This window comes from Pseudomonas sp. P42, assembly GCF_017973755.1.
In the GTDB taxonomy this organism is placed as follows: domain Bacteria; phylum Pseudomonadota; class Gammaproteobacteria; order Pseudomonadales; family Pseudomonadaceae; genus Aquipseudomonas; species Aquipseudomonas iridis.
The window spans coordinates 114,556-167,125 of sequence record NZ_JACOPU010000004.1 but is presented as its reverse complement, the minus strand read 5'-3'; the positions used below and the strand labels follow the sequence as shown (position 1 = coordinate 167,125).

Annotated in this window: 67 protein-coding genes and 2 pseudogenes (1 of these 69 cut by a window edge); 51 read left to right on the top strand and 18 right to left on the bottom strand. The window is 56.0% G+C overall.

Going from position 1 to position 52,570, the window contains the following annotated elements:
* The first annotated feature begins 86 nt into the window (after nucleotides 1-86).
* Nucleotides 87-539 carry a type II secretion system protein N gene (locus H8B20_RS13900; RefSeq protein WP_210623498.1) on the top strand — a complete coding sequence of 151 codons (453 nt, stop codon included), beginning with the start codon at nucleotides 87-89 and terminating at the stop codon, nucleotides 537-539.
* Nucleotides 540-640: 101 nt separating this feature from the next.
* Here H8B20_RS13900 and H8B20_RS13895 read toward each other — a convergent pair whose 3' ends face one another.
* From H8B20_RS13895 to H8B20_RS13845, 11 genes are all read right to left on the bottom strand, one after another.
* Nucleotides 641-1,003 (bottom strand): Mor transcription activator family protein, encoded by a 363-nt coding sequence (locus H8B20_RS13895; RefSeq protein ID WP_210623496.1) that lies wholly within the window; start codon nucleotides 1,001-1,003, stop codon nucleotides 641-643.
* Nucleotides 1,000-1,467 carry a gp16 family protein gene (locus H8B20_RS13890; RefSeq protein ID WP_210623494.1) on the bottom strand — a complete coding sequence of 156 codons (468 nt, stop codon included), beginning with the start codon at nucleotides 1,465-1,467 and terminating at the stop codon, nucleotides 1,000-1,002. The genes H8B20_RS13895 and H8B20_RS13890 overlap by 4 nt, the downstream gene beginning before the upstream one ends.
* 183 nt (nucleotides 1,468-1,650) lie before the next feature.
* Complete coding sequence (locus H8B20_RS13885; RefSeq protein ID WP_210623492.1) at nucleotides 1,651-2,340, bottom strand: DUF2786 domain-containing protein; 690 nt, start codon at nucleotides 2,338-2,340, stop codon at nucleotides 1,651-1,653.
* Between the two features lies 1 nt (nucleotide 2,341).
* The gene (locus H8B20_RS13880; RefSeq protein WP_210623490.1) at nucleotides 2,342-2,968 is read right to left on the bottom strand and encodes a DUF3164 family protein; all 627 of its coding nucleotides are present in this window, start codon (nucleotides 2,966-2,968) and stop codon (nucleotides 2,342-2,344) included.
* Nucleotides 2,958-3,440: a hypothetical protein gene (locus tag H8B20_RS13875; RefSeq protein WP_210623488.1), complete on the bottom strand. Its 483-nt coding sequence runs from the start codon at nucleotides 3,438-3,440 to the stop codon at nucleotides 2,958-2,960. Before H8B20_RS13875 ends, H8B20_RS13880 begins: the two co-directional genes overlap by 11 nt.
* Nucleotides 3,437-3,754 (bottom strand): hypothetical protein, encoded by a 318-nt coding sequence (locus H8B20_RS13870; RefSeq protein WP_210623486.1) that lies wholly within the window; start codon nucleotides 3,752-3,754, stop codon nucleotides 3,437-3,439. The genes H8B20_RS13875 and H8B20_RS13870 overlap by 4 nt, the downstream gene beginning before the upstream one ends.
* A gap of 1 nt (nucleotide 3,755) precedes the next feature.
* Nucleotides 3,756-4,937: an ExeA family protein gene (locus H8B20_RS13865; protein ID WP_210623485.1), complete on the bottom strand. Its 1,182-nt coding sequence runs from the start codon at nucleotides 4,935-4,937 to the stop codon at nucleotides 3,756-3,758.
* Complete coding sequence (locus H8B20_RS13860) at nucleotides 4,937-6,712, bottom strand: DDE-type integrase/transposase/recombinase (RefSeq protein WP_210623484.1); 1,776 nt, start codon at nucleotides 6,710-6,712, stop codon at nucleotides 4,937-4,939. The genes H8B20_RS13865 and H8B20_RS13860 overlap by 1 nt, the downstream gene beginning before the upstream one ends.
* Nucleotides 6,713-6,715: 3 nt before the next feature.
* Nucleotides 6,716-7,654: a hypothetical protein gene (locus H8B20_RS13855; RefSeq protein ID WP_210623483.1), complete on the bottom strand. Its 939-nt coding sequence runs from the start codon at nucleotides 7,652-7,654 to the stop codon at nucleotides 6,716-6,718.
* Nucleotides 7,655-7,664: 10 nt separating this feature from the next.
* Nucleotides 7,665-7,967, bottom strand: coding sequence for a helix-turn-helix domain-containing protein (locus H8B20_RS13850; protein ID WP_210623481.1), 303 nt, complete (start codon nucleotides 7,965-7,967; stop codon nucleotides 7,665-7,667).
* Entirely contained in the window at nucleotides 7,964-8,443 is a 480-nt protein-coding gene (locus H8B20_RS13845) for a hypothetical protein (protein WP_210623479.1), read from the bottom strand. The genes H8B20_RS13850 and H8B20_RS13845 overlap by 4 nt, the downstream gene beginning before the upstream one ends.
* 112 nt (nucleotides 8,444-8,555) lie before the next feature.
* Between H8B20_RS13845 and H8B20_RS13840 the strand changes: the two genes are divergently transcribed.
* On the top strand, nucleotides 8,556-8,792 hold the full coding sequence (locus tag H8B20_RS13840) for a hypothetical protein (protein ID WP_210623477.1): 237 nt from the start codon (nucleotides 8,556-8,558) through the stop codon (nucleotides 8,790-8,792).
* Nucleotides 8,793-8,831: 39 nt separating this feature from the next.
* On the opposite strand, the gene H8B20_RS13835 is transcribed toward H8B20_RS13840, so the two are convergent.
* Nucleotides 8,832-9,044 carry a DNA-binding protein gene (locus H8B20_RS13835; RefSeq protein WP_210623475.1) on the bottom strand — a complete coding sequence of 71 codons (213 nt, stop codon included), beginning with the start codon at nucleotides 9,042-9,044 and terminating at the stop codon, nucleotides 8,832-8,834.
* Nucleotides 9,045-9,083: 39 nt separating this feature from the next.
* Between H8B20_RS13835 and H8B20_RS13830 the strand changes: the two genes are divergently transcribed.
* From H8B20_RS13830 to H8B20_RS13715, 24 genes are all read left to right on the top strand, one after another.
* Entirely contained in the window at nucleotides 9,084-9,548 is a 465-nt protein-coding gene (locus H8B20_RS13830) for a helix-turn-helix domain-containing protein (RefSeq protein WP_210623473.1), read from the top strand.
* Between the two features lie 2 nt (nucleotides 9,549-9,550).
* Nucleotides 9,551-10,141 carry a hypothetical protein gene (locus H8B20_RS13825; protein WP_210623471.1) on the top strand — a complete coding sequence of 197 codons (591 nt, stop codon included), beginning with the start codon at nucleotides 9,551-9,553 and terminating at the stop codon, nucleotides 10,139-10,141.
* A 56-nt stretch (nucleotides 10,142-10,197) separates the two neighbouring features.
* Nucleotides 10,198-10,755, top strand: coding sequence for a hypothetical protein (locus tag H8B20_RS13820; protein WP_210623469.1), 558 nt, complete (start codon nucleotides 10,198-10,200; stop codon nucleotides 10,753-10,755).
* A complete protein-coding gene (locus H8B20_RS13815; RefSeq protein ID WP_210623467.1) occupies nucleotides 10,743-11,222 on the top strand; it encodes a hypothetical protein in 480 nt (159 codons plus the stop codon). The genes H8B20_RS13820 and H8B20_RS13815 overlap by 13 nt, the downstream gene beginning before the upstream one ends.
* 138 nt (nucleotides 11,223-11,360) lie before the next feature.
* Nucleotides 11,361-11,828 (top strand): structural protein, encoded by a 468-nt coding sequence (locus tag H8B20_RS13810; protein WP_210623466.1) that lies wholly within the window; start codon nucleotides 11,361-11,363, stop codon nucleotides 11,826-11,828.
* Nucleotides 11,825-12,064, top strand: a complete 240-nt coding sequence (locus tag H8B20_RS13805; RefSeq protein ID WP_210623464.1) for a DUF7940 domain-containing protein — start codon at nucleotides 11,825-11,827, stop codon at nucleotides 12,062-12,064. Before H8B20_RS13810 ends, H8B20_RS13805 begins: the two co-directional genes overlap by 4 nt.
* 246 nt (nucleotides 12,065-12,310) lie before the next feature.
* A complete protein-coding gene (locus H8B20_RS13800; protein ID WP_342345709.1) occupies nucleotides 12,311-12,859 on the top strand; it encodes a lysis protein in 549 nt (182 codons plus the stop codon).
* A 6-nt stretch (nucleotides 12,860-12,865) separates the two neighbouring features.
* The gene (locus H8B20_RS13795; protein WP_210623461.1) at nucleotides 12,866-13,084 is read left to right on the top strand and encodes a TraR/DksA C4-type zinc finger protein; all 219 of its coding nucleotides are present in this window, start codon (nucleotides 12,866-12,868) and stop codon (nucleotides 13,082-13,084) included.
* Nucleotides 13,081-13,386 carry a DUF2730 family protein gene (locus H8B20_RS13790; RefSeq protein ID WP_025132158.1) on the top strand — a complete coding sequence of 102 codons (306 nt, stop codon included), beginning with the start codon at nucleotides 13,081-13,083 and terminating at the stop codon, nucleotides 13,384-13,386. Before H8B20_RS13795 ends, H8B20_RS13790 begins: the two co-directional genes overlap by 4 nt.
* Nucleotides 13,383-13,676 carry a VpaChn25_0724 family phage protein gene (locus H8B20_RS13785; protein ID WP_210623459.1) on the top strand — a complete coding sequence of 98 codons (294 nt, stop codon included), beginning with the start codon at nucleotides 13,383-13,385 and terminating at the stop codon, nucleotides 13,674-13,676. Before H8B20_RS13790 ends, H8B20_RS13785 begins: the two co-directional genes overlap by 4 nt.
* A gap of 2 nt (nucleotides 13,677-13,678) precedes the next feature.
* On the top strand, nucleotides 13,679-14,227 hold the full coding sequence (locus H8B20_RS13780; RefSeq protein ID WP_210623457.1) for a phage protein Gp27 family protein: 549 nt from the start codon (nucleotides 13,679-13,681) through the stop codon (nucleotides 14,225-14,227).
* Nucleotides 14,224-15,843: a hypothetical protein gene (locus H8B20_RS13775; RefSeq protein ID WP_210623455.1), complete on the top strand. Its 1,620-nt coding sequence runs from the start codon at nucleotides 14,224-14,226 to the stop codon at nucleotides 15,841-15,843. The genes H8B20_RS13780 and H8B20_RS13775 overlap by 4 nt, the downstream gene beginning before the upstream one ends.
* Nucleotides 15,840-17,333: a phage portal protein family protein gene (locus H8B20_RS13770; RefSeq protein ID WP_210623454.1), complete on the top strand. Its 1,494-nt coding sequence runs from the start codon at nucleotides 15,840-15,842 to the stop codon at nucleotides 17,331-17,333. Before H8B20_RS13775 ends, H8B20_RS13770 begins: the two co-directional genes overlap by 4 nt.
* Nucleotides 17,333-18,163, top strand: coding sequence for a phage head morphogenesis protein (locus tag H8B20_RS13765; protein ID WP_210623452.1), 831 nt, complete (start codon nucleotides 17,333-17,335; stop codon nucleotides 18,161-18,163). Before H8B20_RS13770 ends, H8B20_RS13765 begins: the two co-directional genes overlap by 1 nt.
* A 10-nt stretch (nucleotides 18,164-18,173) precedes the next feature.
* Nucleotides 18,174-18,650, top strand: a complete 477-nt coding sequence (locus H8B20_RS13760; protein WP_210623450.1) for a phage virion morphogenesis protein — start codon at nucleotides 18,174-18,176, stop codon at nucleotides 18,648-18,650.
* 235 nt (nucleotides 18,651-18,885) lie between these two features.
* Complete coding sequence (locus H8B20_RS13755) at nucleotides 18,886-19,992, top strand: peptidase (protein WP_210623449.1); 1,107 nt, start codon at nucleotides 18,886-18,888, stop codon at nucleotides 19,990-19,992.
* Nucleotides 19,993-20,004: 12 nt separating this feature from the next.
* The gene (locus tag H8B20_RS13750; protein ID WP_210623447.1) at nucleotides 20,005-20,928 is read left to right on the top strand and encodes a major capsid protein; all 924 of its coding nucleotides are present in this window, start codon (nucleotides 20,005-20,007) and stop codon (nucleotides 20,926-20,928) included.
* Nucleotides 20,929-20,935: 7 nt separating this feature from the next.
* Nucleotides 20,936-21,379 carry a hypothetical protein gene (locus H8B20_RS13745; RefSeq protein WP_210623445.1) on the top strand — a complete coding sequence of 148 codons (444 nt, stop codon included), beginning with the start codon at nucleotides 20,936-20,938 and terminating at the stop codon, nucleotides 21,377-21,379.
* Nucleotides 21,376-21,708, top strand: a complete 333-nt coding sequence (locus H8B20_RS13740) for a capsid cement protein (RefSeq protein ID WP_210623444.1) — start codon at nucleotides 21,376-21,378, stop codon at nucleotides 21,706-21,708. Before H8B20_RS13745 ends, H8B20_RS13740 begins: the two co-directional genes overlap by 4 nt.
* Before the next feature lie 8 nt (nucleotides 21,709-21,716).
* The gene (locus H8B20_RS13735; protein ID WP_210623442.1) at nucleotides 21,717-22,151 is read left to right on the top strand and encodes a gp436 family protein; all 435 of its coding nucleotides are present in this window, start codon (nucleotides 21,717-21,719) and stop codon (nucleotides 22,149-22,151) included.
* Entirely contained in the window at nucleotides 22,148-22,630 is a 483-nt protein-coding gene (locus H8B20_RS13730; protein WP_210623440.1) for a Gp37 family protein, read from the top strand. Before H8B20_RS13735 ends, H8B20_RS13730 begins: the two co-directional genes overlap by 4 nt.
* Nucleotides 22,627-22,860: a hypothetical protein gene (locus tag H8B20_RS13725; RefSeq protein ID WP_210623439.1), complete on the top strand. Its 234-nt coding sequence runs from the start codon at nucleotides 22,627-22,629 to the stop codon at nucleotides 22,858-22,860. Before H8B20_RS13730 ends, H8B20_RS13725 begins: the two co-directional genes overlap by 4 nt.
* A gap of 6 nt (nucleotides 22,861-22,866) precedes the next feature.
* Complete coding sequence (locus H8B20_RS13720; RefSeq protein WP_210623437.1) at nucleotides 22,867-24,291, top strand: phage tail sheath subtilisin-like domain-containing protein; 1,425 nt, start codon at nucleotides 22,867-22,869, stop codon at nucleotides 24,289-24,291.
* Nucleotides 24,291-24,815 (top strand): phage major tail tube protein, encoded by a 525-nt coding sequence (locus H8B20_RS13715; RefSeq protein ID WP_210623436.1) that lies wholly within the window; start codon nucleotides 24,291-24,293, stop codon nucleotides 24,813-24,815. The genes H8B20_RS13720 and H8B20_RS13715 overlap by 1 nt, the downstream gene beginning before the upstream one ends.
* Before the next feature lies 1 nt (nucleotide 24,816).
* On the opposite strand, the gene H8B20_RS13710 is transcribed toward H8B20_RS13715, so the two are convergent.
* Nucleotides 24,817-25,260: a hypothetical protein gene (locus H8B20_RS13710; protein ID WP_210623434.1), complete on the bottom strand. Its 444-nt coding sequence runs from the start codon at nucleotides 25,258-25,260 to the stop codon at nucleotides 24,817-24,819.
* Here H8B20_RS13710 and H8B20_RS13705 point away from each other — a divergent pair.
* The 15 genes from H8B20_RS13705 to H8B20_RS13635 all read left to right on the top strand — a co-directional run bounded on the left by H8B20_RS13705 (nucleotide 25,259) and on the right by H8B20_RS13635 (nucleotide 38,327).
* Nucleotides 25,259-25,483 (top strand): hypothetical protein, encoded by a 225-nt coding sequence (locus tag H8B20_RS13705; protein ID WP_210623432.1) that lies wholly within the window; start codon nucleotides 25,259-25,261, stop codon nucleotides 25,481-25,483. The two genes, H8B20_RS13710 and H8B20_RS13705, sit on opposite strands and share 2 nt — an antisense overlap.
* A gap of 173 nt (nucleotides 25,484-25,656) precedes the next feature.
* Nucleotides 25,657-25,971 (top strand): phage tail assembly protein, encoded by a 315-nt coding sequence (locus H8B20_RS13700; protein ID WP_210623431.1) that lies wholly within the window; start codon nucleotides 25,657-25,659, stop codon nucleotides 25,969-25,971.
* Nucleotides 25,972-26,165: 194 nt separating this feature from the next.
* Nucleotides 26,166-29,015 carry a phage tail tape measure protein gene (locus H8B20_RS13695; protein WP_210623430.1) on the top strand — a complete coding sequence of 950 codons (2,850 nt, stop codon included), beginning with the start codon at nucleotides 26,166-26,168 and terminating at the stop codon, nucleotides 29,013-29,015.
* The gene (locus tag H8B20_RS13690) at nucleotides 29,015-29,896 is read left to right on the top strand and encodes a phage tail protein (protein WP_210623429.1); all 882 of its coding nucleotides are present in this window, start codon (nucleotides 29,015-29,017) and stop codon (nucleotides 29,894-29,896) included. The genes H8B20_RS13695 and H8B20_RS13690 overlap by 1 nt, the downstream gene beginning before the upstream one ends.
* A complete protein-coding gene (locus tag H8B20_RS13685; protein WP_210623428.1) occupies nucleotides 29,896-30,102 on the top strand; it encodes a tail protein X in 207 nt (68 codons plus the stop codon). Before H8B20_RS13690 ends, H8B20_RS13685 begins: the two co-directional genes overlap by 1 nt.
* Nucleotides 30,090-31,205, top strand: coding sequence for a phage late control D family protein (locus tag H8B20_RS13680; protein WP_210623427.1), 1,116 nt, complete (start codon nucleotides 30,090-30,092; stop codon nucleotides 31,203-31,205). Before H8B20_RS13685 ends, H8B20_RS13680 begins: the two co-directional genes overlap by 13 nt.
* A complete protein-coding gene (locus H8B20_RS13675; RefSeq protein ID WP_210623426.1) occupies nucleotides 31,205-31,738 on the top strand; it encodes a phage baseplate assembly protein V in 534 nt (177 codons plus the stop codon). Before H8B20_RS13680 ends, H8B20_RS13675 begins: the two co-directional genes overlap by 1 nt.
* 27 nt (nucleotides 31,739-31,765) lie before the next feature.
* Nucleotides 31,766-32,188 (top strand): hypothetical protein, encoded by a 423-nt coding sequence (locus H8B20_RS13670; protein ID WP_210623425.1) that lies wholly within the window; start codon nucleotides 31,766-31,768, stop codon nucleotides 32,186-32,188.
* Between the two features lie 74 nt (nucleotides 32,189-32,262).
* Nucleotides 32,263-32,640, top strand: coding sequence for a GPW/gp25 family protein (locus tag H8B20_RS13665; RefSeq protein WP_210623424.1), 378 nt, complete (start codon nucleotides 32,263-32,265; stop codon nucleotides 32,638-32,640).
* Nucleotides 32,624-33,745: a baseplate assembly protein gene (locus H8B20_RS13660; protein ID WP_210623423.1), complete on the top strand. Its 1,122-nt coding sequence runs from the start codon at nucleotides 32,624-32,626 to the stop codon at nucleotides 33,743-33,745. The genes H8B20_RS13665 and H8B20_RS13660 overlap by 17 nt, the downstream gene beginning before the upstream one ends.
* Entirely contained in the window at nucleotides 33,738-34,319 is a 582-nt protein-coding gene (locus H8B20_RS13655; protein ID WP_210623422.1) for a phage tail protein, read from the top strand. The genes H8B20_RS13660 and H8B20_RS13655 overlap by 8 nt, the downstream gene beginning before the upstream one ends.
* Nucleotides 34,319-35,383, top strand: a complete 1,065-nt coding sequence (locus H8B20_RS13650) for a gp53-like domain-containing protein (protein ID WP_210623421.1) — start codon at nucleotides 34,319-34,321, stop codon at nucleotides 35,381-35,383. The genes H8B20_RS13655 and H8B20_RS13650 overlap by 1 nt, the downstream gene beginning before the upstream one ends.
* Nucleotides 35,384-35,385: 2 nt before the next feature.
* Nucleotides 35,386-35,826, top strand: a complete 441-nt coding sequence (locus tag H8B20_RS13645) for a tail fiber assembly protein (protein WP_210623420.1) — start codon at nucleotides 35,386-35,388, stop codon at nucleotides 35,824-35,826.
* A 444-nt stretch (nucleotides 35,827-36,270) separates the two neighbouring features.
* Nucleotides 36,271-37,449 carry an ATP-binding protein gene (locus H8B20_RS13640; protein ID WP_228732694.1) on the top strand — a complete coding sequence of 393 codons (1,179 nt, stop codon included), beginning with the start codon at nucleotides 36,271-36,273 and terminating at the stop codon, nucleotides 37,447-37,449.
* A gap of 95 nt (nucleotides 37,450-37,544) precedes the next feature.
* A complete protein-coding gene (locus tag H8B20_RS13635) occupies nucleotides 37,545-38,327 on the top strand; it encodes a hypothetical protein (protein WP_210623418.1) in 783 nt (260 codons plus the stop codon).
* A gap of 756 nt (nucleotides 38,328-39,083) precedes the next feature.
* Here the strand turns inward: H8B20_RS13635 and H8B20_RS13630 are convergent.
* Nucleotides 39,084-41,240: an AAA family ATPase gene (locus H8B20_RS13630; RefSeq protein WP_210623417.1), complete on the bottom strand. Its 2,157-nt coding sequence runs from the start codon at nucleotides 41,238-41,240 to the stop codon at nucleotides 39,084-39,086.
* Nucleotides 41,241-41,866: 626 nt separating this feature from the next.
* Here H8B20_RS13630 and H8B20_RS13625 point away from each other — a divergent pair.
* Nucleotides 41,867-42,226 carry a DUF6124 family protein gene (locus H8B20_RS13625; protein ID WP_210623416.1) on the top strand — a complete coding sequence of 120 codons (360 nt, stop codon included), beginning with the start codon at nucleotides 41,867-41,869 and terminating at the stop codon, nucleotides 42,224-42,226.
* A gap of 180 nt (nucleotides 42,227-42,406) precedes the next feature.
* Here the strand turns inward: H8B20_RS13625 and H8B20_RS13620 are convergent, their stop codons facing one another.
* Nucleotides 42,407-43,348 (bottom strand): aromatic alcohol reductase, encoded by a 942-nt coding sequence (locus H8B20_RS13620; RefSeq protein ID WP_210623415.1) that lies wholly within the window; start codon nucleotides 43,346-43,348, stop codon nucleotides 42,407-42,409.
* A 95-nt stretch (nucleotides 43,349-43,443) separates the two neighbouring features.
* Here H8B20_RS13620 and H8B20_RS13615 point away from each other — a divergent pair, with 95 nt between their 5' ends.
* Nucleotides 43,444-43,917: a winged helix-turn-helix transcriptional regulator gene (locus H8B20_RS13615; protein WP_210623414.1), complete on the top strand. Its 474-nt coding sequence runs from the start codon at nucleotides 43,444-43,446 to the stop codon at nucleotides 43,915-43,917.
* A 137-nt stretch (nucleotides 43,918-44,054) separates the two neighbouring features.
* Here H8B20_RS13615 and H8B20_RS13610 read toward each other — a convergent pair whose 3' ends face one another.
* A complete protein-coding gene (locus tag H8B20_RS13610) occupies nucleotides 44,055-44,537 on the bottom strand; it encodes a GNAT family N-acetyltransferase (protein WP_210623413.1) in 483 nt (160 codons plus the stop codon).
* A 544-nt stretch (nucleotides 44,538-45,081) separates the two neighbouring features.
* On the opposite strand from H8B20_RS13610, the gene H8B20_RS13605 reads away from it, so the two are divergent.
* Nucleotides 45,082-45,441, top strand: coding sequence for a DUF6124 family protein (locus H8B20_RS13605; protein WP_210623412.1), 360 nt, complete (start codon nucleotides 45,082-45,084; stop codon nucleotides 45,439-45,441).
* A gap of 229 nt (nucleotides 45,442-45,670) precedes the next feature.
* On the opposite strand, the pseudogene H8B20_RS13600 reads toward H8B20_RS13605, so the two are convergent.
* A pseudogene (locus tag H8B20_RS13600) lies at nucleotides 45,671-45,978 on the bottom strand (type II secretion system protein GspI); the annotation flags it as partial.
* Nucleotides 45,979-46,300: 322 nt separating this feature from the next.
* On the opposite strand from H8B20_RS13600, the gene H8B20_RS13595 reads away from it, so the two are divergent.
* From H8B20_RS13595 to H8B20_RS13585, 3 genes and pseudogenes are all read left to right on the top strand, one after another.
* On the top strand, nucleotides 46,301-47,677 hold the full coding sequence (locus tag H8B20_RS13595) for a hemolysin family protein (protein WP_200615456.1): 1,377 nt from the start codon (nucleotides 46,301-46,303) through the stop codon (nucleotides 47,675-47,677).
* Complete coding sequence (locus H8B20_RS13590; protein ID WP_200615453.1) at nucleotides 47,674-48,690, top strand: CNNM domain-containing protein; 1,017 nt, start codon at nucleotides 47,674-47,676, stop codon at nucleotides 48,688-48,690. Before H8B20_RS13595 ends, H8B20_RS13590 begins: the two co-directional genes overlap by 4 nt.
* Before the next feature lie 191 nt (nucleotides 48,691-48,881).
* Nucleotides 48,882-49,124, top strand: a pseudogene (locus H8B20_RS13585) (DUF6124 family protein); the annotation flags it as partial.
* Between the two features lie 272 nt (nucleotides 49,125-49,396).
* On the opposite strand, the gene gspI reads toward H8B20_RS13585, so the two are convergent.
* The gene (gene gspI, locus H8B20_RS13580; protein WP_210623411.1) at nucleotides 49,397-49,783 is read right to left on the bottom strand and encodes a type II secretion system minor pseudopilin GspI; all 387 of its coding nucleotides are present in this window, start codon (nucleotides 49,781-49,783) and stop codon (nucleotides 49,397-49,399) included.
* Nucleotides 49,784-49,930: 147 nt separating this feature from the next.
* Between gspI and gspG the strand changes: the two genes are divergently transcribed.
* The 4 genes in view from gspG to gspM are tightly spaced (at most 8 nt apart) and all read left to right on the top strand, a layout consistent with a single transcriptional unit that may run on beyond the window.
* Entirely contained in the window at nucleotides 49,931-50,389 is a 459-nt protein-coding gene (gspG, locus tag H8B20_RS13575) for a type II secretion system major pseudopilin GspG (RefSeq protein WP_274611388.1), read from the top strand.
* A gap of 8 nt (nucleotides 50,390-50,397) precedes the next feature.
* Nucleotides 50,398-51,354 (top strand): type II secretion system minor pseudopilin GspK, encoded by a 957-nt coding sequence (gene gspK / locus H8B20_RS13570; RefSeq protein WP_210623410.1) that lies wholly within the window; start codon nucleotides 50,398-50,400, stop codon nucleotides 51,352-51,354.
* Complete coding sequence (gspL, locus tag H8B20_RS13565; protein WP_210623409.1) at nucleotides 51,351-52,529, top strand: type II secretion system protein GspL; 1,179 nt, start codon at nucleotides 51,351-51,353, stop codon at nucleotides 52,527-52,529. Before gspK ends, gspL begins: the two co-directional genes overlap by 4 nt.
* Nucleotides 52,522-52,570: the 5' end (the start) of a type II secretion system protein GspM gene (gspM, locus tag H8B20_RS13560; protein ID WP_210623408.1), read on the top strand. 500 nt of this gene lie beyond the right edge of the window; 49 of the gene's 549 nt are visible here — the first part of the coding sequence; it begins with the start codon at nucleotides 52,522-52,524; its stop codon lies beyond the right edge, outside the window. The genes gspL and gspM overlap by 8 nt, the downstream gene beginning before the upstream one ends.

The following is a 52,570-nucleotide window of genomic DNA, read 5'->3' as shown; positions in this document are numbered from 1 at the left end:
GCACGTCCAACATGTAAGGCGTATGAAATAAAACGGAGAGAATTGCCGCGTAGGCTGGCAGCAGGGATAAAAAGGAGATTCAACCCATGACCTTCACCGCACGCTTTTCCCCACCCCAAATGGTCCAGGCACTCGCGCTGCTCGCGGCACTGGTCGGCGTGGCGACATGGTCTTCGCTGCTGCTGACCACCGCCGAATCACACACCCCGGCAGCGGCCCCGCAGTTGCTGGCGGCGCGCAGTGATAGCCCGGCGTTGCAGTGGTTTTCCAATCAAACGGCGCCGGTGGACATCAAGGTGAGCGGGGTGATGGCAGGGAGTCGGGGGGCGGTGGCGATACTGAGTTTGAACGACGGGCCGCCGCGTAGTTTTTTGCAGGGGGAGAAGGTTGGGCCTGGGGTGAAGTTGGTGGCGGTGGTGGGGGATGGTGTGGTGATTGAGCAGGGTGGGGAGAGGGTGCGGTTGGGGGTGGAGAGGTTGGGGGAGGGGGTGGAGATGCCGAGGCTCGCGAGGCTGTTTAGGACTGAGATAAATACCTAGGGGGACGTGAGATATACCTGGGCCATTCCGGGATAGGCTGGCACAGGTTGGGATGGTTTGTGAAATTCAGTTGCAGCCAATGCAATAAGAAGACGCCCCGCTCAGCCGTCAGTGAGCGGGGCAAACATATCAACCTGACGGCGCGCTATCTCGTCCTTTCGCACTGCCTTGACGATCTTGTAAATCCACTGGAGCGACACGGCGTACTTGCGTGCCAGCTCGCTATGGTTGGTGCCATTGAATTCATCGTAGATCTGGCGATCACGGCGGCTCAACTTGACCGACAGTCCCATCGGGAAATACAGGTTCTGGCCGCCCCAGTGCGCGGCCATTCGATCAGAGACTTCCTGAGCAACATGGCGAGCGGCGGCTTCCTCCATCGACACCAACTCAACGAGCGCGACCGCGATGTGTTCGGTGAGATCGGTCAGCAGTTCCGGGCCTTTGCTTCTGAACTCTGTCATACACCCTCCTGTACGGCGGCCGGGGCCTGTTCGATGCGCTGTTGCCATTGCTTCAGGTTTTCGATGACGCGACTAGCCTGGGAACCCTTGAGCCACTGCAACGCGTTAACGCCAGTCATGTTCAGAACGAACTTCGCCAGCGCTTCCTCGGACGGATCGCGCACCGCACCGAGGCCGTGCAAGGTCAGCCACAGCGACCGGATTTTCCGCGACTGGGCGTCGTCCGCCTTCGGGCGCTGTTGCGCCTTTTTTGGACGAACCGTAAACCCGCGTTGCTTGAGCTGTTCCAACACCCGGTGAAGGTTTGGAACGCTCAAGTCAGCGGAGGACGTCGCGCCTTCCAATCCCGTCATGCTGGCCAACATCAGGCGGAAGGTGTCGTCATCCATCCGCAGTTCGCGCCGGGCAACGTGGATCAGCTTGATCAAGGACAGTCGGGCTGGGTTGGCAGGCGCTTTTTTCACTTGTCACCTCCTGGCCGCGACCGCGTTCCGTCTTGCCGCTCATTCCGGGCCGCGTGGAGCTGTTGCCGGATCTTGCTGCATTTAATGTGGTTTCCTACAACGCGAGGTCGTTGGCACTGATCACAAACCGCTTGGAACTCCAACACCCCTGACGTGAGTTTCCCTGTGCTTGTAGAGACCATGTCAGACCCCCATCGTCAAACGAGCGCGGGGGGTATGGTTCACCGCCTGATGCAATTGCGCTGACTTGCCCGCCGCATAGCCGGCGTCGGCCGCAACTTCATCACGCGCCTTCAGCTTGCGGCGCTTCAACTCAACGCTTTCGAGTTCTGGATAGTTCTTCTTCATGTAAGCTTCAACCGCGTCGGCGATGTTGTCTTCGACACCCGCGAAGGCTTCAATTTTGGAATGCACCGCATCGATCCAGGCATTCGCAAAGGCATCACCGCGAGCGACTTTCGTGGCGCGTTTGCAGCGCTTTTGAGATTTCAGATATTCGCGCCGTGCCTTCTGTAGTTGACGCTCCAATACCTGGTAGGCGTAACCAGTCAGTTCAGGCGCTGCGGCGCAGCCGATGAAAACAAAGCGAGCCGCGCCGAGAACACTGGTGGTTATGATCAACCGTGTGCCGAACGCGAGGCCGCAGACCTGCGCAAGTCTGACCCGCCAAGCCGGCGGCGAGCCTTCAGACACCGCCAGAACAGAGGCCTTCCCCGCCATGCTGGCAAGCACATCGCCCATTTCGAGGTTGTACAGCTCCATCAATTTATGGGCTTGGCGCAGCGCGATCTCTGCTTCGTGCGGGTTGCTGGTTTTGGACTTCGCCATCTCCAGACACTTTTTGATCTTCTCCAGCGTGCGGTTGTTATCCATGTCACACCCCCGCCAAATCAAGTGGGATGGCTTCGTAACGGTCGGTATCGCCAACGCGCTTGTAAAAGCGGATATAGCTGCGGCTGCCCGCGACCTGGATCGCATCGCCGATTGCCTCCATCGCCTTTTTCCAGCGCGGGTCATCAATGTCATGGCGGCGCAGCGACAGGATTCGAGCGGTACGCAGCTCCCCGTTGCGATCAGCCCGGAATGCGTCATTGATCAACACTTTGACGCCTGGGTGGGAGTTGGCCGTCCATTCATACGCGCACTCATCGAGCAGCGCCTTGGCTGACTGAAGGTGTTCGTTGAACTCGATCTGATCCTGATTGGCGCGCATCAGCTTGTAGCGCCCATCGAAGCTGATCAGGGTAAGATTGCCCTTCGTGCCACGCGACACAACGCCGTACTGCTCTTTGCTGATCTGCAGCAACGCGTCAATTTCACCGAAAACATGCGCTTTGAACTTCAGCAACATCGCGCTGATGGCCATGGCCTGGTCAACGGCTTCGATCACCACCTTGTCGCGCAGCAGATCCGTAGGCTTGATCGAAGCCTCGGGCACCATACGGCCGAGGGCGTCGACGCGGTAGCCCGGCGGTATTTGCAGAGCATCATTATTGGTCATTGGTTTTACCCTCAAGAAGTTGGCGCAGCTGTTGTGCAGCCACCCGGCAAGTTTCATCAGCGCCCAAGCCGCCGACCTGTACGACCACGCGCTCAACGCCGCCTGATTTGTCGCTCACGGTCACCAGCCAGTCACTGATCCGGTTGTAGCCAATCTCCAGCCACAGAAATGGCATCACGGCGTGCGCCTGGTCGAAGGCGTCCAGCAGCTCGGCCTGACGTACAACGCGTTCGCCGGTACGAATGTCCAGAGCGATCAATGCCCGGCGAAGATGCCGGCCGGCATCGTAAAATCGGCTTTCAGCTATGGCGGCGCTGGCCGCCGACAGATGCTCGGCCGGGGCGGATGGACGGTGCACATGCTCAAGCACCGTTGAAACATGCTTCATTGCGTCTGCCCAGGTCATGGTCGGCAATTCCGTCCATACAGCGTCTTGCAGCGCCTCAATCGAGGCGTTAAGGGACTGGCTCATTTGTCCTGCTCCTTGACCAAGGTGAACCAGACAACGCCGACGCCTCGAATCGATGCGGTGTTGCGAGCGAGCCGCCCCTCGGTGTTGCAACGCATGCTGCGGAGCTCGTGCCCAAAGCGCCGCGCCAGAAGTTCGAGGCTATCGGGATCAACGAAAATTTTGTTGTCCGCAAGCACCAGTGCCTTGATCACAATTCCGGCCTCGCGCATGTCACGGGTCAGATCATTGAAGGTGGCCAGCTTTTTCGGGAATTCCTCGGTGAGGATACTCAGCGGCTGAGCCGGGGCCGGATGTACCAGATGCAGAGCGGCCATTTCACACCCCCTTCACGACGTCAGCGGTGACGATTGGCGCGCCAAGTTGTACGGCCAAGTTCATCGCCGCGATCATGAGGTTGCCGATTGCCAACGGGTACAGCAGCGAAACAGTCTCGTCACGACCGCCGCGCCGGCTTGGCTGAGACAGTCGCGCAGCAATCGCCTGGATACCGCTGGCATCAATGACCTCGCCGAGCGATTTGCCCGCACGGTCAAAGCGAAACTTCAGAAACTCTTCCAGGCGGTTGCCTTCGATTGGCGTCAGGGTGACCCGCTCGCAACGCTGTACGACCTCACGCACATCAGCGTTGCGCTCGCTAAGTTTCACATCCAGTTCGGGCTGGCCAATCATGATGATGCTGACCAGTTTGGTGAAACCGACTTCCAGCTCAAGGATGCGTTTGAGGTGTTTGAGCGTCGGGATCGGCAGGCTGTGTGCCTCTTCGATCACCAGGCAGTGGCGGTAACCGGCCGCATGAGACTCTTTCAGAGCCTTGTGCAGTTGGGCGAAGCGTGCCTCAGGGCTGCTCTTGGGTTTGGCCAGCGGCGCGACAGCAGCCATCATCGACTCGGCAATGTGAGTGCTTTTCAAGGATTTGCCCTTGGTGTCGTTGTCCTCGGACGCCAGAACATAGGGCTCAATGATGATCACCGGATCACCACCCTCGGCGATGCGGTTCACCAGGTCGCGGCGTAGCGTGCTTTTACCTGCGCCGGATTCACCCACGACCGCGAGGAACCCACCGTGACGCGCCGTCTGATACATGATCTCGCGGACATAGCGAATGTCAGGGCTGACCCACATATCCTGAGCGCATTGCAGTTCATCAAAGGGATCGCGGAACAAGCTAAAGGCCTTGCGGGTATTTGGCTGTAAGGTCTGTTTTGGCAGTAACATAGGTTCGTCCTCCCCGGACGGCTCATTCATTTGGGCCGGATCTGCCGTGTTGGCGCACGGCAGATCCACTTCTTCAAAGGCGTTGGCGATATCGGCATCGTTGGCGCCGGATTCGGTCAGGAACATTCGGATACGTCCCTGCAGTTCGTCGCAGTCAAGACTGCGAGGCCACTGGCTGTGATTCAGCAACTGGGCGACGGTGGCACCGCTGAGACTCAGCGACTCGGCCAAGGCCGATTGAGGGCGACCCACGTCCTGTAGAATTTTCTTCAGCTTCAACATCACTCACCTCCAACCGCTGCCAACACTAGGCTGAACGGTTTGCGCATGACCTCGACAGGTCGTTTCAGCTCCGCTTCGATAGCGTCGAGCTGCTCTTGTGGTACTCCTTCCGGGTATTTCTGCTGCAGCCAGCCGAACGATTCGGCGGACCAGAGATTGGCCAAGCGAGGTTGCAGATGCTTCGCCGCTTCGACGTGCGTCAGCAGTGCATGCTCTACAGTCGGAGCGTTGACATTCAGCGACGTACCACGACGCGGCATGTAAGCCGGCAACACGGTGTCGCTGACGTGTTTGTGAGGATCAATCAAGCCACCGAAAGGCACAGCCTTGGCTTTGCGTGCCGCTTGGGCATCGGCTTCGCTGGTGGTGCCGGTAGCGATCTGTTCCAGAACTTTGCGCGAGGCTTGGGCCGGCGTCTCTGCGTGGCGCTTGTACTGTTCACCAATCGTTGCCGATGTTTCGGCAAAACCAAACTCGTCCATCTCGATCCGCTCAATGACGTGGTAGTTTTCGCGACCGTCTTCACCGACCAGCACTGCGATGGCAGCATCCTTGTCGCGCCAGCAGTTGCGGGTGATCAACAGTTTTTCACCGACCATTACACCCGGTACCGAGCTGACATCGAACTGAGCACCACGGAACGAAACGCGCAGTAGGTTGCTGACCTTGCGGTACTCTGGCGTACTGACCGCCAGTTCACGGCAGACCTCTATGCTCGGTGCCAGGCGTAGCTGTTCCTGCTTGATCAATTGCCATACGCCATACCGGGTGCGGCGGGTCCGCGTATGAATGGAGGTGGCGTTGAAGTAGCGCATCCACTGGCCGGCCCAGGTGTTGATCTGCTCCAGGCTATTCGCCGCCTGAAACTTCAGTGCGCTCTCAAACTCACGCTCAACGATGTTGTGCGCCTGTTCCACCTGGCCTTTAGCTCGTGCATTGCCAACCTGGTTGATGATCAAGTCGATGGACATGGCCCGGCACAGGTTGCGGAAGATGCCACTGGTCATGGCTGCACCAGGGTCAGTCATCAGCATCCAAGGCACGCCGTGAAACGGGTCTGACTCATGGCGTTTTTGCATCGCGTTGATCAGCACGTTGCACAGGTTTTCGGCCGACTCAGCACCCAACACGTATTCCAGGTACAAGGTGCCGCTGGTGTGGTCGGTGATGACGTAGCGCCACAGACGTTGGCGTTCGATCTTCTTCAGGTTGCCGGGCTTGCCGTCATAGAACTCGGCTTTGTTCATCGCCTGCGCTCCGTTGTCTGCAAGGTAGAACTGCGTCGAGATCGATGCGTCAACTTGCCAAACATGATTCGGGTGATTGCTGGCCAGCGATACCGCCGGGGCGTCGTGCAGCAACTGCTCAGGATGCAGCTTGTAGCTTTTCAGAGCTCGACTGATAGCACCGCAGGACAGCGGACGAAACAAGCCAGTGACTTCATCAACTCGACCCGCGAGGATCAGGCCGTTGCTGCGCAAGCGCTCAACAGCACGTTCGATGGTGGACAATTGCTTGTTGTTGGCGCGGATCGATTCCAGCAAAACCGCTGATATCAAACGGGCTTCTTCCAACGGCAAGGCGCTGTTGCCCGCATCACTGCGACGTTTACGCGGTTTGGCCACTCGGACCTCCTTCAGCTTTCGCTGAAGTGTTTGGATGGAAACACCCAGTTCAGCAGCGCCCGCCTGGTAAACGGCTGTACGCTGACCGTGCGGAGCGTTCTCCGCACGCAGGGCAATCTGCGCCAGTTGCTGGGTCTGTACTGGGTTCATGGGTTAAGCCTCGGCCGCTTTCAGCCAAGACGGAGCGCTGGCATCGTCCACATGCTCCGGCAAGTGGAACTCGCTACGGACCGTCGCGAGAGTGATTTCGAGCTGGCGAATCAAGCCGGCTTTAAAGGTGCGGTGGTCTTCCCCGCTCTCGGCTGCGTGCTCTTCCAGCTTGGTGAAGCCTTCGCGTAGTGAACCCAGGATGTTCGCTTCCGCCTCATAGGCGACCGCTGCAACTTCTTGGCGGAGTTCTTTTGCGACTTCATTGGCGGGCATGGACTGGAGACGTTTGCGTGTTTTTTCCAGTTCCTGCTTGGTCTTATCCAGCTCGGTAGTTTTCTTGGCCATGACTTCGGCCTGCGCTTCATAGTCGGCGTTGGTTTCGTCGAGGCGCTGGATCAGCTCTTCTTTTTCCTTGGCGTGCTTGGCGATGATCTCTTCGGCGAGATCAACGAATGCATCCTTGTCGCCGGTCTTGGCGACTTCGATCAGAGCTGTTTTCTGATCTTCCGGCAGACGGCGGTATTGGCGCATTTCGCGATAGCCGATGCCCATGCGGGACATCGAGTCGAGGGCTTCTTCGCCGAAGGCACGGAGATTGGCAATATCACGATCAACCTGGTCGACAGAGCGCCCTAGCAATGCGCAGAATTCCTCCCAAGAGCCGGTTATTATTTCCGCACCGTGCGGACTTTTACGCCCAGCTATAGCCCTGTAGAGCTTATTTTCTTTGACGAAAGCCAGCTTGGAAGTCCGCACCGTGCGGGAAAACTCCTCAAACGCTCCGGCCATTTGAGCTTGGCCCAACAGTTGGTTGACCATGTCACGCTCTTCGCTGTGCGAGGCTTGCATGGTTGCCATTGCGTTCTGGTTGGCAGTAAGCATTTCTCCGTTCAGAGCTGGCAAATCGACGGTCTCTGCGGGTTGGATTTTGGCGCGGGCCATAGTGTTCTCCTTAGTTGATCGATCCAGCGGCGATGCGCTGGTTGATTTCCTGCATGCGGTTGGTCAGGCGAGCCATATGCTCGGCATGGGCCTGGGCAATCTGCAGCACGCCCACGGAGTGAGCGAACCGGCCGTTATCCAGCTTCACCGCAAGGCCTTCCTCAATCAGGGTTTGCATGGCTCGGGTGATGTTGCTCGGACTGTCCTGAGTCAGATGGGCCAGTTCGGTGTTGCTAAGGCCTGTCACGGTGTGGCCCTTCAAGGCCTTGAGAACACGCAAGACCCGTGCAGCAGCTGATACGGTGCGGCTCATGGCTGTTCCTCCAGTTCAAGCTGAGGTTGCTGGGTTTGGCTAACGTTGCCTCGGTGCCACGCGAGCCCCTCCATTGCGGCCTGGATGGCAGCTAGGGTTTCGTCGGCTTCGCAGCTTTTCGAGTAGAACGCCAGCAGCCTTCCGGTTGCCGTGGTTAGAAGCTCCTGCAGAGCCTGCGTGTCCTGGGCTGTGCAGTGCCGGCCGGTGGGCACATCAATGGTCAGGCGACCGGCACTGGCGGCGATCCAACGGGTGACGTAGTCGCAACCACAAGCCCGCTCATAGGGACGGATCAGGTTGGCTGGCATGCGGCCTGTCTGAAGCCACTTGTAAACAGACCAATGATCCGCGACCCCCATCTCGTCGGCGATACGCTCGACGCCCTTGTTATGGGCGTCTTTGGCGAAGTCCTTGCACAGCTCCAGCGCATGACGCAATGAGGTCGGCTGCATGCTCTTCCAGCGACGGCGATTCATTGGAATGCCCTCAATAGAGCGCTTTCCAAACAAACAGCGCGTTTGCACATAGGCAAAAGGATTACTTCCGGTGCAATGTTTTCGGGTACATTCCCCAACATGGACATGAGAAATGACCGGTCGTATTGAGAAACTTGAAGCGCAGGTGAACGCATTGGCACAGGGCTGGTTACGCCTAGCGGCTGTTCTTGAAGTTCAAGGACTCGTTTCACCTGAGGGCATAGATCAGGCGTTGCTTTCGGTACGGTGGCCTGGGCAACCCATAGAGGCTGAAGCGACCAGGACGCTGGCATGGCTGACCGATCAGTTGGCCGAAGCGCGAAGCGCACGGCGTTCTGCGATGCCTTAAGCACCAGCCTGTCGGTACGGAATTGCTGTTCGGTAGCCATTACGCAGCCAACGCTGCGGTCGGCTTGAGGCCAAGCTTCACCGCAATATCATGAGCCTTGCCGTAGTGGGCTTTGGCTTGGCCATTGAGGACGCGGTACACCTCGTTGCGGGTGTAGCCGTTTTCGAGAGCCCATTGAGTGATGGTTTTGCCGACTCGGCGAAAGTTTTCTTTCACTTGGTCGGCGGTTAGGGCTTTGGCATGGGTGGCCATGGTGGTGGCTCCTGTGATGCAAAGATGGTTAGTGTTTGTGTGGCTGATTATGAGAACTATGGTTCTCATAATCAAGGGGTTTATGTGAACTTTTATTCTCTTTCTACTGAAAGGCTCAAAGCCGAACGGAAGCGTCTCGGCCTGAATCAGGCCGGCGCAGCAGAGCAATGCGGTGTGTCGAGAGAGATTTGGGGGCGTTACGAGCGAGGATTAGTCGTGCCCGGCGGCGAGGTCCTTTTTTCTTTCGCAAGCGCGGGAGCGGATGTCCAATACATCCTTACCGGTGTGCGCTCTTCTGTGGCCTCGGTTGAGGAGCAGCTGGTTCTAGAACGGTTTCGTTCCAGCCCTCAGAACCTTAAAGATGCTGTGCTTCGGGTATTACTGGGGGGGGCGTCAGGAGAAGATACAAAGCAAGAATTCAAAGAGGTTGGCCAATACATCCACGGATCGGTCAATCAATCGGGCGTCACGTTCAATGTTGGCGGTAGTAAAGGGAAGAAGTAACCATGAGTCAGGACTTCCATGGAGGTGTAGGCCAAGCGGCCGAGGGCGACATCAATAACTACGGCATCAGCATTAACCTCACAGACAAAGGCGAGTCTCGTGGGCTGGTGTCCGCTCAGCGAAAGGAGTTGCATGAAATGCGCGCTAAATGCGAGGAACTGGGCGATGACCCTCGCGATATTTGGCGCAATGTACATGCTCAGCTTGGAGTGACTACGATAAGCGAGATCACTGCTGAGCAATTCGTTGAAGCGCGAAACGTGATGAAAGCAAGGTTGGAGTTCCTGCAAGAGGAGGCTGACAAACGTCGCCTAGTAGGAAAGGTCTTGCGGGCCGTGGCTGAGAAAGATGCAAAAGCTGAGATGACTAATTTTTGTGAGTTGAGCTTTGGTCGCACTCAGCTCAAAAACTTGCAGAAAGCACAGCTTCAACGAACGTTAGAGTTTGTGCAAAACTTTCAACCGACGACGCAACAAGACGCTCCGCAAATAGTGCCTGGAGAAGTCTCGATCAGAGATTTTCTATTCATGCATAAACAGACAGCTGCCGTTTTATTTTGCTTTGGCGTGCTGGTCGGCGGGATTTGGTTTTGAACAGAGTTTCGAGTGAGTCGAAAGTCCAAAGGTGATTCGTACAGGGAGCGCGGTCGATGAAGAAAATTTTTATCCTATTGATAATGGTGACAGCCATAACTGCTAACGCAGAGCCTTTCAAGGGAGCGAGCCCAGAGTCGCTTGAACAAGCGACCAAGCAAATGCAAGCGCTTAGCAAAGCAATGACTGATGGCGCATCCATATTAAAGAGTGGTGATCTGACTTCCGTTAGCGCTCACAGCAAGGACATTTCAGTGCTAGTTGACGCAGGCAAGGATCAGTTTGGCAGCACTATTTTTGAACCCCTAGGCAGCTGCTTTGCGGCGGGAGTTTCCTCCCGCACTTGGTGGAATGCACAACTGGCTGCTGCTCAAAACGGCGGTGTTGAGAAAATCCCTGGTTCAATCAAAGGTGCGTTCGATGAGTACCAGGAAAGGAGGGATGACTGCCTCCACTCAGCTGATCCTGTCGCTTCAGCGAGCGCGGCTGCCGATCTCGACCCAGAATTAAAGAAAAAAATTGGCGGTGGCCGAGAGTGCCTCACAGTGTTCACTGTAGATACCGAAACGAAAGAAGTTATTGCGAAACCGAAGCCAGCACATTGCAAAAGCTGAGTCTGGCTAAGGTAGCGAACAAAGTTGTAGCGGCGATGGAAAATATTACTGTCAACCAACCGAAGGACGTGGAAATGGGTAACCAGTTATTCAATAGCAGCGTGGGGCAAGTCGCTGGTGGCGATATCAACAACTACGGCATCGGGGACCTGACCAACCACAGTCGTGAGGAAGTTGCTGAGCTGCTTACTCATCTGCGCGAACGCCTCGCCGACGCTCGTAGGAAGATTTTCTTCAACCCCTTCGTAGGTTGGATGGTCTTAGGTGCATTGATGTTCGTCATTGAGCTGATTTCGGGCATTGCTTTTAGCTCTTCTTATTTGCTCGCCGCAACCATATTTTTAGGGATTCTAGTCCCATACTTTTTTTTCATGCCAATCCAAAAAAAATATGGCCGACTGGTATATGCATATCGGCAAGCCATCGACCACGTTCAGATCTTTCAACACAGCCGGGGTTGGGATTAGTCGAACGGACACATTGAATTACCAGGCTATCGATCTCTTTAAACTCGATTAAAAGCCCTCCTGTACCGCGCCGCCCATCATGGCGGCGTGTGTATTTCTGGCGTCCGAAACTGACGGCGCCATTACAGGAGGCGTCCGATGCGACCCGAAACCCCTCGCGGCATCCGCAACTTCAACCCCGGCAACATTCGTCATGTCAAAGGCACCCGCTGGCAAGGCATGTCGGCGAATCAGAATGACACCGCATTTGTCCAGTTCATTGATCCCCGCTGGGGCATCCGGGCTATTGCCCGAACCCTTATCACGTACCAGGACAAGCACGGTCTGCGCACCGTCCGCCTGATCATTAGTCGTTGGGCGCCACCAAACGAGAACAACACAGAGAGCTATATCCGTCAGGTTGCCGCCCGCCTTGGTGTGTCACCTGAAGCTCGTATCGACGTGTACGACTATCGGACCATGCGTGCTCTGACAGAAGCGATCATTCGTCACGAAAACGGCGCCGGCCTTCTCCCCGAGGGCAACTGGTACGGCGAAGCAGTGATCAATGAGGGCTTGCACCTGGCAGGCGTTGTCCCGGACGCCTATCACGGGGAGCCAGCATGAAGCTGATCGACAACTGCCGATGCTGCTGGAAGCTTCACAGTGTCCAGCTGGCTATCGTTATCGTGCTGCTCGGTTTTGCCCAAGCCACCATCCTGCCTATGTGGCAAGCGCAACTTTCTGCATCGACCTACGCGTTGCTGAACAGCGTGCTGGCCTCCTTGTTGTTCGTCGCTCGTCTGATTAAGCAAGGCCCTCCAGAGCATCCAGAGCAACCTGATCAGGAGCTTCCGTCATGAGACTGAACCTCTTTGGTCGGGCCTTCGCTGCGCTGCTGGCGGGACTCGCGGGTGTTTGCCGTTGGCCTACTCCAAGCACCGCTGCCGGGACCTGGATCAGATCCGGCGTTATGCCGCCTTATCGCCACGGCAAAACCGGCATTGCTGCGGCCAAACGCCATGCGCGTAAGTCCCGTAACCGTATGAGGCAGCGCCATGGTGCTTGATCGATTGCCTACAGGGCTGCTTGTCGCTGGGCTTGCGTGCGTGATCAGCGCAGCAGCTACAGGCTCAATTGCCTATGGCTTCGGCTTTCGTTACGCCGAAGCCCTCGGCAACTCCAACTTGCAGACACTCAAGACCACACACGCCGAACAGGCCGGGACTGCCGAGAAGGAAAACCGTCTGCAACTGCTGCAACAGGTCGCCCGCGCCAACGAATCCGAGTCTCTGCTGTTTGCCGCATACGAGAGTTTTAAAGAAGAAAAACGCCAGCTCCAGGAGCGAATCCCGCATGTCACTACCCAATACATTCCGGCGCCTGGCGCTGTCGCTAAGCCTATCCCTCGTTGCGTGTTCACTGCTGGCTGGCTGCGCGACTTCAACACCGCCCTCGGTGTGTCCGCCCCAAGACCAGGCACCACTGCCGCCGCTGCTGAAAAAGCGGCCTGGCCCGCCACCGGCACTGACGCCGAACTATTGGAAAGCGGCGTCACTCCCGCCGACATTCTTGCCCATGCCCAGGACTACGGCCTGTGGGCCCGATCCAACCTCGTTCAGCTCAATGCCTTGCTTGATCTCCAGGAAAAGGACTGACCGCATATGGATGTAGCTGAACCCGCTACAGATGACGACATCAGCGACTCGGAGCTGCGAGTCCGTAACAGCGACCTTCGACGCGGCTCCGGTCGGTCGGTTTACCGCTGCGAGGAATGCGGAGACGCGATTCCTGAAGATCAACGTCAGGACAACCCTGGCATCGAACATTGCTTTGACTGCATCGACGGCTTGGAACACTTGGCCTCACGGGGATTTGAATGAACCTGAACGAACTCAACTTCGGCTTCCAAACCGTTCAGTGGCTGATGCTGACGGTACTCAGCATTTACACATGGATGACCAAACGGCAGGCCGCAAGCGCCCAGGAATTGCTGGAGCTGCGCACTCGCATCGTCGCCTTGGAGGAACACGTTCGGCACCTGCCTGACCAGACGGCCGTCACCGATCTGCTGGGTGACATGAAGGCGGTACGGGCCGAACTGTCGGGGGTCAAGGAAGCGCTTGGCCCTTTAGCCCGTTCGCTGGACCGGATCAATGATTACTTGCTGCGAGAAAAGACATGACCCAATTCGCCGACTTTCTGCGCCAGGATTACCGCCTGGTGATTCTGCGCCTGCTGGCTGAGACGACCGGCTACCGCGCCAACAGCTCGGTGCTGGCCATGGCCCTGGACAATTACGGCCACACCCTCAGCCGTGACCAGGTGAAAACCGAGTTGCACTGGTTGGCCGAGCAAGGCGCTTTGACTGTTGTCGATGTCGGTCCAGTGCTGGTGGCCACACTGACGGAACGCGGTCAGGACATCGCTGCAGGCCGCGCACGCGTTCCTGGCATCAAACGGCCGGGGGCTTAACTATGGCGGGCAAGTCATCCATCAATCGCCTTCCGCCGATGGTCAAGGCGTACATCCAGAAGCTACTGCGCGAGGACCGCATGACGCTGGATGACATGCTGGCCGATATCCAGTCGCGCTTTCCCAACGAGAAATCCCCCAGCCGCAGTGCGCTGGGTCGCTTCAAGCAAGGTTTCGATTTGCTTACCGAGAAGACCCGCCAACACCGCGCGCAGGCGGAAGCCTTCGTTGGTGCATTCGGTGAAGACGCATCCGACAAGACCGGCGCACTGCTGGTCGAGGCTATCTCGACACTGGCTTACCAGGCCGCGATGGGTGCCCATGAAAAGGATGATGTCACTACCAAGGAAGTGGCCGAACTGGCGCGGGCAGCAAAGAACACGATGCAGGCGCGCACCCTGAGCATGAAAGAGCGACAGGCTATCGAGAAAGCTGCGCGTGATCGCTTGCTTCAGGAACAAGACGCTGAGTTGGCCAAGACTGTACAGACTGGGGGGATCAGCGAAGAGCAGGCTCTGTTCTGGCGTCAGAAATTTCTGGGTGTCAAATGAGTGCCTCAGCGGTCAAGCCGTCATCGAGTACATTGCGCGTAGTCGAATGGGACGATTTGCCACCGAGCGTCAAGCAGATCCCCAGCGACTACAACCCAATTGCCGACGGCATCCTTATGGCTCACCAGGCCGACTGGCTGAGCATTCAGGCACAAATCAAACTGTGCGAAAAAGGTCGTCGGACGGGTATCACTTTCGCCGAGGCCTTGGACTCGGTGATCACTGCGGCGTCACGCAAGGCCTCTGGCGGCATGGACGTGTTCTATGTCGGTGACACCAAGGAAAAAGGCTTGGAGTTCATCGGCTACTGCGCCAAGTTCAGCCGGGTGATGGCCGAGGCTCAGGCCTCGGGTGTCAGTGAAATCGAAGAGTTCTTGTTTGAGGACCAGGACGAATCGGGTAACACCCGCCAGATCAATGCCTATCGCATTCGTTACGCCTCGGGCTTCAAGATCGTTGCGCTGTCCAGTAACCCGGCCAACCTGCGCGGCCTGCAAGGCAAGGTGATCATCGACGAAGCGGCTTTTCACCGAGACGTATCCGCCGTGCTCGATGCCGCAACCGCTCTGCTGATCTGGGGCGGTCGGATCGTCGTCATCAGCAGTCATAACGGTAAGAGCAACCCATTCAACCAGATGGTCAACGACATCCGTGAAGGTCGCTATGGCGACACGGCTGAGGTCTACAAGGCGACCTTTGATGATGCCGTTGCCAATGGGTTGTACGAGCGCAAGTGCATGATGACCGGGGAAGTCGCCACCGTTGAAGGCAAGGAAGCCTGGTACAAACAGATCCGCAACGCCTACGGCCCACGCAAAGCGCAGATGCATGAAGAGCTGGATGCAATCCCACGCGACGGCAACGGTGTGTGTATTCCTGGTGTATGGATCGAAGACGCCATGCGTGCCGGCCGCACCGTGTTGCGCCTGGCGCTGGATGATGATTTTACGCTGCAGTCCCTTGCTCGCCGTGAAGCGTATGTCGAAGACTGGATCGAGCGCTATCTCGCGCCGCTGGTGCAGGCACTGACGCCTGAGTTGCGGCACTACCTGGGCATGGACTATGCCCGCCACCGTGACTTCTCGATCATCTGCCCGATGTCCGTAGACCAGGCACGGCACCGTGATGTGCCGTTTGTGGTGGAGATGCACAAGGTGCCGTACCGCCAGCAGAAACAGATCCTGTTCTACATCCTGCGTCGACTGCCACGCTTTGCCAGCGCAGCCCTGGACGCCACCGGCAGCGGTGAAACCCTCGCCGAAGAAGCTGCCGATGAGTTCGGTCATGACCGCGTCCTGCAGGTGAAACTCAGCCGTGCCTGGTACGGCGCCTGGATGCCTAAGTTCATACAGCTCTTTGAAGACGGCACCATCACGCTGCCCAAGGATGATTCGCTGCAGCAGGACGTGCGCTCGATTGAAACCGTCGAGGGCATTCCGATGATCATGAAGGCCCGCTCGCAAGACCTCAAAGACCCCGAACTTTACCGTCACGGCGACTTCGCTGGTGCCGGCTCACTGGCCAACTTCGCAACACTGGAGAGTGCTGCAGGTCCGGTCTCAGTCAAATCCCGTCGCCCACGTCAGGGCACTCGCATCACCCAGGGGTACGCATGAACAAGAAAGGTGTGTGGGTCACTCCCACGGAATTCGTTAGCTTCGCCGAGCCGAAGCACAAGGGGCTGACGGAGCATATCGCCAGCCGTGCGCGCAGCTTCGATGCCCAGGCGCTGGGCATGTACCTACCCAACCCCGACCCGATCCTCAAGGCCCAGGGCAAGGACATCACTGTCTATCGGGATCTACGCAGTTCGGCTCTGGTCGGCGGCAATATTCGCCGCCGCAAGTCGTCGGTGCTCGCCCTGGAACGCGACCTAAAGCGCGCTAACGCTCCCGTTCGTGTAGAGCGCTTCGTACGTGACTGGCTGACCGACCTCGATCTCGACCGGATTATTCGCGAAATGCTGGACGCACCGCTGTTCGGGTTTCAGCCCATTGAACTGATGTGGCGTCCGGTTGGGTTGAATATTGTCCCCGAGGATCTGTTGGGCAAGCCCGCCGAGTGGTTTCTCTATGACCAGGAGAACAATCTGCGCTTCCGTGCCCGCGATGCTGGGTTGACTGGTGAGCTGTGCGATCCGCAACGCTTTGTCGTGGCCCGCCAAGATGCGACCTACAACAACCCGTATGGCTTCGCTGATCTGTCCATGTGTTTCTGGCCGGTGATCTTCATGAAGGGTGGACTGAAGTTCTGGGTCCAGTTCACTGAGAAGTACGGCTCCCCTTGGGTGATTGGCAAACACCCCCGTGGTGCCAGCACAGGCGAAACTGACCTATTGCTCGACAGCCTTGAGGCGATGGTCCAGGACGCTGTTGCCGCCATTCCGAATGACTCCAGCGTTGACATCATCGAGGCCGCTGGCAAGGCCGGCAGCGCCGAGGTGTACCGCGAGCTGCTGGTTTATTGCCGCAGTGAAATCAACGTTGGGCTGTTGGGGCAGAACCAAACCACCGAGTCCAACAGCAACCGGGCCAGCGCAACTGCAGGTCTTGAGGTGGTCAAAGACATCCGCGACGGTGACAAGGGCATTGTCGCCGCGACTATGAACGCGATCATTCGTCGGGTTGTCGATCTGAACTTTGGCGAAAACGTTGCCGCCCCGGTGTACGAACTGTGGGAACAAGAAGAGATCGACAAGACCCAGGCTGACCGAGATAAGTCACTTACGGACTCGGGCGTGAAGCTCACAGCCCAGTACTGGAAACGCACATACAACTTGCAAGACGGCGATCTGGACGAGACCCCGGCGCGGGTTGAATCGTCAGAGTTTGCCGAGTCGACCTTGAAGCCCATCCTCGACCAGGTGGCACTTGATCAGGCGATCAACGGCCTGCCCGCCGAGCTGCTGCAAGAGCTAAGTGAACAGGCCGTAGCGTCTTTGATCGAGACGCTGTTGCGCGCTCGATCCGATACTGAGGCACTCGGCCTGCTGGCCGAAGCCTATCCAACCATGGATGACCAGGCGCTGCAGGAGAACCTAACGCGCCTGCTATTCATGGCTAACGTCTGGGGCCGCTTGAATGCTAACGCGGATCGGGAGGACTGATGGCGACCTCCCTGAAGACTCCGACCCCGGCCGACCTCAAGGCCATCTTCGGCATGGAGCCGAAAAATGCAGTGGCCTACCTGAAGGCTAAAGGCTATGCGATCACCTGGAACTGGCAGGACATGCTCGACCAGGCGCATGACCAGTCATTCACGGTGGCTAAGGCCATGCGACTCGATCTGCTGTCGGACATTCGTGGGGCACTGGAAACCGCGCTGCAAGAAGGCCAGACGCTCAAGCAGTTCATCGCGGATATACAGCCAGTTCTGGAGGCTCAAGGCTGGTGGGGACAGCAGGTCATTGTCGACAGTCAAGGCGTCGGTGAGCTGGTCCAGTTGGGCAGTCCGCGCCGTCTCAAGACGATCTATCAGACAAACCTGCAGAGCGCCTACATGGCTGGTCGCAAGGCCGAAATGGAGCAAACCACCGAGACGCACCCGTACTGGATGTACGTGGCCATCCTGGACGGCAAGACCCGACCGAGTCATCGGGCGCTGCATGGGCAAGTGTTCCGCCATGACGATCCGATCTGGTCAGCGATTTTTCCACCCAATGGATTCAACTGCCGTTGCCGTGTTGTCGCCCTGACCGAAGCCGCCGTGAAACGCCGAGGCTTGAAGGTCGTGTCGAGCGAAGGCCGTCTGTTCACCGAGACCGTGGAAACCGGTATCGACAAACGTACCGGCGAGATCCGCACCGCACCCGTCACCGGCATCCGCACCACCGATGCAGCAGGCAAGGCCATCACGTTCCGCACCGATCCTGGGTTCAACCACGCACCAGGTACTGGCCTGGCTGAAATGCTGAAACGCAAACAGGCAGCTGCCTAGGAGGTTTTGAATGTTCACCGTAGAATTGGATCACCAGCGCGTACAGGCCACCCTGCGCAAAATTGAATGGGCCGTGGGTGAGCTTGCACCGTTGATGCGCGGCATCGCTGCCGAGCTGGCCAGCCAAACCGAGGAAAACTTCGGCGAGGAAGGTCGCCCCGAGTGGGATGACCTTTCGGACGTAACCACCGCGCGCCGTGAGAAAAGCGGTAACTGGCCAGGGCAGATGCTGCAAGTCAGTTCGGCAGGCCTGGCCGCCTCGATCACGACGCAAGCGACCGACAGCTCGGCGTTGGTCGGCAGCAACAAACCCTATGCCGCCATGATGCAGTTCGGTGGCACCAAGTCTGACTTCCCCCATCTGTGGGGCGATATTCCAGATCGCCCATTCTTGCCGATGGACGCCGAGGGTGAGCTGCAACCCGAGGCTGAAGAAGCTATCTTGGATCTGGCCATGAACCACCTCGAAAAAGCCGCACGCCTGTAAGGCCCTCTGACGCGCCTGAGCGCTCATGTCGCCCCGGTTCATCGAGCTGTATAGGTGAATGACGCTGTAAACGTTTTATAAAGCCCTGTTGCCTTACTCTCATCCCACTGCGCGGGTGCCAATCGCACCCCGGCCGCATCATTCCCTTCGCGACACTCTTTAAACTCGATTAAAAGGCGTGGGCCAATCATTGGCTCAGTCTGTGTGCATCACCTTCAACTGAAGCGCACAGACCATGAAGCCACTCCACATTTTTAAACCCGGCACGCACGTCACCATGAGTGGCGCCAGCATCTCTTTTGGCGAGTCTGATTTGGCCGCCACCGTACGTGCCTATGATCCAGCCTTGCACGAAGCTCCTTTGGTCATTGGTCATCCCAAGCACGACGCCCCAGCTGCTGGATGGGTCAAGTCACTTTCGGCAACCGCCGAAGGCCTGATCGCAGTACCGCATGAAGTCGATTTGGCTTTCGCGGAATCGGTGGCCCAAAAGAAATTCAAGAAGATCTCCGCCTCCTTCTATCACCCAGACGCCGCGAACAACCCGGTGCCTGGCGTGTACTACCTGCGCCATGTCGGCTTTCTCGGCGCTCAGCCACCGTCAGTGAAAGGCCTGCGCCCCATTGAACTGGCAGAAGACGAAGAAGGTGTCGTCGAGTTTGGCGACTTCGGTGACAGCATCACGGCCGGTGTCTTCCGCCGGTTGCGCGAGTGGCTCATTGGCCAGTTCGGCCAGGAAGCGGCCGATCAGGTTGTGCCTGGCTGGGACGTGGACAACCTGGCCGCCGAAGCTCTTCGCGAGGATGTCCGCCCCTCTTTTACCGAACACACCCCACCCAGCAAACCCATCACCGAGGAACACACCGTGAATCCAACGGAAAAGGCCGCCCTGGAGGCGGAAAACACACGCCTTAAAAACGCACTGGATACGCATCTGGCTCAGCAGCGAAAGGAGCAGGCCGATCAACGCCATGGCAAGAACTTGGCGTTCGCTGAAGGCCTGGTCAGTGCGGGCAAGTTGCTGCCCAAACACTCCGCCGCCCTGATCGCCGCCCTGGACTTCGCCGAAGCGGGTGACGCGCCACTGGAATTCGGCGAGGGCGATCAGCGCAAGCCGGTTGTTGAAGGCCTCAAGGCGCTCTTCGACGACTTCCCGCAACAGATCAACTTCGCCGAGCAGGCGAGCAAGGAACGCTCGGGTGACGTGCATGTGCCTGCCGATCTGGAGTTCGCCGAGAAGAACACCGATCCCGACCGCCTCAGCCTGCACAACCGTGCAGCAGCGTTGGCAGCCGAAAAGAACATTCCCTACGAGTCGGCAGTTCGCCAACTCATCAAGTAACCAGGAGTCATCATGGCTGATCGTTTGAAGGCATTGCGGGTCGTTGACCCGGTACTCACCAACCTGGCGCGAGGCTATCGCAACGCCCAGTACATCGGCGAAGGCTTGTTTCCTATCGCGCTGATGGACAAGGAAGCCGGGGTAGTTCCGCTGTTCGGCAAGGAAGCTTTCGAGGTCTACGACACCGAACGTGCTATCCGGGCCCAGTCCAACATCATGACCCCGGACGATGTAGACGGCATGGACGTGGTGCTGCGCGAGCATGACCTCGCTTATCCCGTGGACTACCGCGAGAAAAACGAATCGATGTTCGATGCTGAGTCGCGTGCATCCCGTCGCGTGGTCAACGCCATCGATCTGCGCCGCGAAGTCGCATGCGCCAAACTGGCGCAGAGTCCTGGCACCTTCCCGGCCGGCTCCAAGGTCACTCTGTCTGGCTCCAGCCAATGGAGCAATGGCGGTGGTGACCCTATCGCCGTGGTTGAACAAGGCAAGGAAGTCGTTCGCAGTCGAATCGGTATTCGTCCCAACACCATGACCATGGGTGCCTCGGTGTATCAATCACTGAAGTTCCACCCAAAGCTGCAGGAAGCCCTGGGCTCCACCGAGCGCAAGCTGATCACCGTCGAACACCTTAAAGCCCTGTTCGGTATCGAGAACGTCTTGATCGGTGAGTCCCTGGCCGGCTCGGTCAATACCTCCGATATCTGGAGCGACAACCTCACCCTGGCTTACGTGGCCAAACCTGCGGCCGGTGCCCAGACCGATTACGACGAACCGAGCTTCGGCTACACCCTTCGACGCAAGGGCATGCCCGAGATCGACACCTACGACGGTTCGGGCGGCAAGGTTCGCTTCGTTCGTAACACCGACATCTATAAGCCAGTGGTTGTGGGTTCGGATGCCGGTTACCTGATCACCGACATCAACGGCTGAGGTTCCCATGGCAGCTAAACAAACCAAGGACACCACCTCGGACAAGGTCGCTGATGCGGCTCGGGATGGCGTCAACGAAACCGCTGCAACTGCAGCTGCTGGTGTAGCGCTTCCGCAGGCAGGCCCGGTAACACCGGGCGGACAGGCCAGTGATCAGTCCTCACCTGCAGCGCCTGCGGTGCTCGCTCCAGATGACATTAAAGATTCGGGCGAGCTGAGTGGGCGACTCGATGAGTTTCGGGCACCGCTCGGAATCTCTGACTTGTCGGCCGCCTCTCTGGGTGGAGCCAAGGAAACTCCCGCACTGCCTGGCTACCTGGTCACCGATGTGTCGTCCGTGCTGCATGACGGCACCTGGTTTCGCCAGGGCGATGAAATTTTCTTAGCCGATAAGGAAGCGGCTCCGCTGTTGCGCCGCCGAATTATCGAACCGTCCCGGAGCGAACAATGAAAACTCAACAACCTGTACTCACTACCTCGGTCGTCGCGTTGGCTGATCTGCCACGCTACCGCTTCGCAGGGTTCAATGGTGCCTTGTGTACTGCCGGTGCCAAGGCCCTGGGCACGGTTCAAGCCGACACCGAAGCCGACAACGTGGCGCCGGTCACCGTCCTGGGCATCTGTCTAATCACTGCCGGAGGTGCAGTGGCGGCAGGAGTCGAGGTGGAGTCCGACGCCTCTGGCCAAGCGGTGACGCTCGCTACAGGCAAGCCGAACGGCATCACCCTGGATGCAGCAACTGCTGCAGGTGATGTCATCCGTATCGTCCGGGGAATCTGAGGCCAGCCATGCGCTACTGCACTCGCGCCGATATCGGCAAGGCTATCCCGGAGATGACCCTGGTTCAGCTCTCCAACGACGACCCCTCCGCCATGGAGCCCAATGAGGAAGTCATCGAGGATAGCGTCCGCCAGGCTGAAGAGCTGGTCGATGGTTACCTTCGTGGTCGCTACGACTTGCCGCTCGATCCGGTCCCAACCGTATTGCGCGATGCAGTGGTTTACCTGGCGCGGCACTGGTTGTATCAGCGCCGCCCCGAAGGGGCATTGCCAGATGCTGTGAAGGACAGCCGCAAGGACACCATCAAACTCTTGGAAAGCATCCGCGACGGCATTGTCACGCTGGGCATGCCTGGCGGTCAGGCCGCTCCAGAGCCTGGTGAGATCCGTGTACGTGCACGTCGTCAGCAGTTCGGCGGCGATCTCTGGGAGCGGTACAGATGATCCAGCCCAAGACCCAAACCGAGCAGTTGATGGAGGCCATGCGGGATCGCCTGCAGGAAGCCTTCGGCAAAAATCTGACAGTTGAGCTGTTTCCCGAAAACCCATCGGTCTACCGCTTAAACCACACGCGGGGCGCAATCCTGCTGGCCTATGGCAAATCAACCTTCGGTGGCTCTGAGGCCATGGACTCAATGTTCCAGGCCCGCAACATCGTCATCAGGCTGACCCTGGTATTTCGCCAGCTTAACGGTAAGGACGGGGTGATCAGCTACCTCGACCAGATCCGCTCCTGCCTCACGGGCTGGTTCGCACCGCATTGCGATCAGGCTTGCCGTCCGGTTGCTGAGCAGTTCATCGGCCATATGCAGGGGCTGTGGCAATACGGCCAGGACTTCGCCCTTCGTGCAACTCAACTGCAGGTTATGGGACCCGAATCTGGCCCGCTGCTTAAACAAGTTCGTTTCGAGGAAGAACAATGAAACTTACCCGCTACATCTACAACGGCCCGCAAAGCGCCGCCACTCTGCGGGTAGGCGACGCCCGCGAACTGCTGGACGTGCAGTTGCTGCCGGGGAAACCCGTCGAGCTGCCAGCTGATCACGAGTACACCTTGGTGTTGCTGGAGCTCAAGCACTTGGTGCTTGCACCGCCTGAAGCAAGGGCTGTTGGCAAAACTACAGCAGCGCCTCAGAAATCCGGACAGGAGTGATATTCAATGGCAGCTAACTATTTGCACGGTATTGAAACCACCGAGGTCGAACGCGGCCCTCGGGCTATTCGGGTGGTCAAGTCGGCGGTCATTGCCCTGGTAGGCACAGCGCCTATCGGACCGGTCAATGAACTGACCCAATCGTTAAACGAAACGGATGCCGCTCAGTTCGGCTCACACCTCACTGGATTCAGCATTCCTGAAGCCCTGGAAGGAATCTACGACTTCGGCGCCGGTACTGTGCTGGTGGTCAACGTGCTCGATCCGGCGATTCACCGCACCAACGTCGTGGGCCAGGAACAACAGTTCGGCGATAACGATCTGCTGCAGTTGGAACACGGCGCGCTGCAGCTGCTGACCGTCAAGTCGGCGGATGATGCCACCACCTACGTATCGGGAACCGACTACACGGCTGACATGCTCATTGGTCGGGTGAAACGTCTGGCGACCGGGAGCATTCCAGCCAATGCCCAGGTGAAGGCGGATTACACCTATGCAGACCCGAGCAAGGTCACTCCTGCCGATATCATCGGTAGCGTCACCCTCGCTGGCCGACGTACTGGCTTGAAGGCCTTCCAGGACAGCTACAACTTGTTGGGGTACTTTCCGAAAATCTTCATTGCCCCCGGTTTTAGCACCCTGAATTCGGTGAGTGCCGAGCTAATCATTTCTGCTGTTCAGCTCAGTGCGTTTACGTACATCGATGCGCCTATCGGAACGACTGTCCAGCAAGTGATTGCGGGACGCGGTCCAGCCGGTGCCATCAACTTCAACACCAGTAGCGACCGCGTGCGTCTTTGCTATCCGCATGTGAAGGTGTACGACGCGGCGACCGATGGTTCTCGCCTGCAGCCATTGTCGATCCGTGCAGCGGGTTTGCGAGCGAAGATCGACAACGACAAGGGCTACTGGTGGAGTTCGTCCAACCAGGAACTGGTTGGCGTGATTGGCCTGGAACGACCGTTGACGGCGCGAGTGGATGACCCAAACAGTGAGGTCAACCTGCTCAACGAAAACGGCATTACCACCGTGTTCAACTCATTCGGCACTGGCCTGCGTCTGTGGGGAAATCGTTCCGCTGCTTGGCCAACCGTGACCCACACGCGCAACTTTGAAAACGTGCGGCGCACCAAGGACGTGGTGGACGAATCGATTCGCTACAGCTCGCTGCAGTTCGTCGACCAGCCTGTTACTAGCTCGCTGATCGATAGCATCACCGAAAGCGTCAACCTGTTTATTCGCAAGTTGGTCGGTGACGAGGCGCTTCTCGGTGGCAACTGCTGGTATGACCCTGCCCGCAATCCACAGACCGAGCTGGAGCTCGGCCACGTTCTGCTCAGCTACAAACTGGGGGTTCCGGTGCCATTCGAGCGCGGCACCTTCGAAACTGAAATCACCGGGGAATACCTGGTTAACTTGGGGGCTCAGTAATGGCCGGTTTTAGCGCGCACCGCATTTCTAACGCCAACATCTACCTGGACGGCTCCAGCTTCTTCGGCAAGGCCGAAGAGATCGATCTGGGTTCGATCAAAACCGTGACGAGCGACTTCCAGGGACTGGGCATGGTTGGTCTGATCGAGCTCCCGGATGGCATCGATAAGCTGGAAGGCAAGATCACCTGGAACAGCCTGTACGCCGAAGCAGCGAAAAAACTGGTCACTCCCTTCAAGAGCATCCAGTTGCAATGCCGCTCCAACGTCCAGGTATTCAACAACGGTGGTCTGGTCGACGAGATCCCGCTGGTCACGATGATGACGATCACCGGCAAGGAGTATCAGCTGGGCAGTCATAAACCACGCGACCCGACCAAATATGAAACGCAGTTCTCAGCCACCTATGTGCGCCAGATCCTCAATGGTGACGAAGTGGTTTTGTTGGACTACCTGTCCAACATCTTCCGGGTCGGGGGCAATGATCAGTTGTCGAAGTACCGGCAAAACATCGGACAGGCTTGAGTCAGCCAGGTAGGCCGAGGTGATTGGTGGCGAATTTAACGCCGATGGACAGGGCTTGTCCGGCGAGGTCACCAATCAAACTTTTTGCTCCCGTCTTGGAGGCGTCAACCAATTGCTCACCAAGGCTTGATTCTGTGTTGAGGCTATCCGGCGTTGCCTTCAGCACCTCAAGACCTTTGGCGGTCAGTACGCATTGCGTGTAACCAGTAGCTTGAACCTTGTCCTTGAAACGCAAGTAGCCTGATTCGGCCAGCCATTCGATACAGGCAAAAAGGAACTCGCCGTCTTCGTTGGGAACGTCGAATCCCAGAAAATCGTCGTATGAATAACCATCAGGAGCGAGTTTTTTTAGCTCTAGGTAGCACGGTACCGGAAAACCCTCATACAGCACGCCGAGTACTTGGCCGGTGAGTTCATCGAATCGTTTGATATTGGAGGCTGTCATGTCCTTGACTCCTGAAAATGAAAAGGTAATCCCTCAAAATGTAACTGAGGTCTTGAGATACATCGATATGCAAGTGCGCCGAGACGTTGACCAAATGCGGGCGAAACAATACTGGGAACGAACTTTGGAAGGAACCCCAAGAGAGGTTTTGGTGGATGCTCTGACAATTGCGCTGGCATCCGGCCGTTATCAGATGACACCACGTTGCCAGTGCTGCCGCTGATGCATGACCAGGATTAACTCCAACGGACTGGAGTCGCACGGACGCAACCTGAAGCCCCGCCATCGTGCGGGGCTTCGTCTTTAAACTCGATTAAAAGGCAGCGCCACGGCCAGGTGCGATGCTCAGGGCTCACTTAAAGCAGTCGATTAAACCGACAACCTGGAGCAACAAAGATGGCCGAATCACTCAGCTTGATCCTCAAGTTTCCTTTCAAAAGTGCCAGCGGCGATCAGATTTCGAAGCTGTCCATCAAACGCCTGAAGCGCAAAGACATCAGCGCCGCCCAGGCAGTCACCAAAGACGAAGCGGCGATGGAAGACGTGCTTGTTTCTAAGATGCTGGGAATCACCATCGAGGACCTCGGCGAGTTCGATATCGCCGACTCTAAGTTAGCCACCGAGGTGTTGCGGGAAATGGCTAGCGGCGGAGACCTTGCTGCAATCTTGGGACGAAGCGTTGCTGTTGGTATTGAGGATGCAGCCGTCTGAGATTGCCCGACTGGATATGGTCGAGTATTGGCGCTGGGTCGATGTTTGTCAGCGTGAAATCAATCGGCGGAACGAGGTTGCCGAGAAGATGAATAGCTGATCAGCCGCCACGGCAACACCACGTCCACCAGCAATACGCCGCCTTCTGCAATGGAGGGCGGCCTTAGCAATAGTCATCCCTCGTAGAGAAATTTATGGCCAGTGAAGTTCGGGTTGGATTAAGGATCGGGGCTGCGGTCTCTGGCACCCTGAGCGGTGCATTCGGTTCGGCCAGATCGACAGTCCAACAGCTCGGCCGGGCGACTGATGGCTTGACTGCCAAGCAGAAACTTATCGGAACCGAACTTGCCGCGTCCCTGGCGCGTGGCGGTACTGGCATCGAACGTATGCGTCGGCAGTACGATCAAGTTGGGCGGACAATTGATCAACTCAAGGTCAAACAGGACCGCCTGAATATCAGCATCGCCCGTGGCGAAACTCTCAAGAACAAGCGTGGTGAGCTGCGTGGCCAAGCCATGGAAACTATTGGCACCGGAGCTGTAATTGGGGCGCCAGTTGTTCAGTCGATGCGCACCGCAATTGACTTCAAGGACCGGACCAATGACATCGCCATTACCGGTGGTTTTGATGCAGCTGAAGAGAAGCGCCTAGGTGATGTCCTTCGAAGCTCTGCTCTGAAGTGGAATCAAACTCAAATGGAAGTGGCGGCAGGCGCCCAAGTTCTGATCGCCGGAGGAATTTCTAACGTTAAAGAGCTTGAAGCCTATGCACCTCTAATGTCCAAGTTCGCGACTGCAACACGAGCCAGCATGGATGACCTTGGCTCTGTCGCAATCGCGCTCAATGACAACTTGGGAATCGGAGCATCAGGGTTTGAGCGCTCTATGAATATGCTCGCTTCCGCAGGAAAAAACGGACAATTCGAACTAGCTGATATGGCCAAATGGCTTCCTCAGTTGACTCCCCAGTTCGCCGCTTTGGGTATCACGGGCGAGCGAGCCGTAGCAGAGATTGGGGCTTCCCTTCAAATTGCGCGGCGCGGTGCCGGGAGCAACGACGAGGCAGCCAACAACTTCAAAAACTTTTTATCCAAGCTCACTGCCAAGGATACGTTGAAGTCCTTCGAAGGCGCGGGAATTAACCTTCAAGCGAGCATGCAGAATTTAGTCGGAAAAGGGCTTACCCCAGTTCAGGCAATGCTTGAAGTGATTACTCAGTATGTTGGGAGCAAAGGTCCAAAAGCCACGGGTGAGTTTCAAAAAGCAATGGCTATCAAGGACGATGCCGAGCGAGAAATAGCTCTGAAACGGTTGAACGAAGCCTACAAATTGGGTGAGCTGTTTGCCGACATGCAGGTGCTTTCTTTCGTCCGGCCCGCCATGGCAAACCGCAAAGATCTAAGTGGAATACAACAAACCAGTATCGACGACGCCGACAAGGGAATTGGTGATGCTGATTGGAAAAAGCGCATGGAAAGCCCGAAGGAGCAGCTGAAAGCGCTAACGATTAATCTATCGGAGATTGGAATAACCGTCGGTAGCGTGCTCTTACCTGCTCTTGTCGATGTTACCCAAGCAATCATACCGGTGATGCAGTCGTTCGCCACCTGGGCCGGTGAAAACCCTGCACTGATCAAAGGTGTCGTCGGTTTGGTCAGTGGATTGCTACTCAGCAAACTGGCGTTCATTGGTGTTGCCTACGGAGCCAACCTGGTGCTGTCGCCGTTCGTGGCTATTTCCACGACCATAAAAACACTTTCTGCGAAGTGGACCCTGCTGCGTGCTATGTGGCAAATGGGAAAATTCACCCCGCTGGTTTCTGGTCTGTCCCGGATCGGCAGTGGGTTGCTCACGGTGGCCAAGTACAGTGGCTCCTTCTTGCGCGGCATCACGATGGCTCTGGGAACACCGTTGATGATGGTGGCACGGGGCGGTTTGTTCCTGGGCAAGATCCTCGGTGGCACGCTGTTGTTCGGGCTGAAACTTGCTGGCCAAGCCATCCTTTGGCTTGGAAGAGCTCTGCTGATGAATCCCATCGGCTTACTGATTACGGGTATCGCGCTCGGAGCTTATTTGATCTACCGCTATTGGGAGCCTATCAAAGGGTTCTTCGTCGGGCTTTGGGGCGAGATCAAAGCCGGCTTTAGTGGTGGGCTTGCAGGCATCACCGCATTGATCGTCAACTTTTCTCCGGTTGGTCTTTTCTACCGTGCGTTTGCTGCCGTGATGAATTATTTCGGCGTTGAATTACCCGGCAAGTTCAGCGAGTTCGGCGGCATGATTGTCACGGGCCTGGTCAACGGCATAAGCAATATGGCCAGTTCACTGAAGGACAGCGTGATTGGCATCGGCTCTTCAGTAAAAGGTTGGTTCACAGAGACGCTTGGCATCCAGTCGCCGAGCCGCGTGTTCATGGGGTATGGGGCGAACATCAGCGAAGGCGCGGCCATTGGCATCAGTGCGCAGGCTGGCCTGGTCCGTCAGGCTGCACTCGGTATGGCTGCGCAGTCGGGTGTCGATCTCGCCCCACCGAACCCGGTTCATGTCTCTCGGGCAAACATCAGTGAAGGTGCGGCCATCGGCATTAATGCGCAGGCTGGCTTGGTCCGTCAGGCTGCACTCGGCATGGCTGTGCAGTCGGGTGTCGATCTCGCCCCACCGAACCCGGTTCATGTCTCTCGGGCAAACATCAGCGAAGGTGCGGCCATCGGCATTAGTGCGCAGGCTGGCTTGGTCCGTCAGGCTGCACTCGGCATGGCTGCGCAGTCGGGTGTCGATCTCGCCCCACCGAACCCGGTTCATGTCTCCCGGGCGAGCATGATGGGCGACAGTGGCGGCGTGCCCTCTGCTGGTTCTCCAGGCGCTGGTGGTCAGCCCGTGTTTCACTTCTCCCCTCAAATCACCGTGCCTGGCGGCGCCGACACTCAACAGCAGGTTCAACAGGGGCTGCAAGCCGGTTACTCCGAGTTTGTGCGAATGATGGATCGTTACATGCACGACAAACGCCGTCGTAGTTATGGCCCGTCTGATGGAGGGCTGGCTTGATGTTTGCCATCCTGGGCGATATCGAATTTACCGTTGCTGGCGGCATCACCGGCATGGATCAAAGCAGCTCGGCCGATTGGGCCGAGCATGCGCGCATACAAGGCAAACCCTTGCTTGAGTGGGTTGGTGAAGGGCTTGATGAGTGCAACCTGACCATAGAACTGCACCCTGTTTTAGGCGATCCCGACGAAAGACTGCGGGCACTGCGCCTGGCTAAGACCAAGCACGAACCCTTGGCGTTTGTAATGGGCTCCGGCGAGTACCTGGGCGCCTATGTCATCACCAACATTGGTAACAACATCCGCCGCGCAACGGCTACGGGCCAGATCAACTCAGCTACGGTTCAGCTGAGCCTGAAGGAATACACCGGAGCGTTCACGCGCAAGGTTGCTCGGCCGGGTCTACTCGATACAGCGTTGAGCGGCACACCTGCAGCTGCTGCAGGATCGCCCGGACTTGTCTCGCGACTGATGCCATCCCCCAGCACCGTCCAGGCAGTGATTGGTCACGCCAAAACAGCCGGCAATATGCTGAAAGCTGGCCAGAACCTGTATGAAACGATCAAGAGCGGTAACGCCTCCATGATCCTCGGCCAGGTTCCCCAGTTGCTCGGCGTCACCGCAAGGGCCATTGAGCCGTTGCAAGGACTTACGGCAGCTGCGGGCCTGCTCAAAGATGGTGCCGATCTGTCGCGTTTAGGTGAGGACGTACTAGGCAGTGTGATGGGAGCTCGATCCGCGCTCAATCCAGTTGACCTGGGCAACATCGTGGACCGATTTACCTCGTCCCGCGAGTCGCTAGACCAAGCGCTCACCACCATGAATGGTGCCAGCACCCGCCTTGCAGGGCTGGCGGCACAGGTTCTGACGAGGAAAGCCTAATGTTTCTTACCCATGTCACGACCGAAGGAGAGCGTTGGGATCAACTGGCGTGGAAGTACTACGGAGACGCACATCGGTATTCACCGATCGTTCAGGCGAACATGCATGTGCCTATCACCAGCGCCTTACCGGCTGGGTTGACGTTGGCCATCCCGCTACTTGATCCCGTGGCGACGACAGAGGATCTGCCACCATGGATGCGATGACCCCAAAACAGGTGCCGGAAGCGCGTTTTGTACTGACCTACCAGCAGAGCAATATCACTCGCAATGTCAGCCAGCACCTGCTTTCACTAACGTATTCAGACTTTCTCACTGGTGAGGCTGACAGTCTGGAGGTCGAACTGGAGGATACCGAGGGCAAATGGCGTGACGCCTGGTATCCAGGTCACGGTGATACCTTGTCCCTGGCCATTGGGTGGGAAGGCGAATCGCTGCGCACGCTAGGCCGCTTTGAGATTGATGAGGTTGAGCTTAATTGCCCACCGTCGACCATCACCATTCACGCGTTGGCCACCGGCATCAAGGCGTCATTGCGTACCACCGAGCATCGTGCATACGAAAGCACCACGCTGGATGCCATTGCCAAGCAGGTGGCTGACCGTCAAGGCCTGGAGCTAATTGGCAGCATCGAACCGATCAAACTCGACCGATTGACCCAGCAAGAGTCCGACTTGACCTTCCTGCGCAACCTTGCTGGCGAATACGACTATGCATTCAAGGTCACCGGCACCCGGATGGTCTTCCACGCTATCAGTGAGCTGGCCAAAGGATCGCCGGTAGCAACTCAGGTGCTTCAGGATCTGGCCAGCGTGAGGTTGCGCGACACTATCAAGAGTGTGCCTCAAGCTGTAGAGGTCAAGCACAAGGAGCCGGCGAAGAAGCAGTTGATCGCTTACAAGATCGACAACGAGGGCAAGACTGTCGCTGTACCCAGTAGCGTGAGTAAGGCCACCACCAGTGGTGACACAAAGAAGAGCCGCAAGCGCAGCGCCTCGGCCGAAGAATCCAAAGCAAAAGCCAAGGCTGAACTAGCCAAGGCTAATCGCGAGCGAACTACTGGCAGTTGGACCGCCATGGGTCGCCCGAACCTGGTCAGCGGTAAAATCGTGACTTTGGCCGCAGCGGGCATGTTGGGAGGCAACTATCTGATCATGTCCGCGCAGCACCGAATGACCCGCAGCGGCGGTTACACAGTGGATCAGTCGGTCTGTCGCATTTCTGCGCCCTCGATCTCGATGACACAAGACAGTACAAAGCCAGACCTGGCGCTGTCGACTTATGGCATTCAGCGTGAGGTGGTGGCTTGATGGCTGTTGAACTGGAGTACGGCGAAGTCAGCGCCGTGGATCACATGACTTGCCGTATCCGAGTGCGCCTGGACGACCGCGACGGGGTTGAAAGCTATTGGCTCAACGTGCCGCAACGTAACACCCAGGGCACGCAGCGCCGGCCGCTGATGCCCGAGCTGAATGAACAGGTTGCGGTGCTGCTGGATTCGGACGGTGTGGGTGGTGTTTATCTGGGCGGGATATATTCGACCGCCGAGCCACCGCCTGTGGTTGATGAAGATACAGACTATGTGCGCTTCAGTGACGGTACGATCTCCACCTACGACCGTGCGGCCGGGGTGATGACGCTGGATTGCGTGGGGGCATTGCTTGTGAAGTGCGGTCGAAACATCACCGTTGAAGCCGCCGAGCCGGTGGTGGTGAAGGCTCCTTCGGCGACTCTGGACATTCCGGTAGTTACGCTGAACGGGAACCTGCAGGTCAATGGCAATGTTGGCGTTACCGGGTCTATCATCGACGAAGGCGGAAACTCAAACCACCATACTCATTGATCCCCCAAACTCGACAAAGGAAGTCCAATGACTGAACGATATTACTATTCATCAGAGCAGCTAACAGCAGAGGAAAAAAAGGCAGCGCTGGCATTTGCGAGTGGTCGGCTTGAGGAAGGACACCATGTCCATATTTTTATTGTCGCCAAAACACTTGCTAACGAATTTCTTCGTGGGACTTTTGACTCCACATCCATGAATAAGCTAAAGAACGGTGAGCAAATCAAGGTTGGCAATGTCATCTATAGCCTGGAGGCGGAGCGAACCTTTGATAAGTACGCCTCCTACGAGGTGGTCGTTGCCTTTCATGTTAGTGACAGGCTTCTTGAAAAACTTGAGTCCGGAAAAATACGGCATCTCTTGGTTTGTAACTTTGAACACGACCTACCTGAGGAATGGATGAAACTGTCTCCGAAAATTCTGAGCTCTTCAGCTCCAGCCGAAAGCTAGTGAAGGCGCTTTTCAAACTCCGTCTTTAAACTCGATTAAAAGCCTGCGCCAGCAGGCTTTCGCACTATGGGCGCATGACGACGCCCACTCCTTACACCAGCATCACCGCCGCCCACTGGCAGCCCGCCCTCGGTACGTCCGGGGAGATCGTCGAGGGCCTGCGCGACATCGACCAATCCATACGCATCATCCTCACCACGCCCAAGGGCGCTGACGCCCATCGGCCGGACTTTGGCAGTGACCTACATCAATATATCGACTGGCCTGTTAACCGAGTGACGCCGCACTTGGTGCGTGAAACGGTCGACGCATTACGTCGCTGGGAAACACGTATTTCAGTCGTGCAGGTAAAGGTGCAGATCGAAGGAGCGCAGATCAGAGTGCGGGTGCAGTGGCGTGTAGCGGATGGTGTCGCCCAGTTGACCGAGGTGCCCTATGCGCGAGCTGCCTAAACCTGTGTTTGTCGAGATCGATCCGGCTGCTACGGAAGCCGCTTTGATTGCTCGCTATGAGTCAAAGTCAGGGAAAACCCTGTATCCAGCCCAGGTCGAACGGCTCTTTATCGACCTGATTGCCTATGCCAAGACGCTGTCGGATATGTCCATTCAGAATGCCGGGGAGCAGCTCCTGGTGCGCTTTGCGGATGCTCCGATTTTGGATTACTTGGGCGAACTGGTTGCAACCCCTAGGCTGTTGGCTGCCCCAGCACGTTGCCCGATACGCTTCAACATGCCAACCGTACTGCAGCAACCTTTGCTGATTCGTGCCGGCACTCGGGTCAGCACCCAAGACGCCAAGATTACCTTTCTCACTGACCAGGATGCGACTATTCCGGCAGGCCAAGCTCAGGTAAACACCACTGCTACCTGTCTTGCAGCCGGTGTGGTTGGCAACGGCTGGGCCGTTGGCCAGATCAGCAGCATCGGTAACTCACCTGTAGCAGGTCTGACGGCAACAAACACCAGTGTGACCGCCGAGGGGGCCGAGGACGAAGATAACGACCGCTACCGCGAGCGGATCATCCTGGCCCCTGAAGCCTTCAGCAATGCCGGCAGCCGTGGCGCCTATCGCTACCACGCACTGGCGGTGCACCAATCGATCATCGATGTCGCCGTGCATGGACCAGACGAAGGGCAGCCGGATGGTCACGTGGCTTTGTTCCCACTTACCAGTACCGGCTTGCCAACGGACGATCTGCTGCAGCGGATTAAGAGCCAGGTCTCTGGCGAAAAAGTACGCCCTCTGTGCGACACCGTACACGCCTACGTACCAATCGAAGTCACCTACGAGATCAAAGCACGCATCACCTTTTACAACACAGCAGATCGCACTGAAGTTATGAAGGCGGCAAAAGCGGCGGCTGATGCGTATGCAGTTGAACGTCGTGCAGGGCTCGGCCGTGATCTTGTGCGGGAACAACTGACAGCGCTGTTGCAGGTGAAAGGTGTCTATCAGGCTGACTTGGAGTTCCCGAACGCCTTGCGCGAACTGGCGGGCAACGAATGGGCGAATTGCACGTCGATCCTGCTAGAGGACGCTGGGGTGGCTTATGGCTAAGCAGCAACTGCCGCCAGCGCTGGCCAGCGATGAGCGTTTCGCATTGCTCTCTGAGCTGCTCGACGAGACGTTGGATAGCCTGGATATCAACGCGATGTTGGTTTACCTCGTCGATCTGGTGAAGCCGCGACTGCTTCCCGTCCTGGCCGATCAGTTCTCTCTCATCGACGAGGCCGCCTGGTTGTTGGCCGAGTCTGAAGATGCAAAGCGTGACCTGATCAAGAGTTCGGCCGAGCTGCATCGATTCAAAGGTACGCCTTGGGCTATTCGTGAGGTTATCCGCTTGTTGGGATTTGGCGAGGTGACGATTCAGGAAGGGCTTAACAACCAAGTGCGCGATGGATCGATCACCAGGGGTGGAAACCATGTTCATGGTGATCCTGGTTCATGGCCCCTCTATCGAGTCTTTCTCAAGCGCGCCATCACCAATGACCAGGCTGCGCTTTTGCGCCGCCTTTTACTTTCCGTCGCCCCAACGCGTTGCCGCTTGGTGTCCCTGGACTATCAGTCAGTGGCTATCAGGCATAACGGGTTTGCGCGTCGCGATGGCCAATACAACCATGGGAGCAGCTGATGGCTGATTTACCTGAAGTAAATGAATGGCCGGAAGGCATCTACCAGCTTGAGACATCCGACCCAGTGTTGGGTGGACCGGAAGGTATCGACAACTTGCAAGGTAAGCAGTTGGCGAACCGGACGAAGTGGCTCAAGGATCAAATAAGTAAGATCGTCGATGGAGTCACCTCTATTGGTAGTGCACTCAAACTGGCAACACCACGCGCCTTGAATTTCAAGGGTGCCGCCACAGGCAGCGGTAGCTTTGACGGGAGCGCTGACGTTGAAATTGCGCTGACCCTGGCAAACAGCGGCGTAACGGCTGGCGCCTGGCCGAGAGTGACTGTCAACTCAAAAGGGCTTGTCACTGGCGGTTCGGCGCTTTCCCCTAATGACCTTCCAGAGGGGCTTACAGCCCCCCAGTTTGATAACGACAAATCACTTGCAACGACTGAGTTTGTGCAGCGCGCTCTGGGAAACTTCAGTGGGCAAACAACGATTAGCACGTCAGCTGCCACGTTAACGCCAGCAATGGCTGGCCGCCGAATTTCCGGCTTACTTCCAGGTGCGTGGACGCTTCCGCCGCTGAATTCCAGTCCTATCGGGTCAAAGTTTTACATTCAGAACTCGTCGCCTGGTGACATCGTGGTTAGCCGACAGGGGGCGGATGTTATCGTGGCTCTCTCCAAGACCGGGAACAGCATCAATATCCCGGCAGGGTCGTTTGGTGTTCTGGTATGTGGCGAAATTAATTGGGTGTTTGAGGAAGGTGTCTCCGCCTTGAAATACTCAGCGGAGTTTGCTTCGAGCATTTCTGGCTCGGGATGGGCCAAAAATGCTAACGGCCTTATTGAGCAGTGGGGCGTCGGCGTAACGGATGCGAACGGCTATGTCTATGTCACATTCCCTATCCCGTTTCCCAACGGGGTGCGCAATGTCACGCCAACGCACTTCGGCTCTTCGTCCTTGATGCATGCGGTGATGGATGCCAACTTCACGCTGACCGGCTGCAGGCTTCGCGTGCAAAACACGGGGGGGGCAGCGTCAGGGTGGCAAGTTTTTTGGCGAGCTTTGGGGAATTGAACATGGGCAAAATTGTATTTTTCAGTCCGTCTATGTGTGGGGCTTATCGCCCTGAGATTCATGGCGCGAACATGCCAGCGGACGTTATCGAAGTGTCGGAAAGTGTTTGGCAGTCGCTGCTGGATGAGTTGGAGGTTAGCCCAAAAATAATGTCGTCCAGACCCGATGGTCAGCCGGTGCTGGTTGATCCGCCGCCGCTCGATGCTGTGGCGCTAGTCGAAGCGGAGCGCGCCTGGCGCGATGCGCAGCTGTCCCTCACCGATCCGCTGGTTTCAAGGCACCGCGACGAGATCGAGAACGGCGACGCGACTTCAATCACGGTCGACCAGTACACGGAATTGCAGGCCTTCCGCCGTAAGTTGCGCGACTGGCCGCAAAGTACAGACTTTCCATTGAGTGAGCATCGTCCTATTGCGTCATCATGGCTGCAGGGGGAATTTTGATATTCTGTTGCAACTGGTGCAAAAGAATGTAGGCCAATTTATCTCACGTTAGGACGCAGATTTTTCGCGCTCGGCATCACGAGGCCGTGAGTGGTGGGGGGATTTAGTAGTTTTGCTGTTTTACCAAGGTAGTCCGTTCTGGGACGACTGGCTCAGAAGGATTTGGGAAAGAGAAGTACGCGTAAGCAAAGAATGCTTGTGGTCGCTTTCGGTCAGGATCAGAAAAATATGAACCGGTCTGTTTTATGCTAAGTAGCCACGCCCCAATTTTGCGTCGCATTTTGGTCCGTCCCCATTTTGGCCATGGTGGATATCTAGTAGTATGCGGCCACAAGCCTTGGGTGAGCCCGTGCTGCCCCGTCACATCACTGATGGACTTCTATGTTGCTTAGGAAAGAGATAACCGAGGTATTTACGCCTCGGCGCAGCGAAGTAAACGTGAACATGTATGTGCATCGGCCAAGGCTTGAGCTAGAGCTATCGCGTGCATTCAAGCGAAATTCCCATACGCTCATTTTTGGTGAAAGTGGCAACGGCAAGTCCTGGCTTTACAAAAAGGTTCTTGAAGATGACAGGATCACCTACGTGACCGTCAATTGCGCGAATGCTGCACGCATCAAATCTCTAACTGCTGAAATTTGCAACTGCCTCATAGCTCCAGGTACGGCCGTAAGTCTGGGTTACAACGTCGAGAAAGTGGCGGAGCTTTCTGCGGCTTTTCTAAAAGGTGGGCTGAAACAGAGTGATCGTTACGACGTCACCCAAGAAGAACCATTACTCAAAGCCTTTAAGCTGTACGCATCTGCGAACAATGCAAAAAAAATTATCGTGTTGGACAATCTAGAATCGATATTCAGTTCCGAGGAACTGATGGATGAGTTGTCGAACATCATCATTCTTTTGGATGACAGTCGATACGCCGAGTGCAACATAAATTTTCTAGTTGTTGGGGTTCCTAATGGGGTTCTCCAATACTTTCGTGAAATAAAAAACGCAGAATCCGTCGCCAATAGATTGCAAGAAATTCAAAAAGTAGGTGGCCTTGATTCAGGTCAAGTGCGTGAAATCGTGAGTAAAGGATTTGCGCATCTGCAGATACCTCTCTCCGGGGCCTCGCTAATTGAGATATCGGAGCATGTATCGGATGTAACCCTGGGCATCGCGCAGCGCGTCCACGAATTCTGTGAGCACCTTGCATACGCGATCCAAGACAATAAGTGGACGTATATTCCGAAGACGCTCCAAGAAGCTGATCTTGCATGGCTGACGGCTGGATTACGGCATGCCTATTCTGTTGTAGAAAAGAATCTAAATAGCCGTGAAACCACCGTTGCACGACGTAATCAGGTGATTTACTGCATTGCTAAGGTTAAAAGACACGAATTCGACTCAAGTGACATCGATAGGCTTGTGAGAGAGAATTTCCCTCGAACTGTACCCAATACCAACATGGGCATAGGGTCAATTTTGGCTGACCTTACAGGGGGATCAAGTCCCCTTATCTTAAAAAATGAGCACACTGGTGGTTACTCGGTGAAGGACCCTCGATTCATCATGTGCATAAAGCTTATGTTGTATACAGACTCAGCAGAAAAGGTCCAGCGCCGAAAGTTTCAAGTATAAAAAGCTCCTGATTAGGAGGGGTGTCGAGAAAGTCAGGGTGGAAGTAGAGGCGCAGATGCTTTTGACCTATATATAAAGGGATTTAGGGTAACCAAATGCTTTGGATAATAGCCACGGGATATACCGTGCTAGTGGGTGTGATTGCCTACGCAGCGTACCAGTTAAAGTTAATTAGCGTAATTTTAGATAATCTACCCGAAATTATTGAGAATGAGGAATTCCTTAGAAATTATGCTATTCAAATAAAAATAAATAATTTTTTGGAAAAGATTTGGCCAGGAGTCAAACGGGCTAGGCTTTCAAACGTATCGAGTGGGATTTATAAAATTGTTAATTTTCTGTTTCTGTTTTTGCTGATGCTACAGTTTTTCTTTTCCGAATTTTTATCGTTTGCAGCTCCGGCTATGTTTCTTTCGTTGGGTTTTTTGGCAGCCATCGGAAATGCTCTTCAAGACAAAAAGCGAAGTATGGAGATCAACAAAAAGGTTTTAATACCATTCTCTATACTGTTCCCTCTCTTTATTGCATATCACATTGATACATCCGAAAAGTTGCTACAAATGAAAGCCGTATTTTCTGCCCAGGCCATAGGGTACGAAGCTACATTGGCGTCGATGGTCGTAGGGTTGGGTTTGTTTTGTTACTTTGGGATAAATATAACTGAACACTTTCAGCGGATTATAGTGGTTTGGGTATTGAATAGGGCGTTGATTCTATCCAAAAATATGGTTTTGGTCGGTGTTAATCCAACTATGCCCGGAGAAAAAGAAATGCGAGCAATAGCGAAAGAAGCCATAGTGGTTACAGCTAAGAATATGGCGATTTTTGGGTTGGTAGTCGGTGCGTTAGTGGCGTTTGTTAGGCGTATGGTGGAGTGACACTGTAGATGCAAGGTCTGATTTATTCCGGAATGTAAATTAGTCCATTGTTTACACAGAACGCTTTCCGCACCCCAATGATTCAGGCTGCCTCAATTCTGGTAGCACTGGTCTGCTCGCCGCCTAGTCATTATCTTCCAGACTACCGCCGAATCTTACCCCAGGAAAAAGCATGAAAAGGTTACTTTGGGAAAAGGGGGGCTGATTCGGAATTGCTCGCTATGCTTTGTGCAGTTTTTTGGAACAAGGAAGGATCTATGTTTTGAAAAATAGATCCGTCCCCTTTTTTCGAACACTATTGGCTAAAGTGGTCGGTCGATAGTCAGAGTTGCTTAGTTCCTTAATAGAGCCATTTGTTAGAATGGGAGCGAGCACCTTCAAACGACTTTAACTACCGAAAAACTTAAATGACAGGCATTTTTCATGAAATTGTCCGCTTTATGCAATGGGTAAAAAACCTTTGTAAAACGTAAAGTGAATCCGTTCGAGTTCATCATCACGTATTTTGCTCGGTTTATATCGATTTTTCCTTGTGCGGCCGATGATTTATAAAAAACCTTTGATCTGGGCGACCGCCGAGGTCTTGAGCCAATCCCCGCTGCCGTTCGGCAAAATAAATCCGTCCATATTCTCCGCTTTTCTTCACGCATGTCGAGCGCGCTATGGCGGAAAAAGAGTTTAATAAGACTTGTAGAATGGCGGGCCGCCGACTAAATGTTCGCGGTCCGCCTCAGGTTAGATCTCTCTAATGTCTAGCTATTTGCTCATGGCTTTATAGTGTTCAGAGTAGCCGCATTCTTCAAAAATCAACCTCAGGCCGTCTTTGAAAGCTTCGTGGTCAAACTCCTTTATATCAAAAATATTCTGGCCCAAGGAATGTGATTCTCGATTCATATATCTGTAAAAAGTCGTGAATTTATCAGTCTGTAGAGCGGGTTTTTGAAAAACATTATTGAAGTCTTTCTTTTGAACAAAGTTGAAAAAATATTCAACGATATTTCGCATGCAGTTAGCAATCAGGGCAGGTGGCGATGCCTGATCTTTTATGATTGACCAGTACGATTGGTAGTCATTCTGAATCTCCTCATATTTCATTGGGATTACGAAACTCCCGTTTGTATTTTTGAAAACCCTGAATAGGTGCTGAGTGTCCGTGCGCGTTTGATGGTTTGTGTGAGTCAGCTCATAGAAAAAATACAAGCTATGAGTGAGTACAATGACCTGTTTGTAGATTTCATCATTGATGAAATACTTTTTAATCAGTTGTCCGATGTTGAAAACGTATAAATGAGAAAGGCTGGAAATGGGGTCATCAATCACAACAACTTTGGCTTGCGGTACAGCAGTGGCTGTCTTCTGTCCTTTGCAAAGTTCCATGAAGTAGAGAAAGCTGATAACGGTCTTCTCACCTTCACTCAGCGAGTGAAAGGCATTTTCTTGATCGGTAGTTCTAGATACTCGATAAAAATTATCACCATATGGCACTACAGAAAATCCATCGATGCCAATTTCCACCAAGCCGGAATTAATGTTCTCAATTGATTCTTCAATATTTACCGTCTGTTTTCTAAGATTTGCGATCTTACCGCTAGATGCTGTGACGTCTGAGCCTATATTGGTGGAAGTTTGGCTTATTTTACTGGTCTCTTCTTTTAGTGCAGATGCTGACTGAGAGTAGGCAGAAATCGTCTGGTCGTAATTCCAGCGCATCAGCGTCCAGAAACGAGATCTTATGTTGTCTTTGGTTTTTTTCTTGTTAGCCAGTTTGTCATTGTGGGCGTCAATAATCTTGTTCAGACTCTTGATCAATTCGTTGATCAGATCGACGGTGGATTTTGTATCGGTAAGTACCACTGGCGTGCTCGGGCTTTTGGTTTTGTTACTAATGTGCAGGATGTTCTCGCGTATTGATGCCCGTAAGGCTTCACAGGCGATAGTCCAAGCATCTATAAGCTCCTTTTTAGCAAGCGGAGAATTTGAAATGTCTTGAATGTTCAGGTTGGAGGTTAGTGTCTCATACTGAATTTTGATTAACTCCAGTTCTTTAATATCTTGCTCGTAGGCCTCGTCGAAGACATGTCGTATAGAATCAATGATGTGTTTCGTAATTGTTTCTTGCTGGCAAAATGGGCAGGCCTGAGGATCCTCGTCATCTGAAATGTACTGAAGTCCTTGTTTCACCCAGTCAGAATTTTTAGTTTTCGCAATGAATTCAGCAACCGACCCCTCTTGGCTGCCAACAATTATCTTCGACCATAATGAGTCTCTCTCAATACTCAGCCACCCAGCAGAAAGGATAGGGGAAGTTGTGAATGAAGCTGCACCTTCTCCCTCAATTGATGATGCTTCTGCTTTCAAATCTTCAACCGTATAGTCAGGCGCGTTTTCCGGTAGCGGTACACTGACAATATGTTGAAAAAGGAGTTCCGTTCTTTTCAAGCTTTCTAGGCAGAACTCAAGAACACGATCACCGCCTGAGAAGGTTGTCTTAATTTCCCAAACCTTGCTACTTGCCTTTGACTTTGCTTCTTCGAGCTTTGTGGCTGTCTCGGCAGCTAACCTCGCATTTTCTTGCTGAGCGGTTAGGTGTTTCTCAAGTTCTTTCGTTTCAGCTTCGATTTGCTGGAGAGCACCTTTGTTTTCTTTCGAAAGGGTGAAGATCCCTTTTAAATTATCCTCTTCGTAAAAGTAGTCATTCAAAAAGCTTTGGTTATATACAAGAATTTCACAAGCTTGGCTCGTTTTTAAGCTGCATTTTACAAACTGTGGTGCGTTTTGGTTGTACAAGAACTCGGAGATAGTGCTCTTTCCTGCCCCGTTTAGCCCGTATATAAGCGACGTTTTATTAATTGGGGAAAAAGTGGATTTGGATTTGTAGCTGGTGACGCCATCTATATTCAATTCCGTGATCATAAAGAAACTCCAGAATGCTAAGTGGCTTTGCGCCATCTCTGTTGGCGAGGAGGAGCATAGGCGAGCAAGGGGATGTCTGCCACTTTGTCTTTTGACAGGGGGAATCAAGGCCTGTCCAAAGGCAAGCGAGGAATGTGGCGGGATACATATGGGACGCGCAAGGCATGTCCTAGTCAGCGCGCTAATGGCTGGTTCCAAGGTGCAAAGTGCGATAAGGGGGCTGGCATAAGGGGACGGATCTGTTGAGGGATCCGAGACGGGATGAGGGGCCCGATAAACACCAATGTTTAAAAAGACATCTACAAACACTCTCTCAGGCTACACATCCTTGCGCCTTTGCCTACAGCTACGCCAGAATCCGCCGGCTTGTGCGCCTAGGGGGCGGGTTCTATTGTGGTTCGGTCGCTGACGAATCAGCGATCGGGTTTCGCAGCCCGGATTAATCAAGGCGCACAGCGCTCCGAAACGTTGCCATTTTTAGCAACGGTGCTTTATGGCGGCTGTGCGCGGGATACCTTAGGGTATGCCGGGTTCCTTGATTCCCGGTCTGCGAACCTGCGTACAGCTGCCACCTCTCTTCGTTTCGCAGCGAAATGTGGCGGCTCCAACAATCAAGGAGCTTCACCATGATCAAACCAACACCCAACCCGCCCGAAACCGATCCGGTTTCCCCCTACGAATCCCTCGACTCAAAAAAACTCCACGAAGCCGCCGACCGCGCCCTCGACCATTACCTCTGTCCCCCCGGTTCCACGCCGCTCCCACGCAAAACCCGTGGGATGTACGCGGTAACCGCAGACAACAAAAACGAAGAACTATTGATCGATGCCAGTGAAACACTCGCTTCGGCGCAAACCATCGCGCAGAACGTCGCCAGTCTGTTGCCGGCGTCGCAGCGTCGGGCGTTGTTGGGGATTGCGCAGTTGATCATGCTCGGGGAGTTGGCGGTGAATCGGGCGTTGGATAATTTGCAATTGCCGGGGTGATGCGGGTTTCGGGATCACCTGTTGTTTGATTGGGTGTCCGTTTTGGCGCCTTCGCGAGCAGGCTCGCTCCCACCTTTGAGCGTGTTTCAAGGTGGGAGTGCGCTGGCTCTTCAGCCGCGATGAATGTCGAGACGATGTACGCGTTTCTGTACCCGCGAGCGGAGGGTTGCTTTCTTTGCGTCAGTCGACTGCCAGGTTGTCCCGAGCCCACTGTTCCGCCGTAGTGACCTGAATCGACTGCTGTTCGTTGAACGTCCCCGCTTTAGGCCACGACACGCCTTTGCCTTGGGCAAATACGGCGCGGTATTTTTTGATGTGGTGAGTGGGGTCTTTTTCCAGTTCCTGCATCAGGTGCGGCACCGTCCAGACGTTACGTGTGAACGGACGCCCCAGCACACGTTCAAGCAGGCTCGCCACCTGCCCATACGTCACCGTGTCGCCAGACAGGTAGACGATCTCATTGCGAAAGCGCGGTTCGAAGAAAACGATTTCCGCTGTCAGCTTGCCGATGTCCTCCGGTGTTGTGAGCGTCACGCTGGTTTCGAGGCTGCCCAAGGCGTTGACGGTGTCGTTCTCAAAATCGACGACCTCAAAGACCGGCTCGAACAGAAAGCTTGTGAACATGCCGGTCGAGATGATCACCCATTCGGTTTTATCCTGGGCGCGGAGCAACTCGCGCACGTCGAGTTGCGCATCGAACAGATCCTGCGGGCTGCCCCGGCCAATCACTTCGAAATCGACGCCAAACTGCCAGGGGAAGTAGCGCTTCACGCCGGACCTGAGCGCGGCTGTTGCCAGTTTCATCGGCGTTTCCCGACCCGCGACCATGCCCGCGCAACCTATGACGGTGTCGAATGCTGCGAACACTTCGGCCAGTTGATCGATGGAATCGTTAACCAGGTCTGCAGTGACTAGCTGGATGCCCAGGCTGCGCAGTTCATCGATTTCGCGCTTTTTCTCAGGGATTTGCGTGTTGATGGTCGAATCCCTGAGCAGGACGCTGATGGTGCTGCCGGGCGAGCGCTTGGCTACCCGCGCAAGATTGCGCAGAACCGGCAGGCCGAGTTCGCCGGCGCCAAGTACGAGAATGGATTGTGGGGAAGGGTGGGTCGATTCGGTCATGGTGTCTCCTGAATCCGTCGTCTGTATGATTTGGTGATGCTGGCACGATTGGGCAGCGCTCAGAAGAAGGCACACGCGTGATACCAGGGGGACAGATGACCGATGAAGAAACCCTTAGCCAGGCAGAAGCGATCTGCCAGACGCTAAGACGAGACGATGATGGCGTGCGGCGCGAGGTCCTGGCTCACGCCGGTAGCCGGTGGTCACTGGGGATTCTGCATGCTCTCGGTGTGTACGGCACGATGCGTCATGCCGAGATCAAACGGCAGATGACGGGCGTGACTCAGCGCATGTTGACCAAGACGCTCCGTGCGCTGGAACGCGATGGTCTGCTTATACGGCGGGAGTTGGATCAAGTGCCGCCCCATGTCGAGTATGAGCTGACGCCTTTGGGTATGGAGCTATTGGTCCGTATGTCGCCCATTTGGACGTGGGTGGTGGAGCACGTCGAGGATTTTCGCGACGCGCGTCGTGCGTTTGATAGCCAGAGTGGGAAAAAGCCTTCGTGGCAGGTTCCGGTGGTGGGGCTGGTTGATTTGGATGACGCCGACGAGCGGCGGCGATCATGAGCTTGATCCAGTCTGCGCGGCTGAATGCTCACGCGCTTGCCGACGCAGCGGTCGAATGAGATTACCGAACTACTGCCGCACAGGTGGATGCCCATCTAGCGGTGCTACCTCTGACGGGGCACCGTATCAAGATCTGCCTAGTCGCCCAAATCAACGGCATTAACGCTAGTCCGGACATAATAATTATCGAATTCACCGCTTTCGACGAACACGAAGCCATGGCGAGTGTAAAAACGATTTGAAGCGCTTTTTTTGAGAGCACCCACCTTGATGGGACGCCCGATCTCATCAGCCTCTCTGAAAATCCGCGTAAGCACTTCAGAGCCGATTCCTGCTCCTTGAGCACTGGGTATCACATACAAGTGGTCAAGCAGAAGCTCGCTCTGATGGTCTTTGATTACGACAAAACCGACCAGATCACCTGATACTTCTATACGGCGTGTGCTGTTAGCGTCGAACCCACCAAGAAATCGTTCGCGCGCACGATCCGGGTCAAATCGTCCAAGCCGTTCAAGGCTCTCGCGCATGGCCTCAATCCTGATGGCTACCAGATCTTCCAGGTCGTTATTGGAAGCTGGGCATAAAACGACAGCGGAGTTTTGATCAGCGGAGGCTGGCATAACAAGCACCCTAAACATGGCGGTCAGTCATTATGCAGAGAACAGAATCCGCATAACCACTACTGCCTCGATTCAATGGAGGCGATGGCTCCATATCAGCTTCAGGGGGATGTGTTCGCCGGACGCTTACGTCTGTTGGAGCAAGGGGACGGATCTGTTGTGGGATCCGACACGCAATGAGGATTCCGATAAACGCCAGTGTTTAAAAAGACATTTCCAGTCACTCTCTCAGGCTACATATCCTTGCGCTTTTGCCTACAGCTACGCCAGAATCCGCCGGCTTGTGCGTCTTGGGGGCGGGTTCTATTGTGGTGCGGTCGCTGACGTATCAGCGATCGGGTTTGGTAGCCCGGCTTAGACTTGGCGCATAGCGTCACTCGATACAGGTCCTTTTGGGGCTGTGTATTTATGGTGGCCATGCGCAGGGCGTCTTCGGGCGCGCCGGTTCTCCAAGTCACCGGTCTACCAACCTTCGTATGGCCACCACCCCTTCGTTTGGTAGCGAAAGATGATGGCTCCTTTTCTATGATTTGGAGATTCACTCATGATCAAACCAACACCCAACCCCCCCGAAACCGATCCAGTTTCCCCCTACGAATCCCTCGACTCAAAAAAACTCCACGAAGCCGCCGACCGCGCCCTCGACCACTACCTCTGTCCACCCGGTTCCACGCCGCCTCCACGTAAAACCCGTGGGATGTACGCGGTAACCGCAGACAACAAAAACGAAGAACTGCTGATCGATGCCAGTGAAACACTCGCTTCGGCGCAAACCATCGCGCAGAACGTCGCCAGTTTGTTGCCGGCGTCGCAGCGTCGGGCGTTGTTGGGGATTGCGCAGTTGATCATGCTCGGGGAGTTGGCGGTGAATCGGGCGTTGGATAATTTGCATTTGCCGGGTTGATGCGCGTATCGGGATCACCTGGTGATTGATTGGGTGTTCATTCTGGCGCCTTCGCGGGCAAGCCCGCTCCCACAGGGTTTTGGGTCGGTCGCGGATATCGTGTACGACGCTGAAACTTGTCGGAGCGGGCCTGCCAGCGATGGCAATGGCACATGCGCCATTTTGCTGCCTGACAAACCGCCATCGTCAGCAGGCTGGCTCCCACAGGTTTTTTTGTCGCTCACAGGCCTCAAGTATTTGCTGGTCCGAGACAGTTGTTCTGTTTCCTGGGAGATTTTTCCTGAGGGGTGAGTAAAGTCTCAAGCCTGGCCAACGGCGGCGCACCCTGGCTCCGGTCAAGCACCTGCACCCCGACCTTGAGCAATCGCCCATTCTCCGCTGCGCCAATCACCTGCTCACACCGCAACAACAACCGCCCCTGATCACATTCCTGCGCCTTCATGTCCATCGGCAACCGGCCTTCAAACCGCAACTCGGCTTACGACTCTGCGAAGCCAAAAGCGTAATCGAACGATCACGCAAACCCCCATTACTCTGTATTCGTCCGAAACCGGCCAGAAGTACCTAAAGAATGGCTAAATGGTTTCAATGCTTTGAAATCCGATTTCGAGTAAAGGGCATGACGATGTTTGCGTGATATGCCTGCGATTTTGCTGGTGGCAGCCAGCTGCGCTTTTCCAGTTTTTTAGTTCTGGGTCTATTGGAGTCGGCATTCACAATCGGAAAAGATTCTCTAGCTAGACGATCCGGAGCAAACGCCCGTATGCTGTCTATCCCTTGTTTTCATGGACTCCTTCGTGGACCCCAGCCCCGCAACACACAGCCGCTGTCCAGATTCTGAATTTGGTCGTGCCGCCAAATGATCGAAACTATCCTTACCCTCATTCTTGGCATCCTGGTCATGCTGGCCATCATCGCTGTGAATGGCTATTTTGTTGCGCAAGAATTTGCCTACATGGCGGTTGACCGTACCAGGCTCTCAGCATTGGCAGCTGCCGGTGATGCGTCGGCAAAGCGCGCATTGGCCGTCACGAACCGCACAAGTTTTATGCTGTCGGGTGCCCAGCTTGGCATTACCGTCACAGGTTTACTTGTTGGTTATGTCGCGGAACCCTTGGTAGGTGAATCATTAGGCGTTCTGCTCGCAGGAACCGGTATACCGATTGAGGCTAGGGTGGCCGTCGGTACAGGTATTGCTTTGGTTGCGGCTACGATCATCCAAATGGTCGTGGGTGAGCTTTATCCGAAAAACCTTGCCATTGCGAACCCTGAGCCCCTGTCGCTTCGGCTTGCCCGCTCCACGCTCTTCTATATGTCGGCCTTCGGCTGGCTAATCAGTTTCTTCGACAAATCGGCCAACCTTCTCCTGAAGTTACTGCGTATCGAACCGATTCACGACCTCGATGTGAGCGCCTCGGCTACCGATCTGCCACACATCATCGCCGACTCGCGCGACAGTGGCGACCTGCCACGCGAGTTGTCACTCATGATGGATCGCATCCTCGACTTCCCGCAACGCAACGTCGAACACGCTATGGTGCCCCGATCACAAGTTGACTGGGTTGAGCCCGATACGACGCTCGAAGAGCTGCGAGGGCTGATGGCGCGTGCTCACACCCGATATCCGGTGATCGATGACGATGATGCCCCTGTGGGCGTTGTACATCTCGCCGACGTGCTTGCACGTCTCTCCACGGGAAACAGTAATGAGACCGTTGCTTCGCTGATGAGACCTGCCAAGGTGCTGCCGACGCTGATGCTGCTGCCGGATGCTCTTGATCAACTGGTTCAGACAGCCGATCAGTTAGCTTGTGTTATCGACGAGTATGGTGGTTTCGCCGGGGTGCTCACGATTGAAGACCTTGCCATGGAAATCGTCGGTGAAATTACCGACGAGCATGACGCGGAAGTCGGCGACGCCATCGTGTCAGAAGGGGAAGACACCTGGACAATGGAAGGCGACGTTCACCTCGACGAAGTCAGGCGCATCATTGGTCACGACCTGCCGCGCGTTGATGTTGAAACGGTGGCAGGTATGCTGATCGCTGAGCTTGGCGCACTGCCCGGAGAAGGCGACACAGTCACCGTTGATCTACCTATCGATGCTGCCGAACTGATTTCCGACGAGCCGGTGAGATATCGACTCGAAGTTGATGTACTGCGTATTGAACGACATGTTCCGACTGAAGTTCGCGTACGGTTGGTCAAAGTGTCTATGGCGGAGGACGCTCAATGAATGATCCGCTGATAGTCACGATAGCCACAGTCGTTCTCATCGCGCTGAGTGGCTTGTTTGTTGTCATCGAGTTCGCGTTGCTCGGCGCTCGCCGGCACCGCCTTGAAGAGCTGGCCATCAACAGTCTGTCCGCTCGTGCTGCGCTGCGCGGCATGAATGATTTGACGTTAATGCTTGCTGGTGCTCAGTTGGGTATCACGCTGTGTACCTTTGCCCTGGGTGCGGTGACGAAACCTGCGGTCGACTTATGGCTCGGCCCAGTGTTCACTGCGTGGGGCTTGCCTGAGTGGGCAGCGGGTGGTGCAGCTTTTGGCTTCGCGCTTTTCCTGGTGACATTCTTGCACTTGGTTGTCGGTGAAATGGCGCCCAAGTCGTGGGCCATTGCACATCCGGAAAGGTCCGCTCTGGCAATTGGCATCGTGTCGCGCATCTATACCTGGCCGCTACGTCCGCTGTTGCGCTTGGTGAATCGAATCGCCAACCGTCTGGTAAAAGCCTCAGGTGTAGAGCCCGTTGAAAGCGCCGCAGTTGGTGGTCAGGATATTGAGACCATCAGGCAGCTCGTTGAGCACTCGGCGAAGGTCGGCACGCTACAGCCGCAGATGCAGCAGCAGATTTCAGGCCTGATCGACCTGGGCACACTGCCCGTCGAAGCTTTGCTAATCCCGGGGGAGGTGCCGGTTCACGTTACGCGGGATGCGACGGTGGCAAATGTCCGCACTGCAGCCATCGAGTCCGGGCACCTGCGCATTCTCGTGCTGGGAACCGAGGGCATACAACCCTCGGTGGTTCACGTACGCGACACCCTGCTTGAGCCAGAGACTCGGTTGGCGCATGAGCTTGCACGAGAAGCTTTTGTGCTTGACGCGAAAACACCCGTCTACGAAGCGCTTGCGCGCATGCGTAAATCGAGCATTCAGCTTGCTCTGGTCGTGAGCGCGGATCGCTTGCTGGGAGTTGTGACGCTGGCCGACATCCTCAAACGAGTACTCCCTGCTGCCTCTAGTTCCTAGCGTCCGCACGTACAAATGCTGAGAGTTTGCCCGTAACTATTTGGTAGTTACACCTTGCCTTGGCCCGGCCGAACCCAGTCTTGGGAAACGACCGAGTGGCTACTCGAGAGCATTGGCAGGCAAGAGGGGCATCTTGGGGGTGGGTTCTATTGTGGTCTGGTCGCTGACGAATCAGCGATCGGGTTTCGCAGCCCGGTTCCACGCCGCCGCCACGTAAAACCCGTGGGATGTACGCTGTAACCGCGGACAGCAAAAACGAAGAACTGCTGGTCGATGCCAGTGAAACACTCGCTTCGGCGCAAACCATTGCCCAGAACGTCGCCAGTCTGTTGCCGGCGTCGCAGCGTCGGGCGTTGTTGGGGATTGCGCAGTTGATCATGCTGGGGGAGCTGGCGGTGAATCGGGCGTTGGATAATTTGGAGTTGCCTGGGTGATGCGGGTGCCGGGATCACTTGGTGATTGATCGGGTGTCCGTTCTGGCGCCTTCGCGGGCAAGCCCGCTCCCACAGGGTTTTGGGTTGGTCGCGGATATCGTGTACGACGCTGAAACTTGTCGGAGCTGGCCTGCCAGCGATGGCACATGCGCCATTTTCGTTGCCTGACACTCCGCCATCGCCAGCAGGCTGGCTCCCACAGGTTTTTTTGTCGCTCACAGGTCTCAAGTATTTGCTGGTCCGAGACAGTTGTTCTGTTTCCTGGGAGATTTTTACAGCGGGGATTTTTCCTGGGGGGTGAGTAAAGTCTCAAGCCTGGCCAACGGTGGCGCATCCTGGCTCCGGTCAAACACCTGAATTCCGACCTTGAGCAACCGCCCATTCTCCGCCGCGCCAATCACCTGCTCACACCGCAACAACAATCGCCCCTGATCACATTCCTGCGCTTTCATGCCCATCGGCAACTTGCCTTCAAGCCGCAACTCGGCCATGCGGCTTTGCCCGGCCAATAAAGCAATCGAGCGATCCCGCAAAAGCCCATTACTCTGCGTCATCAACCCCGCCACGCGCACAGCCGCCGACATCGCCACGGCAATAATCGCCAGCGCCACCAGCACTTCAATCAGGGTAAATCCGCTTTCTCGGGAAGGCGCACGCATGGAGGGCTCAAAGCGAAAACACAGCCCTCGACGCTAACCCCCGTCCTTGACGGCTTGACGACGAAAGCTCCCGAGGATTTTCAACATCCCTGACATATCTTCTTGCAACACTGCGCGTCGAATCGAATCAAGCCAAGGAATGTCGAGATGGATATCGCACAGTTCAAACCGCTTAAGCAGTCGCCGCGTATGCCCCGTGGCCAGCAGGGTTTCACCCTGATCGAGATCATGGTGGTTGTGGTGATTCTCGGGATTCTCGCGGCGATGGTGGTGCCTAAAGTGCTTGATCGTCCGGATCAGGCGCGGGCGACGGCGGCGAAGCAGGACATTGGCGGTTTGATGCAGGCGCTCAAGCTGTATCGCCTCGATCACGGCACTTACCCGAGCATGAACCAGGGTTTGAAAGTGCTGGTGGAGCGCCCGGCGGATGCGAAGAACAGTAACTGGCGTTCGTACCTTGAGCGCTTGCCCAACGATCCGTGGGGCCGTCCGTATCAGTACCTCAACCCCGGCGCCAACGGTGAAATCGACATCTTCTCGCTTGGTGCCGACGGGCAGCCTGACGGCGACGACGTGAATGCCGACATTGGTTCCTGGCAGCTGTAAGGCCGGCCATGAACAGACGGTCGCCGAATCTGGCGAAGCAACAAGGCATGGCGATTATCAGTGCGTTGCTGATTGCTGCCGTGGTGGCGGTGATTGCGGCGGGCATGTTGACCCGCCAAAGCGTTGCGACCCGTGCGCTGGAGGCCGATCAGCATCGCGTGCAGGGGCGCTGGGTGGTGCAGGGCGGTTTGGAGATCAGCCGCCAGTTGTTGTGGGACGCTCGCCAGCGCGATCCGTTGACCCGGCTCGATCAGCCGTGGGCGCAACGGCTTGAAGTGCAGGGTTTTGAGGGGCGGCTGGAGGACGAGCAGGGCAAGTTCAACCTGCGCAATCTGGTGGCCAACGAGCGTGTTGATGAGGCGCAGATTCAGGCGTTTGGGCGCTTGTGCGAATTGATCGGGATCAGCGCCGGTTTGAGTCAGCGCATCAGTCAGCGGGTGATCGCGTCCTACCCGCGACTGTTGAATCCGCAGATCGCCAACAACACGAACAACTTCGACAGTGGTCGCGCCACGTCGCCCAACGCTTCGCGAAAGCCTGAGAATCCGAAACTGCCGATGCTGCGCAACCTCGAAGACTTGCGCAGCGTCGAGGGAATTAACGACGCCGTCATCAGCAAGCTTGCGCCATACGTTACGGTGATTCCCGCGACGACCTGGATCAACGGCAACACCGCCACCGCGCCTGTGTTGGCCGCGTATGTGCCGGGCCTGTCGCTGGAGCGGGCGCAGGCGTTGATCAATGAGCGAGACGCCGGGCGCTGGTTCATCAACCGAGGCGATTTCGTCAACCGTTTGCGCATGCCGAGTCTGGAACTCACCAGCGTCAAGGTCGGCATCACCAGCGACTGGTTTCGACTGCGCGGTGAAGTGCGTCGCGAGCAGCGGCGGGTCAGTCTGGATGCGTTGCTGCATCGCAGCCAGGATCGTCTGCCGCAGGTGATCTGGTCGCGGGTGGGTGCATGAATCAGCTGAGAATTGCCCTGCCGCCCTTGGCGGTTCTTGACCTCGACAGTGAATTGAACTGCGCCTGGCTGGATCGTCAGGGCCAGGTCAGCCGCGAAGAGCGCCATAGCCTGAAGCAGTTGAGTCAGTTGCCGAAACAGCCACCGCTGATAGGTTTTCTGCACCCGGCGGACAGCCTGTTGGCGAGTATCGATTTACCGCCGTTGCCGGCCAACAAGACCGCCGCAGCGGTGCAATGTGCGGCGCAAGCCTTGATGCTCGGCGACAGCAGCGAGATGCACATCGCCCACAGTCCGCGTGACGCAGCGGGGCGGGTGCAGATCGCGTGGGTGCCGCGGCAGTCCTTGCAGCGACTCGGCCAGATGCTCAAGCAAACCGGTTTGAACCTGCGCGGCCTGTACCCGGCGGCCTACAGCTTACCGGTGCTGCCGGGCACGGTCGCTTGCGTGCAGGACGGTCACTTGCTGCTGCGCGAAAGTCTGCAGACCGCGCAGGTACAACCGCTGTTCGATGACGGCGTCGACCCCGCGTTGTGGCAACCGGGCGCGCAGTTGCACTGGATCGGCGACGCCGCGCCGCCCGGCGCCGATCTGCCGATGGCCGAGGCGCAGCGCTGGACCGGGCCGTTGCCAGGCTGGGGTCTGCACGGTGCGCTGCAACAACAAGGCACTGAACATCGCGGCTGGGGCCGGGCGATCGGTCTTTCGGCGTTGGCCATGGCGGTGTGGGTGGTCGGGCTCAACCTCTATGCGGCGCGCGAAGCCAGTCAGGGGCAGCAGCTCAAAAGCCAAATGAATCAGCGCGTGAAGCAGGCGTTTCCCGAGTTGCCGGTGATCCTCAATCCGCTGCAACAGGCCCGCCAGCAATTGGCGGCGCGGCACAAAGGCGCAGCGGACGATCCCTCGCAAAATTTCAATCGACTGGTGCTGCAGGCTGCGACGGGCATCCCGTTCATGGCTGGCAGCGTCGAGCGTCTGACGTTTGTCGACGGGACGCTGCAACTCGGTCTGATCGCAGACGCGCGTCGCACCGGCAACGACAAGGACTGGCAAACCACACTGGCGCAGGCCGGCATCAGCGTGACTGCCGATGACGACGGCTGGACATTGCGCCCGGCCAGCGAAGCGACCACTGACGAAAGCGCAGACAACAGCAGCGAGGCAGAAGATGAATAGGGCATCGCTGGCGATTTACCGCGCACGCTGGCAGCGCTTCA

Excerpts from the sequence above, each read along its gene's own strand:
- H8B20_RS13735 (WP_210623442.1), top strand. The coding sequence starts at position 21,717 with ATGCGCTACTGCACTCGCGCCGATATCGGCAAGGCTATCCCGGAGATG.
- H8B20_RS13705 (WP_210623432.1), top strand. The coding sequence starts at position 25,259 with ATGTCCTTGACTCCTGAAAATGAAAAGGTAATCCCTCAAAATGTAACT.
- H8B20_RS13850 (WP_210623481.1), bottom strand. The coding sequence starts at position 7,967 with ATGAGCCGCACCGTATCAGCTGCTGCACGGGTCTTGCGTGTTCTCAAG.
- H8B20_RS13795 (WP_210623461.1), top strand. The coding sequence starts at position 12,866 with ATGGATGTAGCTGAACCCGCTACAGATGACGACATCAGCGACTCGGAG.
- H8B20_RS13710 (WP_210623434.1), bottom strand. The coding sequence starts at position 25,260 with ATGACAGCCTCCAATATCAAACGATTCGATGAACTCACCGGCCAAGTA.
- H8B20_RS13880 (WP_210623490.1), bottom strand. The coding sequence starts at position 2,968 with ATGACCAATAATGATGCTCTGCAAATACCGCCGGGCTACCGCGTCGAC.
- H8B20_RS13690 (WP_210623429.1), top strand. The coding sequence starts at position 29,015 with ATGTTTGCCATCCTGGGCGATATCGAATTTACCGTTGCTGGCGGCATC.
- H8B20_RS13620 (WP_210623415.1), bottom strand. The coding sequence starts at position 43,348 with ATGACCGAATCGACCCACCCTTCCCCACAATCCATTCTCGTACTTGGC.
- H8B20_RS13845 (WP_210623479.1), bottom strand. The coding sequence starts at position 8,443 with ATGAATCGCCGTCGCTGGAAGAGCATGCAGCCGACCTCATTGCGTCAT.
- gspL (WP_210623409.1), top strand. The coding sequence starts at position 51,351 with ATGAATCAGCTGAGAATTGCCCTGCCGCCCTTGGCGGTTCTTGACCTC.
- H8B20_RS13840 (WP_210623477.1), top strand. The coding sequence starts at position 8,556 with ATGACCGGTCGTATTGAGAAACTTGAAGCGCAGGTGAACGCATTGGCA.
- H8B20_RS13635 (WP_210623418.1), top strand. The coding sequence starts at position 37,545 with ATGCTTTGGATAATAGCCACGGGATATACCGTGCTAGTGGGTGTGATT.
- H8B20_RS13745 (WP_210623445.1), top strand. The coding sequence starts at position 20,936 with ATGGCAGCTAAACAAACCAAGGACACCACCTCGGACAAGGTCGCTGAT.
- H8B20_RS13645 (WP_210623420.1), top strand. The coding sequence starts at position 35,386 with ATGGGCAAAATTGTATTTTTCAGTCCGTCTATGTGTGGGGCTTATCGC.
- H8B20_RS13680 (WP_210623427.1), top strand. The coding sequence starts at position 30,090 with ATGGATGCGATGACCCCAAAACAGGTGCCGGAAGCGCGTTTTGTACTG.
- H8B20_RS13630 (WP_210623417.1), bottom strand. The coding sequence starts at position 41,240 with ATGATCACGGAATTGAATATAGATGGCGTCACCAGCTACAAATCCAAA.
- H8B20_RS13810 (WP_210623466.1), top strand. The coding sequence starts at position 11,361 with ATGCGACCCGAAACCCCTCGCGGCATCCGCAACTTCAACCCCGGCAAC.
- H8B20_RS13730 (WP_210623440.1), top strand. The coding sequence starts at position 22,148 with ATGATCCAGCCCAAGACCCAAACCGAGCAGTTGATGGAGGCCATGCGG.
- H8B20_RS13740 (WP_210623444.1), top strand. The coding sequence starts at position 21,376 with ATGAAAACTCAACAACCTGTACTCACTACCTCGGTCGTCGCGTTGGCT.
- H8B20_RS13865 (WP_210623485.1), bottom strand. The coding sequence starts at position 4,937 with ATGTTGAAGCTGAAGAAAATTCTACAGGACGTGGGTCGCCCTCAATCG.
- gspI (WP_210623411.1), bottom strand. The coding sequence starts at position 49,783 with ATGCGTGCGCCTTCCCGAGAAAGCGGATTTACCCTGATTGAAGTGCTG.
- H8B20_RS13900 (WP_210623498.1), top strand. The coding sequence starts at position 87 with ATGACCTTCACCGCACGCTTTTCCCCACCCCAAATGGTCCAGGCACTC.
- H8B20_RS13695 (WP_210623430.1), top strand. The coding sequence starts at position 26,166 with ATGGCCAGTGAAGTTCGGGTTGGATTAAGGATCGGGGCTGCGGTCTCT.
- gspK (WP_210623410.1), top strand. The coding sequence starts at position 50,398 with ATGAACAGACGGTCGCCGAATCTGGCGAAGCAACAAGGCATGGCGATT.
- H8B20_RS13610 (WP_210623413.1), bottom strand. The coding sequence starts at position 44,537 with ATGCCAGCCTCCGCTGATCAAAACTCCGCTGTCGTTTTATGCCCAGCT.
- H8B20_RS13860 (WP_210623484.1), bottom strand. The coding sequence starts at position 6,712 with ATGAACCCAGTACAGACCCAGCAACTGGCGCAGATTGCCCTGCGTGCG.
- H8B20_RS13820 (WP_210623469.1), top strand. The coding sequence starts at position 10,198 with ATGAAGAAAATTTTTATCCTATTGATAATGGTGACAGCCATAACTGCT.
- H8B20_RS13805 (WP_210623464.1), top strand. The coding sequence starts at position 11,825 with ATGAAGCTGATCGACAACTGCCGATGCTGCTGGAAGCTTCACAGTGTC.
- H8B20_RS13715 (WP_210623436.1), top strand. The coding sequence starts at position 24,291 with ATGGCCGGTTTTAGCGCGCACCGCATTTCTAACGCCAACATCTACCTG.
- H8B20_RS13625 (WP_210623416.1), top strand. The coding sequence starts at position 41,867 with ATGATCAAACCAACACCCAACCCGCCCGAAACCGATCCGGTTTCCCCC.
- H8B20_RS13615 (WP_210623414.1), top strand. The coding sequence starts at position 43,444 with ATGACCGATGAAGAAACCCTTAGCCAGGCAGAAGCGATCTGCCAGACG.
- H8B20_RS13640 (WP_228732694.1), top strand. The coding sequence starts at position 36,271 with ATGTATGTGCATCGGCCAAGGCTTGAGCTAGAGCTATCGCGTGCATTC.
- H8B20_RS13605 (WP_210623412.1), top strand. The coding sequence starts at position 45,082 with ATGATCAAACCAACACCCAACCCCCCCGAAACCGATCCAGTTTCCCCC.
- H8B20_RS13755 (WP_210623449.1), top strand. The coding sequence starts at position 18,886 with ATGAAGCCACTCCACATTTTTAAACCCGGCACGCACGTCACCATGAGT.
- H8B20_RS13825 (WP_210623471.1), top strand. The coding sequence starts at position 9,551 with ATGAGTCAGGACTTCCATGGAGGTGTAGGCCAAGCGGCCGAGGGCGAC.
- H8B20_RS13725 (WP_210623439.1), top strand. The coding sequence starts at position 22,627 with ATGAAACTTACCCGCTACATCTACAACGGCCCGCAAAGCGCCGCCACT.
- H8B20_RS13590 (WP_200615453.1), top strand. The coding sequence starts at position 47,674 with ATGAATGATCCGCTGATAGTCACGATAGCCACAGTCGTTCTCATCGCG.
- H8B20_RS13720 (WP_210623437.1), top strand. The coding sequence starts at position 22,867 with ATGGCAGCTAACTATTTGCACGGTATTGAAACCACCGAGGTCGAACGC.
- H8B20_RS13660 (WP_210623423.1), top strand. The coding sequence starts at position 32,624 with ATGCGCGAGCTGCCTAAACCTGTGTTTGTCGAGATCGATCCGGCTGCT.
- H8B20_RS13595 (WP_200615456.1), top strand. The coding sequence starts at position 46,301 with ATGATCGAAACTATCCTTACCCTCATTCTTGGCATCCTGGTCATGCTG.
- gspG (WP_274611388.1), top strand. The coding sequence starts at position 49,931 with ATGGATATCGCACAGTTCAAACCGCTTAAGCAGTCGCCGCGTATGCCC.
- H8B20_RS13775 (WP_210623455.1), top strand. The coding sequence starts at position 14,224 with ATGAGTGCCTCAGCGGTCAAGCCGTCATCGAGTACATTGCGCGTAGTC.
- H8B20_RS13650 (WP_210623421.1), top strand. The coding sequence starts at position 34,319 with ATGGCTGATTTACCTGAAGTAAATGAATGGCCGGAAGGCATCTACCAG.
- H8B20_RS13685 (WP_210623428.1), top strand. The coding sequence starts at position 29,896 with ATGTTTCTTACCCATGTCACGACCGAAGGAGAGCGTTGGGATCAACTG.
- H8B20_RS13770 (WP_210623454.1), top strand. The coding sequence starts at position 15,840 with ATGAACAAGAAAGGTGTGTGGGTCACTCCCACGGAATTCGTTAGCTTC.
- H8B20_RS13875 (WP_210623488.1), bottom strand. The coding sequence starts at position 3,440 with ATGAGCCAGTCCCTTAACGCCTCGATTGAGGCGCTGCAAGACGCTGTA.
- H8B20_RS13700 (WP_210623431.1), top strand. The coding sequence starts at position 25,657 with ATGGCCGAATCACTCAGCTTGATCCTCAAGTTTCCTTTCAAAAGTGCC.
- H8B20_RS13670 (WP_210623425.1), top strand. The coding sequence starts at position 31,766 with ATGACTGAACGATATTACTATTCATCAGAGCAGCTAACAGCAGAGGAA.
- H8B20_RS13790 (WP_025132158.1), top strand. The coding sequence starts at position 13,081 with ATGAACCTGAACGAACTCAACTTCGGCTTCCAAACCGTTCAGTGGCTG.
- H8B20_RS13885 (WP_210623492.1), bottom strand. The coding sequence starts at position 2,340 with ATGGATAACAACCGCACGCTGGAGAAGATCAAAAAGTGTCTGGAGATG.
- H8B20_RS13780 (WP_210623457.1), top strand. The coding sequence starts at position 13,679 with ATGGCGGGCAAGTCATCCATCAATCGCCTTCCGCCGATGGTCAAGGCG.
- H8B20_RS13750 (WP_210623447.1), top strand. The coding sequence starts at position 20,005 with ATGGCTGATCGTTTGAAGGCATTGCGGGTCGTTGACCCGGTACTCACC.
- H8B20_RS13665 (WP_210623424.1), top strand. The coding sequence starts at position 32,263 with ATGACGACGCCCACTCCTTACACCAGCATCACCGCCGCCCACTGGCAG.
- H8B20_RS13870 (WP_210623486.1), bottom strand. The coding sequence starts at position 3,754 with ATGGCCGCTCTGCATCTGGTACATCCGGCCCCGGCTCAGCCGCTGAGT.
- H8B20_RS13765 (WP_210623452.1), top strand. The coding sequence starts at position 17,333 with ATGGCGACCTCCCTGAAGACTCCGACCCCGGCCGACCTCAAGGCCATC.
- H8B20_RS13895 (WP_210623496.1), bottom strand. The coding sequence starts at position 1,003 with ATGACAGAGTTCAGAAGCAAAGGCCCGGAACTGCTGACCGATCTCACC.
- H8B20_RS13655 (WP_210623422.1), top strand. The coding sequence starts at position 33,738 with ATGGCTAAGCAGCAACTGCCGCCAGCGCTGGCCAGCGATGAGCGTTTC.
- H8B20_RS13785 (WP_210623459.1), top strand. The coding sequence starts at position 13,383 with ATGACCCAATTCGCCGACTTTCTGCGCCAGGATTACCGCCTGGTGATT.
- H8B20_RS13835 (WP_210623475.1), bottom strand. The coding sequence starts at position 9,044 with ATGGCCACCCATGCCAAAGCCCTAACCGCCGACCAAGTGAAAGAAAAC.
- H8B20_RS13675 (WP_210623426.1), top strand. The coding sequence starts at position 31,205 with ATGGCTGTTGAACTGGAGTACGGCGAAGTCAGCGCCGTGGATCACATG.
- H8B20_RS13760 (WP_210623450.1), top strand. The coding sequence starts at position 18,174 with ATGTTCACCGTAGAATTGGATCACCAGCGCGTACAGGCCACCCTGCGC.
- H8B20_RS13855 (WP_210623483.1), bottom strand. The coding sequence starts at position 7,654 with ATGGCCCGCGCCAAAATCCAACCCGCAGAGACCGTCGATTTGCCAGCT.